Consider the following 55573-nt stretch of genomic DNA (forward strand, 5'->3'; position numbering starts at 1 on the left):
GGGCTGCCAGCCACGGCGCCAGCGCGGATCATCCAATGCTGTCTATCGATCACCGGCCCGCCGCACCCGACTTCGAGACACGACTAGCTAGACCTTCGCTGCGCCCGCAGCCCCGCCCCGAGTTAGGACTTACCTGTCTAGTCGACCCCGAAGACCTTCTCCAGGTACGCCGCCACCCCGTCGGTGGAGTTCGCCGAGGTGACCTCGTCGGCGATCGCCAGTACGGCGGGGTGCGCGTTGGCCACCGCCACCCCACGGCCCGCCCAGGTCAGCAACGGTACGTCGTTGGGCATGTCGCCGAAGGCCAGCACCTGGCTCGCCTCGACGCCGATCCGGTGGCAGTACCAGGCCAACCCGGCCGCCTTGGTCACCCCGGCCGCCGAGATCTCCACCAGGCCGGAGTGCGAGGAGTGGGTCGCCTCGGCCAGCCCGGCCAGGGCACCGGCGACCAGCTGGGTGAACCGGTCCGGATCCTGCTGCCCCTCGGCCCGGACCAGCAGCTTCACCGCCGGTGCCGAGTGCAGCTCGTCGGGCGTCAGCACCGCCCGGATCGCCGTGTCGTCGGCGTCCCAGCGCAGCGGGTAGTGCGCCTCGTGCCGCATCTGCCGACTGTCGACTACCTCCACGGCGAAGCTCACCCCGGGCACCTCGGCCCGCAGCCGGCGGGCCACCTCGGCGAGCAGCTCCGGGGCCAGCGGATCGGCCCGCAGCACCTCGTCGCCGACCGGGTCGTAGACCACCGCGCCGTTGGCGCAGACCGCCGGCAGCGGCTCGGCCAGCTGTTCGTACACCAGCTTCAGCCAGCGGATCGGCCGGCCGGTGACCAGCACGACCGGCGTGCCCTGGGCGGAGATCCGGGCCAGCACCTCGGCGGTGTGGGCGCTGAGCGTACGGTCGTCGCGCAGCAGCGTGCCGTCGATGTCGCTGGCGACCAGTCGGGGCGTTTCCTCCATCACCTGGACAGTAGCCGGTCGAGGTAGACCGCCACCCCGTCGTCGTCGTTGCGCAGGGTGATCTCGTCGGCGGCGGCCCGCAGCGTCGGGTGCGCGTTGGCTACCGCCACCCGCGCCCAGCCGGCCCACTCGAACATCGGCAGGTCGTTGGGCATGTCGCCGAAGACCAGTACCTCGGCCGGGTCGACACCGAGGCGCTGCGCCACCACGCTCAGCCCGGTCGCCTTGTCCGCCCCGGGCGGGCAGATCTCGATGAAGCCCAGCCCGGCCTGGGTGAGCGTGGCCAGCTGCGGCGGAACGATCTCCTGGGCCACGCTGAGCAACTCGTCCACATGATGGTCGGCGGTACGGGCGAACGCCTTGATCACGTCGCCGGCCAGGCACTCGTCGCGGGTACGTACCTCGAACCGGTCCTGGTAGGGCCAGGCCGGGTGGTAGTCACCCCACAGCGGGGCGTCGTGCTCGTCGGACGCCTCGACCATCACGGTCAGTGGGCCGACCGCCGCCTCCAGATCGGCCAACAGGCTGGCCAGTACCTCGCTGGAAAGGCGTTCGTCGCGGAGCACCACCGGGCCGGCGGGGTCGCTCTGGTCCACCACCCGGCCGCCGCCGGCCATCACCAGAAAGTCCGCCGCGCGGATGTCGTTGCGGGTCAGCTCGGTCAACCGGGGACCGCGACCGGTGGCACCGACCACCGGGATTCCGGCGGCACGCACCCGGTCCAGCACCCCGTGGGTGTACGCCGACACGGTGTCGTCGCTGCGTACCAGCGTCCCGTCGAGGTCGGTGGCGATCAGCTTGGGCAGGCCCGGGCGGGTCATCGTTCCTCCTTCGCCCGCCGCCGTCGCGGCCAGCCGTTCCGGTCGTCGATGGCGACCCGGCGTGACGGCGGGCAGCAACCGTACCTCGCCGAACCGGTCGCAACCATGGCTTCCAGGCGAATCGGGTGCCAACGGACGGCGCAGCTCGGATGGCCGGCGGACAGCCGGCCACACCTCGCCCGGTCGGGGTACGCCGCGCGGGTCGGACGGGGTGTCCCGGGCAGGTCAGTCGGGGTGGGCTTCGCGCGCGAAGGGAACCGCCGGGGCGACGGTGATCTCGATCGGTGGCCGGTCGTCGTCGGAATCGTCCGCCTCGATCCGGCGGGGCCGCGTCCGTCGCCGGCCCGGCTCGCCGTCCGGCCCGTCCGACCCGGCCGCGCTCCGCGCGAGGGCCGCCGCGAACAGCAGCACGGCGACGAAGGCCATCACCAGACCGCGCCCCAGCTCGACGTCGATGCCATCCGCGTTGGCGTAGGTCCGGCGCCCGTCGTCCTGGAGCGAGATCGCGGTCGCGGCCAGCACCGCGAGCAGCCCCACGGCCAGGGCGAGCCCGGCCACTCGGGCGTTCGGCCGCACCGGGGCGGTGCCGCGCAGCGCGAGGGCGGCGGTGGCGCCGAGCACGAGGAGGCCGACGAGGTAGCCGATGCCCAACCCGCCGATCTCGGAGACGTTGCTCGGCATCTCGACCGGCGTGCCGTCGTAGGCGCCGCCGGTGGGCAGGGTCACCGTCACCCACTCGCCGAGCAGGGACGCCAGGGCGGCCACGGCGCCGAGGCCGGCGAGCAGCAGCGGCACCCGGTGGTCCTGGTGGAAACCGGAGACCGCCCGACGCAGCCGACCGGTCTCGGTCGCCTCCTCGGGCTCCGCGCCCCACTGCATCACCGTGCTGCCGTCGGACCGGTCGTCCTGACGGGGGATGGAACGGTCGTCGGTCACCGCTGCACACCTCCTCGTGGCCTGGTCCGCGTACCGGCTGGGCCTCGGGGTCTGTGACGAATCATGGCACAGCCGACCACCATCGGCCGGCAGCCGGACGGCGACAGCACCCCGGAAGGACGCCAGTCGCCGCCCGGTGGGCTAGCGTCAGGACATGCCTATTCGTACCGCTTCCGCACGCTGGCAGGGCAACCTCCCCGAGGGCTCCGGCACGATCCGCACCGGCAAGGGCGGACTGCAGGGGAACTACTCCTTCAAGTCCCGCTTCGAGGAGGGAGAGGGCACCAACCCCGAGGAGCTGATCGGCGCCGCGCACGCCGGCTGCTTCTCGATGGCCTTCTCCAAGGCGCTCGCCGACGCCGGCACGACGCCGACCTCCGTGGAGACCACCGCGAAGGTGCACCTGGACAAGACCGACGCCGGATTCACCGTAACCCGCATCGAGCTGGACACCGTCGGAGAGGTGCCCGGCATCGACGAGGCGCAGTTCGCCAAGCTGGCCGAGACCGCCAAGCAGAACTGCCCGATCTCCCGTCTGCTGTCGCCGGGCGCCGAGATCACCCTCACCGCTCGCCTGACCTCCTGACCGCTACCCGCCCTGCGCCGATCCCGTACGACGGTCGCTGCCTGGCTTCGGGCTGCCGCGATCGAAGTGCGGGATCGGCGCGCGGGTGGGAGAGAATGGGACCGTGGCGGTCGAGATGGAGCGGGAGCGGTTCGAGGAGTTGGTCGGGGAGGCGCTGGACGAGGTTCCGGAGGAACTGCTGGCGCTGATGAGCAACGTGGTGATCCTCGTGGAGGACGACCCACCGCCGGGGGAGGATCTGCTCGGCCTCTACGAGGGGCACGCGTTGACCGACCGGGGCTGGGACTACGCCGGTGTCCTGCCGGACCGGATCCTGATCTACCGGAACCCGATCCTGCGGATCTGCGACACCGACGAGGACGTCATCGAGGAGGTCGCGGTGACCGTGGTGCACGAGATCGCCCATCACTTCGGCATCGACGACGCCCGGCTGCACGAACTCGGCTGGGGCTGAGCGTTGCGGGCCTGACCTACCGTCTCCGCCAGAAACGGCGAGTACGGGAGGAACCCATGCGCAGCGAGCTGTTCTCGGCGGCGAATCTGGAGCGGGAGTCCGCGCACCCCGGCATGCGGCTGCAGAACGCCAAGATGTTGAAGGTCGAACTGGATGGCGAGGTGCTGGCCCGGGTCGGCTCGATGGTCGCCTACCAGGGGCAGGTGCAGTTCCAGGCGCTCGGCTCCGGCGGGCTGGGCAACTTCCTCAAGCAGAAGCTCACCGGCGAGGGTGTGCCCCTGATGAAGTTGACCGGTCGCGGCGACGTGTTCCTCGCCGACTTCGCCAAGGACGTGCACATCATCGACCTGGAGCCGGGCGACGCCCTGTCCATCAACGGCTCCAGCGTGCTGGCCTTCGACGCCGGACTCCGGTACGACATCAAGCTGGTCGGCGGGGCGGGGATGGCGTCGACCGGCCTGTTCAACTGCGTCTTCACCGGGCAGGGCCGGATCGCGGTGACCACCCGGGGCACCCCGGTGGTGCTCGCCGTCGACGCGCCCACCTACGTGGATCCGCAGGCCGCGGTGTGCTGGTCGGCCGGGTTGCAGACCGGCTACCACCGGGCCGACCAACTCGGGCTCGGCACGCTGCTGGGCCGTACCACCGGCGAGGCGTACACGATGAGCTTCGCCGGGCACGGCTTCGTCGTCGTCCAGCCGTCCGAGGAGCCGCCGGTGCTGGGCAGCGGCCAGCAGGACCAGGGTGGGGCGCTCGGCGGGCTGTTCCGGTGAGACCTCCCGACCACCACGCACCGGGCTCAGCTCGGCGCACCGGCCCGGCTGTTCAACTCAGTTCGCCCGCCCGCAGCCGGGCCAGCCAGGCGGCGGCGTCGGTGTAGTCGGCTTCGGAGAGACCGGCCGGGGCGGGAACCGGGCGCTCGCCCGCCGTCCCGGTCCACCGGTGTCGGGGGTAGGAACCGAGGAACCGGACGTCCGCGCACACCCGACGCAGTCCCTGTAGCGCCTCGCCCAGCCGGACGTCGGCGACGTGACCGGTGCAGTCGAGGAAGAAGACGTACCGGCCGAGGGCCTCGCCGGTCGGCCGGGACTCGATGCGGGTCAGGTTGACGCCCCGGACGGCGAGTTCCATCAGTACGGACAACAGCGCGCCCACCCGGTCGTGCGCGATGTATACGGCGAGCGAGGTGACGTCGTCGCCGGTGGGCGGCGGTGGCGGACCCGGCCGGGAGAGCAGCGCGAACCGGGTCACCGCGTCGGGATGATCAGCGATCTTGTCGGCGAGTACGGCGAGCCGGTGCCGGGCCGCGCCGATCGGGGCGCAGATCGCCGCGTCGTACTCGCCGGTGGCCGCGCCGGCCGCCGCCGCGCCGTTGGAGAGCACGTCGACCACTGTCGCGTCCGGTAGGTGGGCCCGCAGCCACCCCCGGCACTGGGTCGACGCCTGCGGATGCGCGGCGACGCTGCGCACCGCCGGCAGTTGGGTACCCGGCCGGGCGCCGAGAACGAACTCCACCGACAGGATCACCTCACGGGTGATCACCAGCGGCTCCCCCTCGGCCAGCTCGTCGAGGGTCACGCCGACCGCGCCGCCGATGGAGTTCTCCAGCGGCACCAGCGCGGCGTCGGCGTCCCCGGCGCGTACCGCCTCCAGCGCATCGCCCACGCTGCGGGCCGGCGTACGGGTGCCCCGTTCGGCGGCGGGCACGGTGCGTAGTGCCTGCTCCGCGAAGGTGCCCTCGGGTCCGAGGTAGACGAATCGGGTCGGCGGCGTTCCCGGCATGGCGCCCAGCCTACGCACCCGGGCCCGGTGACGAGGCCGAAGGCGTCGGTAGCGGGGTGGTCGGCAGCGGTGTCGTCGGCAGCGACGGCACGATCGGCGTCGACGTGGGCAGCGGTATCGTCCCCGGGGCATCGTCGCCGCAGGCCAGCGTACGGATACCCGGCGGCGCGGCCACCCGTACCTCGGCCGAGCAGACGTCCGTGCCGGCGGTGACCAGGCGCACCGTGCCGGCCTGCTCCCGGGTGACCACCTGCAACGGCTCGTACCCGGTCACGTCGAGCGCGGTGAACTGCCAGTCCGCCGCGCAGCGCGGGCCGTTGTCGACCCGGACCTTCGCGGTGCGGGGAAGCGGGCCGTCCCGACCACGGACCAGGTCGATGATCCGTTGCGGGGAGGGGCCGTTCCGGCAGGCCACGGCGACCAGACCGGGGTCGGTCGACGGGGTGGGTGTGCCGACGCCGGGCAGGCCGACGGGGGGCGTCGGCGTGGACGTGGCCGACCCGGTCGCGTTCGGCGTCGCCGGCAACGTGGGCAGACCCTGGGCGGGGCTGCGTACCTCCGGCGGTTCACCACAGCCGGCCAGTAGGAGCGTGCCGAGCACCAGGAGGAGCGGCGGGCGCCACAGCCGTCGGTCGGGGGCTCCCGGCCGACGGCCGGCAGCGGCGACGGGCATCGCCTCAGAGCTCGGAGAAGAAGGTGAGCGAACCGGCCACGCCCTCGCCGGCCAGCACCGGCGTGGAGATGGCGTCCACGGTCGCGTCGGAGGCACCCTCGGGCGCCTCGATGCGCAGCAGGCCCCGGGCCAGCCGGCCGGAGGAGAGCGCCAGCAGTGGCGGGATCTTGTCCAGCTCCGGCTCGGTCAACTCGCGCGGGTTGGCGGTGAAGTCCAGCAGCCGCAGCCCGCCGTCGAGCAGCGGCAAGCCGATCAGCTCCTCCGGCGTACCCAGGCAGAGCAGGTCGCAGCCGCTGGCGGAGACCGCCACCACCCGCGTCTCGGCGTCGATCAACAGGCAGGGCTCGTCCGCGCTGGAGACCGTCGCCGACCACCGGCCGATGTTGTCGTACTCCTGCTCTGTCGGTGTCCCCGGTGCGGTCGCGAACACTTCCGAGAGCGAGAGTTCGACGTGGGCCACCGCGCCTCCTATGTACACCGACGGTACGTCCACGCTAGCCGGTCGTCGCGGCGACCGCCGACCGCGCGCCGGCAGTCCGGGTCGCCGCCGGCTGCCCGTCGCGCCGGCGTGGGCCTGGGCGGAACACCGGCCGGTCGACCGCGTGGCGTCGCCGCAGACGTTACCGGTGGGTGGCCGCCTTGTCAGCGGCCGTTCGGCCGTCCTCGTACCACCGGTAGTCCGCCGCCGGTGGGTGACTGCCGCTCATCCAGGTGCTGGGGTGCTGCGCGACCCGGGAAAGCTTCTCGGCGGTCGCCGGACTGATCCGGTTGCCGGCGGCGACGAGCAGCCGGTCGAGTTCCCGATGCGTCGCCATGAGGCAGTCCTTGGGCAGGCCGTAGACGCTGATGACGCCCGAGCCCACGAAGGTGAGCACGGGCGTCACCGGGATCGGATGGCCGACCGCCGCGGTGAGTGCCTTGCTGGCCCGCCGGGCGTCGCGCCGGGCCTCTGTCACGTACGGCGGACGCTTGCCGTTGATCTGCACCACGTCCCCAGCGACCAGGACCCGGGCCCGGCCGTGGTCGGCGATGGTGACGGCGAAGAGCCCACTCGGACCGATGGCGAGGAATCCGGCGTGGTTGTCGTCGCTCTCGTCGAGCAGGATCTCCGCGGCGTCCGTACGCGGCCAGTCGACGACGTGCCAGGCCGGACCGAGGTGGTCGAGTTGGCCGAGCGCGCGGGCACCGGCCGCCTCCAGCCGGCGGGCGCCGCGCTCGGCCCGCCGACGGCGGGCCCACTCCAACGGGGACGGACGAGGGGCCGTGGTCAGCCCTGGTGCCTCCGCGCGGGGGTGGGGTACCGCTGCGGGCGGCAGTGCCCGGGCGGACGGTACGGCTCTGCGAGCGGGGTAGACAGTCATCGCGACCTCCGGCAAAAGGTCCCTCGAAGTTACGTTCTCACTACCCTACGTTGCCACTCCCGGTGGTCGGCAAGCCGGAGCGCCGGAATGAGTGTGGATGAATGCCATATTCATCCACAGCCCTTTTTACCGGATGCCGCCAAACCCTGCCCTACGCTGCGAGAGTGACCCACTTCGTGGCCAGTGAGGTCGGGCGGCTCAACACGGTGCTGTTGCACCGCCCGGGGCCGGAACTCGCCCGGCTCACCCCACGCAACAACGACTCGCTGCTCTTCGACGCCATCCCCTGGGTGGGGCGTGCCCAGGAGGAGCACGACGCCTTCGCCGGGGCGCTACGCGAGCACGGCGTCGAGGTGCTCTACCTGACCGACCTGCTCACCGAGACGCTTGCCGTGGCCGACGCCCGCACCGAGCTGACCGACCGGGTGCTCAGCTCTCCCCGGCTCGGCGACACCCTGCGGTCCCGAGTCGCCGCCCACCTGTCGTACCTCGACCCGGCCGCGCTCGCCGGGGTGCTCGTCGCCGGCCTGGCACACGAGGAACTGCGGCTCGCCCGGGACCGCCGGGGTGGGCTGGTCTACGCCCTGATGGACCGGCACGACTTCGTCATCGACCCGCTGCCGAACCTGCTGTTCACCCGCGACTCGTCGCTGTGGATCGGCGACCGGGTGGGGGTGACCAGCCTGGCCATGCCGGCCCGGCGACGGGAGAGCACGCTCACCGAGGCGATCTACCGCCACCACCCGCGATTCGCCAACACCGGGTTCGTCTACCAGCCGGAGTTGGAGCACCTGGAGGGCGGCGACGTGCTGCTCCTGGCGCCCGGCGTACTGGCCGTCGGAGTCGGTGAGCGGACCACGCCGGCCGGTGCCGAGCGGCTGGCCCGCCAGGTCTTCGCGGCCGGGCTCGCGCACACCATCCTCGTGGTGCCGATCGCGCAGGAGCGCGCCACCATGCACCTGGACACCATCTGCACGATGGTCGACGTGGACACGGTGCTGATGTACCCCAACGTCGCCAGCACGCTCTCGGCGTACACCGTGATCGCCGGCACCGACGGCGAGGAGCTACGGGTCGACGGCCCGGCGCCGTTCCTGCGTGCGGCGGCCGACGCGATGGACCTGGACCAGCTCCGGGTGATCGACACCGGGCTGGACCCGGTCACCGCCGAACGGGAACAGTGGGACGACGGCAACAACACCCTGGCGCTGGCGCCGCGGCTCTGCGTCGGCTACGAACGCAACATCGAGACCAACGCGCAGCTGGAACGGGCCGGCATCGAGGTCATCCCGATCGCCGGCTCGGAGCTGGGCTCCGGGCGGGGCGGTCCCCGCTGCATGTCCTGCCCGCTGCTGCGGGGGTAGGGAACCGCCCGGCTCGGCGCTCGTCTAGCGCAGGGTGAGCTGGCGTCCGAGCAGGCCCTGCCGGGACCGCCGGGCCGCCGCGTCGAGCGGGCCGGTCTCGGTGAGCGCCTCGGCGTACCGCTTTGCGAAACCGGCGACCGGATCCTCCCAGTCGTCGGCCGGGGCGTCCTCGGGCAGATCCCAGACCGGCACCAGCCGTCCGTGGGCGCGGAACATGCCGGCGAACCGGGTTCCCTCGCCGAGGGTCAGCGAGCCGGCGGCACCGAGTCGCGCCAGCGCGTCCAGAGCGGCCTCCTCGTCCTGCGGCAACACCCAGCGCACGTGTGCCTTCTCCGGCACCCGGCACCAGTACGCGGCCCGCGCGGCGGTCAGCCGTACGGTCGGGTAGATCGCGGCGTTGGCCCGCTCCAGCGACGCCTGCACGGTCGGGTCGCCGACCGCCTCCGGCACCAGCCAGAACTCGAAACCCTCGTGCAGGGTGATCTCCAGGCGGTCGTCGACCAGGATGTCCTGGAGCCGGGGACCGGGACCGGGCAGCGGTGGCACGGCGACCGGGGCGCCCGGCTCGGTACGCAACGCGCAGAGCAACGAGTCGGCCAGGTCCCGCGAGACGTCACCGGACTGCTGGTGCCGTTGCAGCCCGACCAGGACGTGCCCGTCCTGCCGACTCATCGCGGGTGCGGCCATCGGCAGCACGGTGGCCAGCGTGATCGGGCGGTCGCCGTACTCCTCGACCAGCGCCGGGGCGAGCCGCAGCGGTGCCGAGGCGGCGGGGACCAACTCCCGCAGGGCGATCCACTCCGGCTCGTCCGCCAGCCCTTCGAAGGGACGCGGGACGAAGACGTCCCGCACCCGCTCGCGCTTTCCGTTCGGCTCGGCCGCCCGCTGGTTCTTTCGACGCTTGCTCACGGCGAGACAGCCTAGAGGCCCCGGCGGCACCGGGTGGGCAGGACCCACCGCTGCGCCGCCGCCCCACCCGTTGGTGCCTCGTTCAGCCGGCGGGCACCATGCCCGGTCGGTCGGGTACGGGGTCGAAGTCCGCCCAGACGCTCTGCCCGAGGCCGTCGCGCTCGACTCCCCAGCTGCTGGCCAGGCCGGCGACGATGTGCAGGCCGCGACCGTCGGCCGCGTCGGTGTCGGCGGGGCGGATCCGAGGCCCGCAGGCACCTCCACCGTCGGTGACCCGCAGCCGGACCTGTGCCCCGTCGGGCGTCGCGCGGAGCCGCCAGGCCACCCGGACCACCCCGCCGGGCAGCGGGTCGGCGTGCCGTACGGCGTTGCCCACCAGCTCCGCCAGGACCGCCACCAGGTCCGCCAGCACCGCCGGGGTCACCACCTCGGCCAGGTCTGCGGCGAGTCGGTGCCGGGCGATCTGTGCCCCGGTGGCATGGTGCGGCACGACCACGCACCATGCTCGTTCGACCGCCAAAGTCGACACCTCTGCCCCTCTTCCGCCCCCGTGGTCCCCACCGATCACCTGCGGGGCAGCCGCACCTCTGCGACCGTACCGCCACCTGTTCTCGGTCGAAGGAATACCCACCCGTTCTGCTGTTCAACGATCCGGCGGACGAGATAGAGGCCGAGACCGGTGCCCGGATACTGGCGCCGGTCGCCGGAGTCGCCCTGCCAGAACCGGTCGAAGGCCCGTTCGACGTGCTCAGGGCGTACGCCGATGCCGCGGTCGCTGACCCGGAGGCTGACCGTCTGGCCGTCCGAACCGGCGCTGACCTCGATCGGTGAGCCGGGCGGGGAGTACTTGCCGGCGTTGGTCACCAGCTCGGTGAGCACCGTGGCGAGGCTCTGCCGGTGCCCGAGCGGCCGGGGCAGCTCGGCCGGAATCTCCAGGCTGGTCCGGCGGCGCAGCTCGGTGGGCAGGTCGGCGACCGCGGTCCGCAGCGTCGCACCGAGGTCGAACGGCGTCGGCGGGGCGTCTCCCGGCCACGCCTCGGCCGAGGAGGAGAGCAGCCGGTCGAGCAGCCGGGCGAGTTCGTTCGCCCGCTGACCGATCACCCGGGCCGCCTGCCTGCGGTCGGTCTCGCTGAGCGACTCCCAGTGGTCGGTGAGGGTGTCCGCGTACCCCTTGATGACGGTCACCGGGGTACGCAGCTCGTGGCTGGTGACCGCGACGAACAGATCGCGCTCGTGGTCGTGGCGCTGCTGGTCGCTGATGTCCCGGAAGGTGACCACCCGCAGCGTCCCCGGGCCGGACAGGTCGCCCGACGTGATCCGCAGCCAGCGCCCGTCCGGCAGCCGGTGGTCGAGGACCTGCCCGGAGGGGGGCAGCGGGAAGGGCAGCGGGCGGTTCAGCGCCTCCGCCGAAGACCGGCCGGTCACCCGGGCGGCGGCCGGATTCCAGAGCCGGACGTGGGCGTCGGCGTCGACGACCGCCAGCCCGTCGGCGAGGGCGGCCACCACCGGACCGTCGCCGTGCACCGGCAGGCCGCTCTGGTCGCCGTACATGTGGGCGATGCAGGAACCCAGGTAGGCCACCACGCCCCGCTGCTCGCTGCTGGGCTCCTCGTCGCCTGCGAGGTAGAGGGCGTGCAGGCTGCCCACCGTGTGGCCACCGATCTCCGCCCGGGACACCACCATCCGGCGCAGCCCGCGTTCGGCCAGCTCGACGGCGAGCTGACTGCTGAGGTGTTCGGTCCGGACGCACTGCACCCGGGGGCCGGCGAGCAGGCAGATGGTGGCCGGGTCGGTGGCCGGCAGCGGGCGGCCGATGGTCCACTCGGCGGCGCCGGTGGCGGCGATCACCCGGCCGCCGCTCGGTGCGAACTCCACGAACGCCATGCCCGCGGCGCCGAGCGCCGGCTGGGCGACCCGGAGCAACTGGGTGAGGACCGGCAGGCCCGCGTCGCCCGAGTTGATCATCTCGATGATCACGGTGTTCCCGGCGATGAGAGCCGAGTAGTCGGTGCGGTCCGCCATGACCCAAAGTGTGCACCGCCGTCCGCGCTACTGGGCACCCCCGGACGGGTTACCGGGGTAACCGGGCGAGGGTCTGCGCCGGGCGGTCGGTGATCACGCCGTCCACCCCGGCGGCCAACACCAGGTCGAGGTCGGCGGGCTCGTTCACGGTCCAGACGTAGACCTCGTTGCCCGCCGCCCGCAGGGCGGGCACCAACCTCGGCCGGGACCGCACCAGCGCGATGCCCGGCCCGGCGATGCCGGCTCCGAACGGCAGTCGGCCCAGTTGCAGCCAGCGGGGCAGCACCTCCAGCAGCAGCACCGTCGGCAGCGCGGGGGCCAGCGCCCGGATCCGGCGTACGGCCAACGGGGAGAAGGACATCACGGTGATCCGTACCGGATCGTCGGGGTGCGGTTCGACCAGGCCGTAGCGACGCAGCAGCGCGACCAGCCGGCGCTCGACGTGCCCGCCGTAGCGCGACGGGTGCTTGGTCTCCACCAGCAGCCGCACCGGCCGTCCGGCCGCCAGCACGGCCTGGAGCAGCCGTTCGAGGGTGAGCAGCCGGGTGTGCGAGTCGTCGAGTACCTCGTCACCGTCGGCCGGTACCCACCCCGGGTGCCAGGAGCCGAAGTCCAGCTTCTCCAACTCGGCGAGAGTACGCGCGCTGACCAGCCCGCGGCCGTTGCTGGTCCGGTTCAGCCGACGGTCGTGCACGCAGACGAGGTGCCCGTCGCGGGTCAGCCGCACGTCGCACTCCAGCCCGTCGGCGCCCTCGTCGAGCGCCCGCAGGTAGGCGGCGAGGGTGTGCTCAGGCAGGTCGTACGACGCGCCTCGGTGCGCGAAGACGAGGGGTGGGCCCATCCGGTGCCGCCCCTACAGGACCCGGCCCGGCTGCCCGTCCGTGCCGACCACCGGTCGTCCGGCGGCGGCCCAGTCGCCCATCCCGCCCGCGACGTTGCGCACCTGCTCCCACCCGTTGCGCATCAGGTACGCCACGACCTGCGCGGAGCGCCCGCCGGAGCGGCAGATGACCGCGACGTCCTGGTCGGTCGGCACCTCGGCGATCCGGGCCGGCAACTCCATCATCGGCAGGTGGTGGGCGGTCGGCGCGTGACCGGCCTGCCACTCGTCGTCCTCCCGGACGTCGAGCAGGTACGTGTCGTCGGTGATCTCGGCGACGGTGACGGTGGGAATCTGTGATCCGAACACGGTGCAAGGGTAGAACCTCGATCGGCGTGATCCCCCCGGCCTCGGCCGGTGGCGGGTCAGAGGTGCGTCACCCAGCGCGGATGCGCGCCCGCCCACTGGGCCATCCGGGTGCCGCGTACCGCCTCGAACAGCCCTTCGCCGCCGTTGTCGAGTACGACGTACGACACCTGGTCGATCGTCTGCGGGTACGACGGCACCTGCACCCCGCGCAGCCCGTCGGCGGACAGGCCCCGCAGCGCGAGCAGCAGGTCCTCCACCGGCACCCCGTTGGTGTCCACGGTCAGCGACTCGCCGACGGCCTGGATGAGCCGGTGCAGCTGGACCGGGTCGGTGCGGAGTCGGGTCTCGCCCGCGCGTTCGAGCATCGCCCCCAGCAGCTGCTGTTGATGGGTCTGTCGGTCGTAGTCGCCGCCGGGCAGGTCGTAGCGTTGGCGTACGTAGTCGAGCGCCTGCGCGCCGTCCATCCGCTGGCAACCGGGTGCGAAGACCCGGTTGGTGTGGATCGAGCGCACCTCGGTGCGTACGCACATGTTGACGCCGCCGAGCAGGTCGATCACATTGCGCAGGCCGGCGAAGTCGACCAGGGCGGCGCCGTCGAAGCGAACTCCGGTGAGCCGGGCCAGGGTGGCCGAGAGCAGCTGCGCGCCGGACTGGCCGCCACCGCCGTACTCGTACGCGGTGTTGATCTTGTCTTCGCCGCCGGGCCAGCCGTTCCCGGGTGGGATGGTGACCAGCAGGTCACGTGGCACGGAGACCAGGTAGCCCTCGCGGAGCCCGGCGGGGACGTGCACGATCAGGATGGTGTCGGTGCGTTGTTCCGGACCGACGTCGTCGGGGCGTTTGTCCGATCCGACGAGCAGGTAGTTGAGCGGACCGTCCAGGTCGGTGCGGTCGGCGCGGGCGGACGGGTCCAGCAGCTGCTCGCGGGTGACGGTGCGTTCGTACCGGTCGGCGAGCACCCGGAGACCGACCACGGCGACCGCCGCCAGCAGCACCACCACCAGCCCGGTCCCGAGCAGTACGCGGGGCCACCGCGGCCGCCGGGGGCCGCTCCCCGGTTTCCGCGTCCCGCCGTCGTACGCCCGCCTGGCCGTGACACACCTTCCCTAGCCCGACATGAAGTCCGCTCATGTCAGGCTAGGGAAGGTTCACGCAGGGTGACGGCGCTTCCGGGTATTCCGGTCGCCCGCCGGTCACTTCCGGTTGGAGATGACCTCGGGGTTGTAGAAGACGAACTCGGCGAGCTTGTCCTGCCGAACCGCCCGGAACATGTCCAGGGTCTGTTCGTCGAGCGCCTCGTTGCCGCTTCCGGTGGCGTTGTACGTGCCACCGTTGGTCTTGAGCATGATCAGCTCGTTGCCGGTGACCCCGCGCATGGTGAAGACGAAGTCCTCCACCGACACGCCCCCGGTGTCCAGGATGAAGGCCTTACCGGCGGCCTTGATCAGCTCGTTCAGCTTGAGCGGGTTGGTCAGCGTGCCGTTCTGGGTGGCCTTCTTCGCCATCGCCTTGATCAGCTGCTGCTGGTTCGCCTGGCGGTCGTAGTCGCTGTTGGCCAGGCCGTAACGCTGCCGGGAGAAGTCCAGCGCCGCCCAGCCCTCCATCTCCTGGCAGCCCTTCTTGTGCACCACCGGAGTACGCGGCTTGCCGGTCTTCTTGGCGTCCGCGTTCCACATCGGCTTGCCGTCGACGTACGACATGTGGGTCGACTTGACGTCCTGCTTCGGGCAGATCCGCACCGAACCGAGGGCGTCGATGACGTTCTTGAAGCCGCCGAAGTTGATGATCGCCGCGCCGTCGAAGCTGACGCCGGTCATGCCCTTGATCGTCTGTGCCATCACCTGGGCGCCGCCCTCCCAGCCGCCGCCGTTGCGGGCGCCGACCTGGAACGCGGCGTTGATCTTGTCGACCCCGCCCGCGTAGTTGCCCTTGGGCCAGGCCGGGATCCGCGCCTCGGTGTCCCGGGGGATCGAGATCAGGTACGCCTGGTCGTGGGTCGCCGGGATGTGCAGCACGATGATGCTGTCCGCCCGGACGTCGTCGGCGTCCCAGCGCTCCCGGGCGTCCACGCCGAGCAGCAGCAGGTCGATCGGGCCTTCCAGATCGCCGCCGCCCTCCGCCTGGGTCTTGCCCGCGTCGCCGATCAGGTTGCGCTGCGAGATGCTGCCGGTGGCCTGGCCGATCACCGCCTTGCTGCCGACGATGGCGACACCGCTGGTCATCATCAGCACGGCGCCGGCAACCACGGTGAGTCGGGCCCAGAGGGGATCCTTGCGGCGCGGGCGGCCCTTGCCGGCCTTGCCGGCCCGGGGCTTGCCGCCCTTCGGCGGGGGTGGGGTGGCAGACGCATGAGGTGGCTCGAGCAGGGCGGAACTGTGAACCGGCATGCGTGCTCCAGCTCGTGTGTATCCAAAGGGGGCGGGAACACCTTACGTACGCATTCCCGCCATGGCGAGTTCGCGTGACGGTCAGTCACCGTTCTCTACCGCGTCATCCTGCGGAAATAGCCGAACGGACTGACTTAATCAGCCGATCGACGGTTGGTTCACAGTAACTACTCAGGGTGGTTCGTCAGCCGCTCTTGCTGGTCGGCGGCTTGTTGGCCTGCACCCACTCGGCCATCGTGTCGGCGGACATCGCCCGGTACATGGCCAGCGCCTTCTCCCGGTCGGAGACCACCACCGACTCGCCGTTGATGGTCTCGCTGCCCAGGTGCGGGCTGGTGACGAAGGTGAGGTTCTCGCCCCGCAGATTGCGGAACTGCACCGCCATGTCGGTGAGCGAGAAGCCGTTGTCGACGGTGACCGCGTCGGTCACCGACCGGAGGAAGGCGTTGAGCTTCTTCGGGTTGGTCAACGTGCCCGTGCTCGCCGCCTTGTCCATCAGCGCCCGGAGGAACTCCTGCTGGTGGCGCATCCGGGCGAAGTCACCGTCGGGGAACTGCTTGCGCTGGCGGATCCAGTCCAGCGCCTCGGTGCCGTTCATCTGGTTGGTGCCCTTGGTGAACTTCCGGTACGGCTTGTGGATCGAGGTGATCGTCCGCTCCACCTCCAGCTCGACCCCGCCGAGGGCGTCGGTGACCTGCTTGAAGCCCGCGAAGTCGATCGCCATCACGTGGTCGATGTGCACGTCGGTGAAGCACTCGACGGTGCGTACCGCCAGCGGCAGCCCGCCGAAGGCGAAGGCGGCGTTGATCTTGCGGCGTTGGCCCGAGTCGCAGGCCGCGCTCGCGCTCTCCGGGATCGGCACGTACAGGTCCCGCGGGATCGAGACCAGGTACGCCTTCTGGTGGTCGGCGGGGATGTGCATCACGATGATGGTGTCGGCCCGCCACTCGCCGGCCTGGTCCATCGGCGCGTCCGGATCCCGCGAGTCGGTGCCGACCATGAGGATGTTCAGCGCGCCGTCCACCGCCTTGGCCGGTCGGCCGCCGGTGATCTCGGAGAACGGGTCGGTCCGGGCCAGGTTCTTGTCCAGGCTGCGGGCGTAGAACCAGGCTCCCCCGCCGCCGACCAGGGCCAACACCAGCACGGCGATGCCGGCCACCAGGGCGATCCGGCGCCAGCGTGGTCGCCGACCGCGCGGCTGCCCGGCACCGCCGGGGCCACCCGGGCCGACCGGTCCGCGGGGACCACCGGGCCCACGGCCGGCGGTCGGCTCGTCGTCGTACGCCGGGTACCACCGGGTGTCGGTCGGGCCGGCGGCGCGCCCGGTCCGGTCCGGGCCCGGCACCGCCGCGCGCCCGGCACTGCGGTGCAGGAGAGGAAGCCGGAGGGCGGCGGGGATGGTCGCTGACATGTAACTCAGGGTACGCAGCCCCGGCCACCGGCAGCCTCAGCCGGCAGCCGCGTCGTGTCGGACCGGCTACCCTAGCTGCTCGCGGAAATGGTCGATCGTGCGTCGGAGGCCCTCTTCCGGCGGCACCGTCGGCTCATAGCCGAGCGCCTCGCGGGCGAGGGTGAGATCGGGTCGGCGCATCTCCGGGTCGTCCGCGCTGCGGGTGACATACGTCACCTCGGACCGGCTGCCGCAGAGCGACACGATCGTCTCGGCCAGTTCCCGCATGCTCATCTCGTGCTCGGTGCCGCAGTTCACCGGGCCGCTGTGCGTCGAGTCCAGCAGCAGCAGGATGCCCCGGACGAGGTCTGCCACGTAGCAGATCGAGCGGGTCTGGTTGCCGGTGCCGTGCACGGTGATCGGCTCGCCGCGCAGCGCCTGGGAGATGAAGGTCGGGATGGCCCGGCCGTCGTCCGGGCGCATCCGCGGGCCGTACGTGTTGAAGATCCGTACGATGGCGGTGTCCAGCCCCCGGCTGCGTCGATACGCCATCGTCGCGGCCTCGGAGAAGCGCTTGGCCTCGTCGTACACGCTGCGGATGCCGATCGGGTTGACGTTGCCCCAGTACGTCTCCCGCTGCGGGTGCTCCTTCGGGTCGCCGTACGCCTCCGAGGTCGAGGCGAGCAGGAACCGGGCGCCGTCGGCGACCGCTCGGTCCAGCAGGTGCAGCGTGGCGACCGAGCCCACCCGGAGGATCTCCACCGGCAGCTTCTCGAAGTCCGTGGGGCTGGCCGGTGAGGCCATGTGCAGGATCGCGTCGAAGCGCTCGGCCAACGCCGGGTGGGCGGGCAGCCCGTCGGAGATGTCCGCCTCGACCAGGGTGAAGGTCGGCGTGTCGAACAGGTGGGCCACGTTCTCCTTGGACCCGGTGACGAAGTTGTCCAGCGCGACCACGGTGCAGCCGCGGCTGATCAGTGCATCAACCAGATGCGAGGGGACGAAACCGGCGCCGCCGGTGACCAGGACCCGGTGACCGGGGCCGAAACGCTGCTCCACCTTCATGTTCGCCAGCCTATAAGGAGAGGCCCCGGGTCAACGCCTCGCGTCGTGCCGGGAACCCCGGTCAACGCAGCTCGTGATAGCGGCCGCGATGATGCAGCAACGGCTCGGTCCCGTCCACCAGCTCCACCTGCTCGATCGTCGCCTCCACCAGCAGGCTCCAGCCGTACTCCCGGGCAGCGTCGAGCCGGCAACCCGCCCACCCGCCCGCGTCCGCCGGCACCGGACCGTACGGGGTTTCGGTCCAGGCGTCGATGGCGAACAGGCCACCCGGCGACGGAAACAGCCCGGCGAACCGGTCGGCGAGCTGCCGGTGCCCCGGCCCGAGCGGCACCACCGCGAACCGGCCGGCCTCCTCGATCGCCGCCCACAGATCCGACTCGGCGTCGATCAGACCGAGCAGCCGACCCGGCGTGCCGTCGGCGACCAACGTCGAGGAGACGGTCAACCCGGCCGGCCCCGGCGCCGTCCAGAGCGTCACCGGCGCGGCGAACCGACCCCGGAACCGGCGTACCGGAGAACGTTGGCCGGCCGGTACGGCGAACGGGTCGGTGTGGTGGATCTGGGCGCCCGGGTCTGGATTCACGTGAAACATTGTGGCCCGTGCTGCCGGCCCGCGGGCCGATCCCGCTGGCCCGTGGACCTGTGCCGCTGGCCCGTGGACCCGTGCGGCCGGCCCTCGGACCTGTGCTGCTGGCCCGTGGACCTGTGCTGCTGGCCCGCGGGCCCGTGCCCAGGTCAGGAACCGGTCGTGCAGGTCGGCGTGGTGGAGCTGCCCGTTGAGCTGACTGAGCTGGGTGTGGGCCTCTGCCATCAGCAGTCCGAGGTACACCAGGAGCGCGGTCCGATCCTTGCGATACTCGACCAGCAACGAGAGCCGGGCCGGCTGGCAGGGCCAGTGCGCCCCGCACGCTCGACAGCGCCAGAGCGGTCGCATCGGGAGGTGCGGCACGAAGCGGCTCATGGTCGAGCCGACCGTCTGCACCAGGCTGATCTTTCCGGTGTGGCGGATGCCCCGGTCACCAGCGGCCCCCGTTCGCCCGCCAGTGCTGCGCGGGAGTCAGCCAGCCGGCTCGGCCGGGCCGGGGCTCGGCGACCGTCGGCCAGGCAGCCCAACTCGGGAGCTGATTCGCCGCGAGGGTGGGCGCCAGTGGACTGGCATGCGGGCGTGACTCGGGTGTCGGCCGATCGGTGCCCGGACGCTCCGCGTGGGTCGAGCGGCCGGTGTCCGGGTTTGCGGTGGATGGTGTCGAGCGGCGGGTGTCCGGGTTTGCGGTGGATGGTGTCGAGCGGCGGGTGTCCGGGTTTGCGGTGGATGGCGCCGAGCGGCGGGTGTCCGGGTTTGCGGTGGATGGCGCCGAGCGGTGGGTGTCCGGGTTCGCGGTGGATGGTGTCGAGCGGCGCTGCGCCCACAACGCGGCGTTCCGCCACCTGCGGAGCACGTTGGACATGGGATGGCCTCCTCCGGGTTGGGGGTCGCCCCGGCCGGGGGAGGACCGGGGCGACCCGACGCAGGACCGGCCGCCGGGTCGTCGCCTCCACCAGCCGGGCCGCGCGATTCCACCCTGGACTCCGCGCTCACCGCAGGGGAGGATGCCAGCGGTTACTACTCGGCGCGTTCGCGTACTTACCAGATGGGTGAGTGATGAACTTCGAGATGTGGATCAGGGCGTTGAAGGCCGCCCGTGCCGCTGCCGGCGTGTCCCAGGAGGGGCTCGCCACCCTGATCAAGTGGAGCCCGTCGCTGATCGCCGCCATCGAGACCGGCCGCCGCCGACCGACGATGGAGTTCGCCGTGGCTTCCGACGAGGCGCTGCAAACCGGTGGTCTGCTCGCCGAACTACTCAAGGAGGCCGACCGGGAACGCGGCCCCTCCTGGTTCGCGGCGTGGCGCGGCTACGAGCAGGCGGCGACTCGGCTGCGCGCCTTCGAACCCTGTCTGGTACCGGGCCTGCTTCAGACCGAGGAGTACGCCCGAGCCGTTATCTCGGCCGGTGGGCTACAGCCACCGGCGATGGTGGACGAGCTGGTGGCGGTGCGAATCGAGCGGCAACAGCTGTTGCGTGAGCAGCTGCTGCGGCAGGAAGATCCACCGCAGTGCGTCTTCCTGCTCGACGAGAGCGCGGTGCGGCGGCCGGTCGGCGGACCAGCCGTGCTCGACGCACAGCTCGGACGGCTGTTGGAGGAGGCGGAACTGCCGCACGTCCGGTTACACATCATCCCGAACAGCGTCGGTGCACACGTCGGCCTCATCGGCGGCTTCGTGCTGGCCGAGCTGCCGGACGGCGAGCAGGCGATCTACCTGGAGAACGCCGCCCGCGGGCACGTGGTCAACGACCCCGAGACGGTCCGTCTGATCGACCGGAAGTGGGATAGCCTGCTCGGCGAAGCACTGTCCACGAGCGCCTCGCTGGATCTGATCCGAAAGCTGAAGGTGACGCCATGACCGCTGCTGAACCCCGTTGGCGCACGTCGGCCCGTTCTGGTGACACGGGCGGCAACTGTGTCGAGGTGGCGGACAACCTGCCCGGGGTGGTGCTGGTGCGGGACAGCAAGGATCGTTCCGGCCCGTCACTCGCCTTCGCGCCGACCGCCTGGCGGTCCTTCCTCGACCTGACCCGAGAGGCATCGAACCCCGCCGTCCGCTGATCGCCTCACCGACGGTGCCCGCGCCGAGCCGGCCCCGCGGGAAGGTCAGCGCGTGTCGCATAAGGGTGCGCGCGGGGTGCACGGGGTGCGCGTAAGGGTGCGCGCGGGGTCCGCGGGGTGCGCGGGGTGCGCGAAGGATCGCGCGTGTATCGCGTAAAGGTGCGCCGCCCACCGGGCAAGAGCACCCGTGTGTCGTGTGAAGGTGCGCCGCCCACAGTGCAAGATCACGCTCGATCTGGGATCGAGTGGCTTCCACGCAACGACGAGGCCACTCGATCCTGGATCGAGCACGATCATGCGGGTCGCCCATGTGTCGGCGGCCAGCCGGATTTCCCCATGGACGGCCAGTTCCGAAGCTACGGAAGGTAACCACGGGTTGCTGATCGTCCGGCGTTCACGAAGGCGACGATCTCGTCGAGTCCAGGGCGATAGCCGTCGCTGGTGTTTACCTCGATCTCGGGCACGCCGAGCCGGACGGGCTGGAAGCCGTGGTGGCCGACGGCATGGATCTGATGGTCGCCGAGGTATGCGTCGGCGTGGGCACGCCGGATCGAGTTCTCGTCCTGCCGTCGCTGGATGCGATCAAAGGCTGTCTGTGCGGTGACCTGGCAGTGCACGACCCGGATGTCGGCCATCCCGATCAATGGCTGCAGGCCGGGGCGCCAGAGGCGGTCTTGGAAGGCTGCCTCGGCGACCGTGGTGACGCCTGCGGTCAGGAGCAGCTGCAGCACCTTGAAGAACGTGGGCAGGGTCCGAAGGGTCAGCTCGTCGCTCGGTGCGGCAACGAAGTCGTCGGCCGCGTGGGCCATCCCCTCCTTGATCTCGTCCCGGCAGATCGCTGGGCAGCCGATCCTCCGGGCGAGCAGGTGCGCGAGTGTCGTTTTCCCAGCCCCCGACGGTCCGCTGACGATGACAAGGGTCGGGATTGTTCCCATCACGTCGTTATAGCTCCGCGGGGCCCACCGCGCGGCGTCGGGCCGCGCATGGTGTCAACGGCGGCCAGTCTCAGCGCTCGTCGACACATGGGCGTGTGGGGCCGCCGGGAGACTGCCGGCAGAGGTTGAGCGAAGGTTATCCACAGGGGCAGCGCGCGGTACGTGGCGGGTGTCATCGTCGAGGACATGCCCAGATCCTCTCGCCGACCGCCGCAGTTGCGGGGGCGCGTCTTCCGTGGCTCGCGGGCCGTCGCCCGTGGCCTGCTCACCCGGAACGAGCTGCGCAGTTCCGCCTGGCGGCCACTCTTCCGGGACGTGTATGCCGACGCTCAGCTGCCGGTCACCCATCGCACCCGGTGTGAGGCGGTCGCTCGATGGCTGGTCCCGCCGGGTGCGGCGATCGCCGGCCGGTCCGCTGCCGCACTGTACGGGTGCTGGCGGGCCGGTGCCGACGACGCGGTGGATGTCCTCGTACCCCGTGGGGTGCGCGTCGGCTCGGTCGCCGGCCTGCGTGTCCATCGTGGGCCCGTCGACGCGGGGGACGTCGTCGACCGGGTGGGCACCGTCGTCACCTCGCCCGAGCGCACCTGCTGGGACGTGGCGAGTTGGCTCGACCTGGTGGAGGCTGTGGTGGTGATCGACGCCATGTTGTCCCGTCGACTCACGGAGGTCTCGGCCCTTCGCGGGTACGCCCTCGATCGGGCGGGCCGCCGCGGCTGGCGGGCGATGCTTCGGGCGGTCGGTCTGGCGGATGCCGGTGCTGAGTCGCCGCAGGAGTCCCGGACCAGGGTCCGGCTGGTGCTGGCCGGGCTGCCTCGACCACGTACCCAGTGGGTGGTGTCGGACCGGGGCCGTTTCGTGGCCCGCGTCGATCTGGCCTGGCCGGACTACCGGGTGGCGGTCGAGTACGACGGTCTCTGGCACGACGAACCAGCGCAGTTCGACTCGGATCGTCGACGGCTCAACAAGTTGGTTGGCGGTGATTGGATCGTCCTGCACCTGACCGCGCGACGCCTGCGGGAGGACTTCGACGGCTTCGTCGCCGAGGTCCGGGCCGCCCTGCGTGCGCGGGGCCACCGCGCACGTCCGGCTGGTCCCGGGCGGGCACCGGCCATGGTCCGCCCTAGCGACGTGGGGTGACCAGGGCGAGCAGTTCGGGTCGGCGGCGGTCCAGGACGTCGCCGGCCAGGTAGGAGCCGAGCAGCGCCCCGCCGACGCCGTAGGCCACCCCGAGCGGCAGGCCCAGCCAGAGCCAGGCGTCGCCGAGCAGGGCGGCGGCGAGCACCATCGGCACCGCGGCCGCGGCGGTGGCGAGCATGGCCAGCAGGGTGAGGAAGCTCTTGGCCACCCCGGCGCCGCTGTTCATCGCGAACGGGTTGCTCGTCTCGGGCAGCGAGTACGCGCCGAGTACGGAGACGAACGAGTTGACCGCCAGCCCGACGCCGTAGGTGGCGACCAGGGTGCCCGCCATGAACCCGATCCACGTCGGCTCGCCGAGTACCAGGGCGATCACCACGGCGACCACCGCCAGCATGGGCAGCACGTAGAGCGAGAAGGCGGCCATCCGGGCGCGTAGTTCGAGCCGGCCGGGGATGCCGGCAACGACGTTGGCCGCGTACGAGCTGCCGTCGAAGCCGAACTGGTTGGCCAGGGTCACCGCGGCGAGTAGCCCGACGAAGAGCATCGAGAGGCTGACCAGCAACGGTGACGTGTCCCCGGCGAGGCTGAAGCCCTGTTCGCTGTCGAGGCTGAAGCCCTGGCCGCCCAGGTTCACCATCACCGGCACGAAGAGGCCGACCACCGCGATGGTGATCAGGTTGGCCCGTCGGCGGGCGTCCCGCCACCAGTAGCGGGCTTCCCGGGCGACGAGCGCGCCGAACCGGTCCCGGCGGAGCCAGCCGGTGGCCCGCGGGAACAGTTGGGCCACCGCGCCGCCGGTCGCCTCCGGCCTGCCGCGCGTCGGGCCGGCGCTCGCCGTACCGGTCATCGCCGATTCCAGCGAACGCGACCACCAGGCCAGCAACGCGACGATCGTCGCCACGGTGATCAGCAGTTTCAACGGTGCCGCCCACGCGCGGCCCTGCGCCACGTCGATGCCGGCGGTCCACGGCGCACCGAGCGGGGTCCAACCGATCACCGTCGCCAACCCGCTGAGCCGATCCCAGTCGGTGTCGGATATCGCGGCCAGGCCGGCGATCTGCAGCGGCCCGAGCAGCGCGGCGGCGACCGCGAGCAGCACCGCCGCCAGGTCGCGCACCCGACGGGACCGGAGCATCGAGGCGAAGGCGCTGGTCACCGCGCGGGCAGCCGCGACACAGAGGAGCAGGCCGGTGACCACTCCGACGGCCGCCACCAGGGCGGCGGCCCAGCCGCCGAACACCCCGGCGGTGACCACCAGACCGGAGAGCGCCACCAGTACGGCGACCGTGGGCACGCTCACCAGTGCCGCCGCGAACAGGCCGGTGACCAGGGTCCGCCGGGTCAGCGGCAGCAGCGCGAAGCGGGCCGGATCCAGGGTCTCGTCGACGCCGAAGAAGACCAGCGGCAGCAGCAACCAACCGAGCACCGTCAACCCACCGGCGAACGCGGCGATCAGCAGCGCGTACCGGTCGTCACCGGCCAGCCCGGGCGCCGCGAGACCGAAGAAGGCGCCCACCGCGAACCAGAGCCCGATCAGCGAGCCGGCCACGAACAACGCGGCCCGCCATCCCTGACCCCGGAAGTTGTTGCCCATCACGCGCAGCTTGAGCCGGACGAAGTGGCGCGCCGAGACGCGCCGCACCGGACTCGTCGGCGCGTTCACCGGGACAGCCACGACAACTCCTCACCGGTTGCCGTACGCCCGCCGACGACCTCGACGAAGACGTCCTCCAGGGATCGTTCGCCGCGTACCTGCTCCAACGTCCCGACCCGCTTGATGGTGCCGTCGGCGAGGATCGCGACGTGCGAGCAGAGCCGCTGGACGACCTCCATCACGTGGCTGGAGAAGACCACCGTGCCGCCGCCGGTGACGTACCGCTGGAGGATGTCCCGGATCAGGGCTGCCGAGACCGGGTCGACCGCCTCGAAGGGCTCGTCGAGCACCAGCAGGCGCGGGCCGTGCAGCAGGGCGCAGGCCAGGCCGATCTTCTTCTTCATGCCGGCCGAGTAGTCGACCACCAGGGTCCGGCCGGCGTCGGCGAGGGCGAGCACGTCGAGCAGCTCGGTGGCGCGCTGGTCGACCACCGCCGGGTCCATGCCGCGCAGCAGCCCGTGGTACGCCAGCAACTCGGCGCCGCTGAGCCGGTCGAACAGTCGTACCCCGTCGGGCATCACGCCGAGCAGCTGCTTGGCGCCGACCGGGTCGGCCCACACGTCGCGGCCGAGCACCCAGGCACTACCGGCGTCCGGCCGCAGCAGCCCGACCGCCATCGACAGGGTGGTGGTCTTGCCGGCGCCGTTCGGACCGAGCAGTCCGTAGAACGAGCCGGCCGGCACGTCCAGGTCCACACCGGCCACGGCGATCTTGCCGTCGAACCGTTTGGCCAGGCCACGCAGCGCCAGTGCAGGGTGCTCACCAGTCATGCGCCCGACCGTATCCGGTCCCGCCCGACACGACGCCCGACCGGAGGACGATTCACGGCTCATCCGCGAGTCGGACCCTGCGTACCTGCAACCGGGCGGCCCGCTGGCGGGTGAGTGGATCAGGTCTTCGGGTCACCGCCGGAGTACGTCGGGGGCGTGCAGGCGGAGCATGGTGCGGGCGGTGTCGGCGGGGGTACGGCGCCGGGTGGCCAGCGAGACCGCGACCATCACGGTGAAGGCCAGCGGCACGGTCCACGCGGCGGGTTGCGCGGTGAGGGTGGCCGGCCAGCCGGTGAGCGGCGGTCCGAGCACGGTGACCAGTACGGCCGTCACCGCCGCGCCGCCGCCGACCAGGATCCCGGCCGCCGCGCCCGCGTCGGTGAGGCCGCGCCACCAGATGCCGAGCACCAGCAGTGGGCAGAAGCTGGACGCGGCGACGGCGAAGGCCAGCCCGACCACCTGGGAGACGTCCAGCCCGGAGACGTTCAGGGCGAGGACCAGGGGAATCCCACCGGCGAGCACGGTGGCGAGCCGGAAGCCGCGCACCGAGCCGCGGCCGAGCACGTCGGTGGAGATCACCCCGGCGACGCTGGTCAACAGCCCGGAGGAGGTGGAGAGGAAGGCCGCGAACGCCCCGGCGGCGACCAGGGCGGCCATCAGCCGGCCGGTGGTCCCGGCGCCGAGCGCCGCCTCGGGCAGCAGTACCACCACCGCGTCGGTCTGCCCGCTGACCAGCAGCTGCGGGGTGTAGATCCGGCCCAGCACGCCGTAGATCGTGGGCAGCAGATAGAAGACCCCGACCAGGGCCAACACCACGAGCGTGGTGCGGCGGGCGGCGGCGCCGTCGGGGTTGGTGTAGAAGCGCACGAGTACGTGCGGCAGCCCCATCGTGCCCAGGAACGTGGCCAGGATCAGGGAGTACGTGGCGAACAGCCCCCGGTCGTCGGAGCCCGCGTCGCTGGGCAGCAGCCAGTCCGTCGGACCGGTGGCGACCCCGGACACCTCCGGCACCGGCTCGCCCGCCGCGAAGGTCAACTCGTCGCCGGGGCGTACCTCCCGGGTCTGTCCGTCGGGCAGCGTGAGGACGGCGCGGTGCTCGACCACGACGGTGGTCGCGGTCCGGAACGTCGGCCCCTCGGGCGGGGTCACTGCCGGGCGTCCGTCGGCCTGCCACTGCAACGCCAGGAAGATCGCGGGCACCGCGAGCGCGGTGAGTTTGAGCCAGTACTGGAACGCCTGGACGAAGGTGACGGCCCGCATCCCGCCGAGCGCCACGTTGGCGGTCACCACCAGGGCCACCACCACGGCACCCACCGGGTACGGCGAACCGGCCAGGGTGGCCAACGTCAGTCCGGCGCCCTGCAACTGCGGCACCAGGTAGAGCCAGCCGATGAAGATGACGAAGACGGTCGCGAGGGTACGCAGCCGCCGGGAGCCGAGCCGTAGTTCGCAGAAGTCGGGCAGGGTGAAGGCGCCGGAGCGGCGCAGCGGCGCGGCCACGAACAGCAGCAGGGCCAGGTAGCCGGCGGCGAAGCCGACGGGGTACCAGAGCACGTCGACGCCGTACTTGAGGACCAGCCCGGCGACGCCGAGGAAGCTGGCGGCCGACAGGTACTCGCCACCGATCGCGGCGGCGTTCCAGGTCGGGCTGACCACCCGGGAGGCGACCAGGAAGTCGGAGGTGGTGCGGGCCAACCGCAGTCCGTAGAAGCCGATCGCGACGGTGACCAGGGTGACCGCCACGATCGCCGGTACCACGAGGTCGTTGCCCATCTCAGCGCTCCGGCCGCTGGACCAGGTCGGCGAAGTCCTGCTCGTTGCGTTCGGCCAGCCGCACGTACGTCCATCCGACGGCGACCAGGAACGGGAAGGAGAGCACGCCGAGCAGCAGCCATGGCAGGTTGATCCCGAGCACCGTCATCCGGCCCACCGCGGGAGCGATGGCGAACAGCAGCGGCAAACCGCCCAACCCGACCAGCACCACCGCCGACAGTTGCAGTGCGAGGGCGAGTTGGGCGCGGACCAGCCCGCGGATCAGTGCCTCACCGACGCGGGTCTGCTGGGTCAACTCGGTGTGGGCACCCTCGGCCCGGTGCTTGCGCCGGGACACCTCGGCCAGCACGATCCGGGTCCGCACCGGCCGGCCACCGGTCGGCGCACCCGACGACGATCCACCCTGCGCCGGCACCGGACCGGCGCCGCAGTGCGGGTTTCCGGCCCCCGTCCCCGCGCCCGGCGCCGGAACGGAATCGTCGGCAGCAGCCACTCCGGCAGTCTGGCCGGATCGCGGTGATTGTCAAGCGAGCGGCGGCCGACCCTGTGGGCAACCTGTGGACAACCGGTCGACCCTGTGGATAACTTGCCGGGCTGCGGTGACGCGGCTCCGCCGACGCCGCCGGCCCGGTGGGGTTGACGGCACGGGACACCCAACCGGTCCGCTACCGGTTCCACTCCTGCTTGGCGGCCCGGACCAGCTTGTCCTTCAGCTCCCGGGTGTGCCGGCGGCTCACCGGCAGCTCCGTTCCGTCGACCACCACCACGTACCCGGAGTTGACCAGCCGCAGTTCGGCGATCAACCGCAGCTGCACCAGGTAGGACCGATGGATCCGGACGAACCCGGCATCGGCCCAGCGGTCGGCGAGGGTGGCCAGCGACACCCGGACCAGGTGTGAATCCTCCGCGGTGTGCAGCCGGGCGTAGTCGCCCTGCGCCTCCACCCAGCGCACCGCCGACCGGGGCAGCATCCGGGTGGAGCCGGCCAACTCCACCGGGATGGTCGGGTCCTTCTCGGCGCGCGCCAGCGCGGCCGGGTGGGCGGGCACCACCCGCGAGCCGACCACCCGCCGCAGCGCCTCCGACAGGCGTTCCGCGCGGACCGGCTTGCGGACGTAGTCGGTGGCGCCGAGGTCGAAGGCGTCCGCCGCACCGTCGTCGTACGCGGTGACGAAGACGATCGCCGGTGGTCGGGCGAAGCGGCGCAGCACCCGGGCCAGCTCCATGCCGTCCAGGCCGGGCATCCGGATGTCCAGGAAGACCACGTCCACGTCGCCGTCGCGCAGCACCCGCAGCGCCTCGGTGGCGTCGCCGGCCGTGTGCAGCCGGACCACCCGGGGGTCGGCCCGCAGGTGGTACGCCAGCTCGTCGAGCGCCGGCGGTTCGTCGTCCACCGCCAGTACCCGCAGGAAACCAGGGGCGGCGGTGCCGTTGCCGGTCACGAACCGGCCCGTACGCCGGGGTGGAACTTCGGCACCCGCATGCTCACCCGGGTGCCGGAGCCCACGCCTGTCTCCACGACCAGGCCGAACTCGTTGCCGAAGACCGACCGGAGCCGCTCGTCGACGTTGGAGAGCCCGACGTGCTGGCCCGAGTCCTCCCCCGGGTCACCGGTCGCCCCGGCCAGCGCGGCGATGCCGGCGGTGAGTGTGCCCGGATCCATTCCCACTCCGTCGTCCTCCACCGTGATGTGGCACTCGGCGCCCGCGTCCTGGGCCTCGATGCTCACCATGCCCGTGCCGGGCTTGCGCGACAACCCGTGTCGGACCGCGTTCTCCACCAGCGGCTGCAGGCACAGGAACGGCAGGGTCACCGGCAGCACCTCCGGGGCGATCTGGAGGCGTACCTGGAGCCGGTCGCCGAACCGGGCGCGCTCGATGGTCAGGTAGCGGTCGATCGACCGCAGCTCCTCGGCCAACGTGGTGAACTCGCCGTGCGCCCGGAACGAGTAGCGGGTGAACTCGGCGAACTCCAGGATCAACTCCCGGGCCCGCTCCGGGTCGGTACGGACGAACGAACCGATCGCGGTCAGCGCGTTGTAGATGAAGTGTGGGCTGATCTGGGCCCGCAGCGCCCGTACCTCGGCGCGCGCCAGACGCTCCCGGGACGAGTCCAGCTCGGCCAGCGCGAGCTGGCTGCCGGCCCAGTGCGCGGTCTCCAGGGTGGCCTGCACCAGGCCCGGTGCGGGCACGTCGTCGGTCACCGCGACCAGGGCGCCGACGACCCGGCCCTCCGCGCCGGCCAGCGGCGCCACCACCGCCCCCCGGACCGGGCAGTCGATGCGGTCGCAGGCCAGCTCCGACTCGCCGAGCACGGTCGACCGCTCCGCGGCCACCACCCGCCGGGCCGCCGCGCTCAGCTGCTCCGTGTGGTGTGCGCCGCGCCCGTCGAGGGCGAGCAGCCGGTCGGTGTCGGTCAACGCCAGCCCGTCGGCGCCGACGAGCGTACGCAGGTGACGGGCGGCCTTCGCCGCGCCCGCCGGAGTCAGCCCGGCGCGTAGCGGCTCGGCGGCCAGCCCGGCGGTGTGCAGCACCTCGTAGGTGGCCCGCTGCCCGGCGGTCGCGATGCCCCGCCGGCCGCGCAGCCGGGCGACCGCGTACAGGGCCGCGGACAGCGCGGTGACCAGCGAGAGGACGCCGATGACGGCGGAGAGGTTGCCACCCACGCGGACGATCCTGCTCGTTGTGGCCGCCGGAGGAAAGGGTCAGCCGCCCGGATCAGTACGCGCCCTTGCGGGCCACCACCACGCCCACCGTGCGCCAGAGGATGCTCAGGTCGTACGCGAGCGACCAGTTGTCGACGTAGTACAGGTCCAACCGGACCGCCTCGTCCCAGGAGAGGTCGGATCGGCCGGACACCTGCCACAGGCCGGTCATGCCGGGACGGACCAGCAGGCGGCGCCGTACGTCGCCCAGGAAGTCACCGTCGTCGGCGGGCAACGGCCGCGGCCCGACCAGCGACATCTCCCCCTTCAGCACGTTGATCAGCTGCGGCAGCTCGTCGAGTGACGAGGCACGCAGGAAGCGACCCACCGGGAACACCCGGGGATCCTGCTTCATCTTGAACAGCATGCCGTCGGTCTCGTTCTGGTCGACCAGGCTGGCCAGCCGATCCTCGGCGTCGACGTACATGGTGCGGAACTTCCACACCCGGAACGTGCGCCCCTCGTGTCCCACCCGGGGTTGGCGGAAGAAGACCGGGCCGGGATCGGAGATCCGGATCGCGACCGCGATGACCAGGAAGACCGGGATCAACGCCAGCAGGCCCAGGCCGGCGGCGACCCGGTCCATCATGCTCTTGGCCAGCAGCGCCGGCCCGGACAGGGTCGGTTCCTCGACGTGCAGCAGCGGCAGGCCCTCGATGGGGCGGATGTGCACCCGGGGACCGGCGATGTCGGTGAGTTGCGGGGCCACCACCAGGTCGACCCCGGAGCCCTCCAGCTGCCAGGCCAGCCGGCGCAGCTCGCCCGGTTCGGCGCTGGCCGAGCCGCAGACCGCGATGGTGTCGCCGCCCACCTCGCGGACCAGGGCGAGCACGTCACGGCCGGCGTACACCGGGACCGGGGTCTGTACGCCCTTGGCCGCCGCGTAGCCGTCGGTGATGTGGATGGCGACCGGCACCAGCCCGGCGGACGGGTTGCGGGTGACCGCCGTGTACACCTCCAGGCACTCCGGCAGGGTGCCGACCAGCACCATCCGGTGCGCCGCCTGCCGGGTGTTGCGGCGCATCACGTGCAGCACGAACCGGGTCAGGATCCGGCCCAGCAGGATCAACAGCAGGGCCAGCAGCAGCGCGGTGCCGACGGTGAACCGGGACAGGTCGGTCTTGGTGGCGAAGGCGAGGAACGACACCGCCGCGCAGACCGTCACGCCGGCCCGGATCACCCGTTTGAACTCGTCCGGCCCGAGACCGAGACAACGCCGGTCGTACGCGCCGTTGAACCACAGGATCACCAGCCAGCCCAGCGGCAACAGCAGGAAGGCGACGGTGAAGAACCACGTCGGGTCGTCCTGGGCCTCGTGGAAGCCGGCGGTGGCCTGGTCGAAGGTGCGGATCGCCGTGTAGCTGGCGAAGGCCGCCGCCGCGAAGTCGAGCAGCAGCAGGATCGCGGTGTACGGGCGGTGCCAACGGGAGACGCGCCGCCGGGCCCGTGCCCATGCCGATCGGGGTACGCCGTTCGGCGACGGCGGGTTCGGCGGCTGGATCTCGAAGCTGTCGACGTGCCGCACGAGTCTGCTCCGGCCTTCGTTGGTTACCGGGCGCTGGAGGCTTGCCGTCACCTCACCCATGTCCTCCCGCATGACCCGTGCCGCTCACTCGCCGTAAGGGCCCGAGTCGCCCACCGTTCCAGCTTCCCACGCGGATTCCGTCTCGACGCCGACCCGGGGGACTTTGCGTGACGGACTCGTGTTCGCCTGGGATCTGGCCGGCTCCACGCCATCCGGAAGCCGGGGACCGGGCCACTATACCGATGGATGGCGGCCCGGGTAGAGCGGCGGACCGGTGGTTGTGCACACCCCGTCCCATTCCTCTCCGTAATCAGTAAGTGGCATTACTCACCGTACGAGTCGGGACAACCGTCGGTCAGCCAGCGGCTTGCCACCGGTCTGGCAGGTGGGGCAGTACTGGAGGCTGGAGTCGGCGAAGGAGACCTCCCGGACGGTGTCCCCGCAGACCGGGCAGGGCAGTCCGGTGCGGGCGTGCACCTTCAGTCCGGAGCGCTTCTCACCCTTCAACTCCGCGGCCCGCTGCCCCAGCGACCGGGTCACCGCGTCGCCGAGCACCCGCCGGGTCGCCGCGTGCAGGGTCGCCAACTGGTCGTCGGTCAGCCGGTCGGTGAGCGCGAACGGCGACAGTTTCGCCGCGTGCAGGATCTCGTCCGAGTACGCGTTGCCCACGCCGGACAACACGGACTGGTCGGTGAGCACCCCCTTCACCTGCCCCCGGCGGCTGCGCAGGGCACCGGCGAAGGCGGCCAGATCGGCCGAGAGCGCGTCCGGCCCGAGCTTGGCCAGCCCGGGCACCACCTGCGGATCGGTCACCAGGTACACGGCCAGCTTCTTCTGCGTACCGGCCTCGGTCAGGTCGAATCCCGACCCGTCGTCGAGCCGGACCCGCAGCGCGATCAGCCCCTTCCCGGGACGTAACGGCACCGCCGAGGCGAACGCCTCCCGGTAGTGCAGCCAGCCGGCGCGGGCCAGGTGCACCACCAGGTGCAGGTCGCCGTCGAAGATCACGTCGAGGAACTTGCCGTGCCGCCGGGCGTCGGTCACCGGCCGGCCGGCGACCGCCGTCGGGGCCGGATCGTACGTCTTCAGGGCACTGATCGCGGCGACCTCCACCCGGTCGACACGCCGGCCCACCGCGCGCTGTCGCAGGTAACCCGCGAGCGCCTCCACCTCCGGTAGTTCGGGCACGCTGCTAACGGTAGCGTTCTTTGCCGTGAAGATTGTGGTGGCGCACAACCGGTACCGGGAAGCTCAGCCTTCGGGCGAGAACACCATCGTCGACGCGGAGATCGCCCAGCTCACCGCCGCCGGTGTGGAGGTGCTGCCGTTCCTGCGCAGCTCGGACGAGATCCCCTCGATGCCGAAGACGGCGAAGGCGCTGCTGCCGATCTCTCCGATCTACGCGCCCCGGGCCCAGCAGGACCTGGCCCGGCTGCTCACCGAGCACCGGCCGGACGTGTTGCATCTGCACAACCCGTACCCCCTGCTCTCGCCCTGGGTGGTGCGGACCGCGCACCGGCACGGGGTGCCCGTGGTGCAGACGGTGCACAACTACCGGCAGGTCTGCTCCTCCGGGCTGTACTTCCGCGACGGCATGATCTGCCAGGACTGCCGGGGCCGCACGCTGGGCGTACCGGCGGTGGTGCACCGCTGCTACCGGGGGTCGCGGGCACAGAGCGCGCTGATGGCCACCACCCTCGCCGTGCACCGGGGCACCTGGCAGTCGGTGGACCGGTTCATTGCCCTGACCAGTGCCGTCGCCGACCACCTGCGCGACTACGGCATCCCGGACTCGCGGATCGTGGTCAAGCCGAACGGCATTCCCGACCCCGGCACCCCCACCCCGCCGGGTCAGGGCTTCCTCTTCCTCGGCCGGCTCTCCCCGGAGAAGGGGCTCGATCTGCTGCTGGAGGCGTGGCGCCGGCACCCGGACGGCGCACTCGGCCCGCTGCGCGTGGCAGGTGACGGCGAACTGCGCCCGCTGGTCGAGGCGGCCGCCGCCGAGCGCGCCGACGTGACGTACCTCGGTCCGCTGGACCGTGCGGGTGTGCGCGCGGCGCTGGCCGCCAGCGCCGTGGTGCTGGCGACCTCCACCTGGCACGACGTGCTGCCGACGGTGATCATCGAGGCGCTGGCGAGTGGGCGGCCGGTGCTCGGTACCGCGCTGGGCGGCATCCCGTACCTGGTCGGCGCGGACACCTCCCGCGAACCCGCCGGCACCGGCCCGGCCGCCGGCACCGGCCCGGCCGCCGGCACCGGCCCGGCCGCCGGCACCGGCCCGGCCGCCGGGATCCAGACCGGAGAGGCGGGCTGGGTCGTGCCCCCGGAGCCAGCTGTGCTGGCCGCCGCGCTGCCGTTGGCCAGCGCCGGTGCCGCCGCGCTGGCCGCCTCCGCGCGCGCCCGCTACGAGCGCACCTTCCACCCCGATGTGGTCACCAAGCGCCTCATCGACGTGTACGCATCCCTCAGCCGACCGCCCCGCTGAACCCCGTCTCGTCCGCCGCGCGGGATCATCGATCCCCGGCGTGGGCCATGGGCGATCGTGTGCCTCGCAGGAGAGGCAGTACCTTGGGTGATCGTGATTTCACAGCGAAATAATTATTGCGCTGTGAAATCACGGCCATCACACGAAGTGCTGTCCGCCAGCACAGCATCCGGACCACCCGCCGCCGCGCTCTTCCTTGCACCTACAGGGAGGCGCGGGCGGAGAAGGCGATGCTGGCGAGCAGGAAGCCGCCGTTGACCAGGGTGAACGCCACCAGCACCCAGAACACGAGCGCCGGGGCGACGGCCAGCACCAGGGCGGCGGCGAAGATCACCGCGCCGTAGTCGCGGACCAGCTTGACCAGGCGTACCGGCAGGGACGTGGAGGTGACCATGCTGGCCGCGTTCGGGCCGGCCTGCATCACCGAGGTGACCAGGTTGACCATCCAGGTGCCGGCGAACGCGGCAACCAACCACACGGGCGTCGACGGCACCTGCGCCACGGCGGTCGCCGACAGCGCGGCGACCAGGGCGATCTGGGCGGCCACGTCACAGAGCACGTCGACCCGGGCGCCGGCCGCGCTGCCCTGCCCGGTCACCCGGGCCAGCTGCCCGTCGGCGCAGTCCAGGGCGTACGCGATCTGCCAGCCGACCAGGGCGAGCAACCCGACCACCCAGGCCGGTACGTCCCCGGCGGCGACCGGGCCGGCGAGGGCGACCACGGTGACCGAGGTGGCCAACCCGAGCACCAGGTTGGTGATGGTCAGCGCGGTCGGCCGGAGCCCGAGGCGCTGGGCGACCAGCGCGAAGACCGCGCCGATCCACTGGCTTACCGACTCGCTGAACAGGCCACCGCCCCGGTTCACCCGGTGGAAGTCGGCGACCGTGGGGTGCGACGGCTCAGCCAAGGTGCTCACGGAGGGCGTCAACGTAGTCTCCCAGCCGGGTACGAAGGTCGTCAGCGGACAACGCGAGGTGTTCGAGAATGGTGTAGCGGTCCGGTCGGGTACGCGGCGCGAAGGCCACCGCCTCGACGAACTGCTCGTCGGTGAGGCCGAGGTCGCTCGGCCGGGTGGCCAGCCCGTGCCGGTGCAGGCAGCGGGCGAGTTGGCCGAAGCGGTCCGGTTCGCCGCGCAGGAACGTGCAGAACAGGGCGCCGAGGCCGACCTGTTCCCCGTGCGAGCCGGTACCCGGGAAGAGGTGGTCGATGGCGTGCGAGATCTCGTGGTCGCCACCGCTGGCCGGGCGGCTGGAACCACAGATCGACATCGAGATCCCGCCGAGGATCAGCGCCTCGGCCAGCGTGGTGAGGAAACCGTCATCAGTGATCTTGCCAGGGTGGTTCACCAGGGCCTCTGCCCCGGTTCGGGCCAGCGTCACGGCGAGCCCGTCGATCGGCTCGTCGCGTACCTGGTGGGCCAGCTCCCAGTCGGCGCAGGCGCTCAGGTTGCTCACCGCGTCACCGATACCGGCCTGGGTCTGCCGGTCCGGCCCGTTCTCCACGAAGTCGAGGTCGACCAGGACGGCGATCGGGATGTGTACGCCGTACGAGCCCTTGCCGCCCTCGTGGGTCAGCGACGCCACCGGGGAGGCGATGCCGTCGTTGGCCAGGCTGGTCGCCACCGTCACCATCGGGATGGCGTAGCGGGTGGCGGCGTACTTGGCAGTGTCGATGGTCTTGCCGCCGCCGACGCCGACCACCGCGTCGTAGTGCCGGCGGCGCAACTGGTCGCCCAGTTCGTTGGCCGAGTCGACGGTGCCGCCGGCCACCGTGAAGATGTCGGCCGAGCCGAGGGTGGGCCGACACAGCTCGACGATCTTCTCGCCCTGTCCGGGGCCGACCACCACCGCCACGTCGCCGCCGCCGGAGATCCGCCGGTCGGCCAGCAGCGCGCCCAGGTTCGCCACCGCGCCACGACGGACCTCGATCGACAGCGGCGTGGTGACCGTACGGGCTAGTAGCGGCACGCGATCTCCCGCGCCCGGGTCAGGTCGTCGTGGTTGTCGACCTCCACCCAGGAGACGTCCCCGATCGGTGCGGCCCGTACCTCGCCACCCCGCTCGGCGAACTCCTGGTAGCCGTCCTCGTAGTACAGGTTCGGGTCGCGCCGCCAGGTCGCCTCCAGCGCGTCGGCGAGCGGACCGGCGACCTGCGGCTCGATCAGCGTCGCGCCGATGTACTCGCCGTACGCCTCGGCCGGGTCCATCAGCTTGGTGATCCGGGTGAGCTGCCCGGCGGCGTCGAAGGTGGTCTTCATCTCCTCCTCGGCCAGCGGCTTGAGGGTGTCGATCGCGAGCAGTACGCCGGGCCCGCGCGCGGCCAGCAGCGTCTTCTCGATGCTCACCGGGTGCACGGTGTCGCCGTTGACCAGCAGTACGCCCCGGGCGAACCAGTCGCGGGCCAGCCAGAGCGAGTAGGCGTTGTTCCACTCCTCGGCCTTGTCGTTGGGCACGAGGGTGAGCGTGACGCCGTACCTGCGCTCCAGCTCCGCCTGGCGTTCGCGGACCGCGTCGGCGGCGTACCCGACCACCACCACGATGTCGGTCAGCCCCACCTCGGCGAGGTTGCGCAGGGCGATGTCGAGGATGGTGATCTCGCCGTCCACCGGTACCAGCGCCTTGGGCAGGGTGTCGGTGTACGGGCGCAGGCGGCGACCGGCACCGGCTGCCAGCACCATCCCGACCATGCCGGCATCAGTTCCTGTTCTCGTGGCGTTCACCGGAGGAGGATAGCGCTGCCCGGGTCACCGCCGTCGGGGTCAGCCGGGTAGTGCCGCGAGGTCGGCGAGCAGCACCAGCCGTTCCTCGGCGTGCATCGCCGCGACGCACACCCGATCGAGGGCGGGGGCGACCAGTCCGGCGTACCGGTGCGCGGCGAGCCCGACGCTGTCGATCACGAACGCGTCGACTCCAGGACCGCGAAGGCTCGCTCGGCGATCTGCCGGATCAGGCCGTCGTTGACGTCCCGATGCTCGTCGAGCACGTCGAGGTCGTCGGGGCCGAGCCAGCGGTACTCGGTGTGCTTGCCCGCCTCCAGCACCGGCGTCGACAGGTCACCGGCGACCCGGACCAGCCAGTCGCTCTCGATCCGGGTCAGCCCGTCGTCGCCGACGTACCGGTACTCGCCGACCGGGCCGAGGATCTCCGACACCTGCCAGCCGGTCTCCTCGGTGACCTCCCGGCGCAGGGCCTCCTCGAACGTCTCTCCCGGCTCCAGGTGCCCGCCGACGATGTCCCAGCAGTTGGGGAAGAGGCGGCGGTCCGGGGACCGGCGTTGGAAGAAGAGGCGTCCTTCGGGGTCGGCGATCAGCGCTCCGGCGCAGCGCAGCGGCTCGGTGGACACGTGAGAACAGTAACCGCAGGCCGCCAGCCGTGCCGACCTACCGTCGGCGCCGGACCGGGCCGGTGAGGGGTTACCGATGCGCGGCGCGGACCGGTTGATCGAGCAGCAGGACCGGCTCACCGGGGCGGCCCGGATCACCCGACCCGGTGGCTCAGGATGCGGACATCGTCGTGCCGTCCGCGTACGACCCGCCACCGCCCGTACGCTGAACAGCCATGACCGCCGAGCAGTTGATCTCCTTCGCCCGTGGCGCGCCCTCGCTGGACATCGTCGATGTCGAGGGGCTCAAGGCCGCCGCCGTCCGCGCGTTCGACGCCGATCCCGCCGGGGTGACCGCGTACGGCACCTCCGTGGGTTACCTTCCGCTGCGCAGGTGGATCGCCGACAAGCACGGGGTCGAGGCCGAGCAGGTGTTGATCACCAATGGCTCGTTGCAGGCCGACGCCTTTCTCTTCGACCACCTGGTCCGCCCCGGCGACGCGGTGGTGGTGGAGCGGCCGACCTACGACCGCACCCTGCTGAACCTGCAGCGGATGGGTGGCGAGCTGCACGGGGTGACCGTCCAGCCGGACGGCCTGGACACCGCCGAGCTGCGCAAGTTGTTGGAGTCGGGGGTGCGTCCCCGGCTGGCGCACGTCATCCCGAACTACCAGAACCCGGCCGGTGTGACGCTCTCCCTGGACAAGCGGCGCGAGCTGCTCGACCTGGCCGCCGAGTTCGGCTTCACCATCTTCGAGGACGACCCGTACGCCGACATCCGGTTCCGTGGCGAGCGCCTGCCGTCGATGCTGTCGATGGACACTCGTGGTGTGGTGGTGCACGCCTCCAGCTTCACCAAGACCGTCTGCCCCGGTGTGCGGGTCGGTTACCTGGTGGGGCCGGCGGACCTGATCGCCGACATCGCGAAGAAGGCGACCAGCCTCTACATCTCGCCGGGCATGGTCTCGCAGGCGATCGTGCACCAGTTCTGTGTCTCCGGTCAGATCGACGCCTCGATCGAGACGGTCCGGGCGGCGCTCGGGGAGCGGGCCCGGGTACTCGCCGAGTCGCTGCGCCGGCACATTCCCGAGGCCCGGTTCGTGGAACCGGACGGCGGCTACTTCCTCTGGGTCGAGCTGCCCGAGGACGTGGCGGTCGACCGGCTCGCCCCGGCGGCGGCGGAGCGGGGTGTCGCGGTGGTCAAGGGCAGTGACTTCGTGGTCGACGGCGGGCGGCACGCGCTGCGGTTGGCCTTCTCGGCGGTGACCGCGGACCGGATCGACGAGGGTGTCCGGCGACTGGCCGAGGCCGTGGCGGCGGTCCGGAGCTGAGTTTCTGTCGGGTTTCCGACAGAATGGCGATCCCAGCCGTCCCAGGACTCCCACTGGGGCGGCTCGCGGCCCACAATGCTGCGAGCGTCACTCATCACACGTGCCGAGATCGACGGCCGGCTCCGCCCGCCGAGAGTCTCGCCCGGTTCGGCCCGGCCGCCGGTGTGTCGGGGTGACGCGGCAGCACAACCCCCGCCCCCAACGGCGCCGGGCGGGCCGGATCGCCCCCTCACCCCCCTGAAGCGGTCCGGTCCGTCCGGCGCCACCCCTCCGCCGCGGGCGGCACTCCATGATCGGTCCGGCGGCGTACCCTGCAAGCCGCAGTCAGGTGCGGAGGGGGCGTGATGACGGATCGGATGCAGCAGGGTCGGTCGACCTCCACCGGCGGTCACCAGGTGTCGTCCACCGACGCGGGGCGCGCCGACAACGGTCGGGTGCTCCGGCCCCGCAACTGGTCACCGGTGCGGGCCATGACCCGCCGGCTCAACTCCGACGGGTCACCGCCGACCACCGTCCCGACCGGGCCGGGGCGCAGCGCGATCGTCGACTGCGCGCTCTACCTGGACGGCCGGCGGCAACCCGGTGACCGGAACTACGCCGAGGCGCTGGCCGCCGCCCGCGAGGCGGAGAACGGCTTCGTCTGGCTCGGGCTGCACGAGCCGGAACTGGCCGAGATGAGCGAGATCGCCGCCACCTACGGGCTGCACGAGCTGGCCGTGGAGGACGCGGTCAAGGCCCGGCAACGGCCCAAGCTGGAGCGCTTCGGCGAGGTCAGCTTCCTGGTGTTGCGTACCGCGCGCTACTGCGAGCACACCGAGCTGACCGAGAACTCCGAGGTCGTGGAGACCGGTCAGGTGATGCTCTTCATCGGTCCGCACTTCCTGATCAGCGTCCGGCACGGGGACGCCTGCCGACTCGCCCCGGTCCGGGAGGAACTGGAGGCGCGGCGGGAGCTGCTGTCGCACGGCCCCTGGGCCGTCGCGTACGCGATCACCGACCGGGTCGTCGACCTCTACCTGGAGGTCGCCGACCAGCTCGAAGACGACATGGACGTGCTGGAGACGGAGGTCTTCGACCGCCAGTCCAGCGGCCGGATCCAACGGATCTACCAGATGAAGCGGGAACTGGTGGAGTTCAAGCGGGCGGTGATGCCGTTGCAGCGTCCGCTGCTCGCGCTGACCACGCAGATGAACCGGGACGTGCCCAAGGAGGTACGCCGCTACTTCCGCGACGTCCAGGACCACCTCAGCCGCTCCGTCGAGCAGGTCAACTCGTACGACGACCTGCTGAACTCGATCCTGCAGGCGCGGCTGGCCCAGGTGACCGTCGACCAGAACAACGACATGCGCAAGATCGCCGCGTGGGCCGCCATCGCCGCCGTCTGGACCGCGATCGCCGGCATCTACGGCATGAACTTCGACTTCATGCCGGAGCTGAAGGTGGTCTACGGCTACCCGGTGGTGCTGGCCCTGATGCTCACCATCTCACTGGCCCTGTACCGCTGGTTCCGCCGCAACGACTGGCTCTAATGCCGGTACCCCCGCCCCTCCCGCCGATCTCGCGGGCTCCGGCGACCGTCGCGTGGACCGGTCTGTCGCGCCGCGGCTGCCCGCCGCCGTGGACGGCGGCACCGGGTGCGAGATCGGCGGGTCGGAGGAGGTGGGCGCGCTCAGGCGCGACCGTTGGAGCTGCTCGGCGACTTGTTGACCGCCTTGGTGAGGTCGTCGGCGGGACGACCACTGGTGCTACGGGCGCCCTCGGCGACCGACGGGACCTTGTCGGTGGGGGTCACCTTGGCCGGCGTGGCCGTCTTGGTGGTGGAGGCGCTGTCGCCGCCGGCCACCGCCGAACTGCCCGCACCGGTCGACACCTTGGCGGCACCCGCCGGTCCACCGGTGCGTACCTCGATGGTCTCCACCTCCTCGCGCATCGGTTCGAGTGACGCCGTCGTGTCGTACTCGGCCCAGACCTGCTGCTCCCGGTAACGCCGCAGGGCCATCGCGCCGGCCAGCCCGGCCACCGTGCCGGCGGCCAGCAGCCCGACCATCATGGGCCCGCTGCGGCGGGACTTCTTCTTCGCCTTCATCTTCTTCGCCTTTCTGCTGACCGCGGCCTGCTTGGCGGCGGCGGCCTTCTTGCCCGCGACGGCCTTGCTCGCCGCCTCGGTCTGCGCCTGCCGCACCGCCACGGCCAGCGGTGCGAGCGCCGCTGCCGCCGTGGCCAGTCCGCTCGACGCGCGGCCCGCGACCATGGTGGCCGCCGGCGTCACGGCGCCGCGGGCCGCCTCGACCCGCGGGCCGACCGTGGCACCGGCGCCCTTGGCCGCGTGCGTCGCGGCCAGGCGCAGATGACCGATGCCGCGGTTCAGCTCGACCCTGGCCAGTTGCCCCTGGGTCTTGCGCCGCCCGATTCCAAACACGGTCCCACCTCCTGGGAGTTGTCCTCTGTCATCCTCCACCTTCGGATGCCTCCGCATGTCCAGATCGGGCACATGGGAGGATCCGCATGGAACTGACCAACGAGTGAGGAGTACCCGTGGCCGAGGCTGTCTACGCCACCCTGCACACCAACGCCGGCCCGATCCGGCTGGAGCTCTTCGGCAACCACGCCCCCAAGACCGTCCGCAACTTCGTCGAGTTGGCCGAGGGCACCCGCGAGTACACCGACCCGCGTACCGGCCAGCCGGGCAGCGGCCCGTACTACGACGGCACCATCTCGCACCGCGTGATCGGTGGCTTCATGATCCAGATGGGTGACCCGACCGGTACCGGTCGCGGCGGCCCGGGCTACACCTTCGCCGACGAGTTCCACCCCGAGCTGCGCTTCGACCGGCCGTACCTGCTGGCGATGGCGAACGCCGGGCCCGGCACCAACGGCTCGCAGTTCTTCATCACCGTCTCGCCGACGCCGCACCTGAACAACCGGCACACCATCTTCGGTCAGGTGGCCGACGAGCAGTCCGCGAAGGTCGTCGACTCGATCGCCAACACCCCGACCGGCCCGAGTGACCGGCCGCTGCAGGATGTCGTCATCGAGCGCGTCGAGATCGAGCGCCAGGGGGCCTGATTCCCGGCGCGGTCGGGCTCGCCGCCCGGGCCTGGGCGCGGTGGGCCAAGGTACCTTTGCTCGCATGACTGAGCGCTCGGGCACCTGGGGCCTGCGGTGAGTGAGTCCCCGCCGACCACCCCGACCTGCTATCGCCACCCCGGCCGGGAGACGTACGTCAGATGCACCCGGTGCGACCGGTCGATCTGCCCGGACTGCATGCGCGAGGCATCCGTCGGATTCCAGTGCCCGGAATGTGTGGCGGAGGGGCGTCGTAGCGTCCGGCCGGCGCGTACCGCCTTCGGTGGCGGTGCCGCCGGCCGGCACGGCTACGTGACGAAGACCCTGATCGCCATCAACCTGCTGGTCATGCTCGCCTCGATCGCCTCCGATCGCGGTGGCGACGCGGCGGCCGGCGGCACCGGCTTCGGCGGCCTGCTGGGTGGTGGCACCCCGCTGACCGAGTGGGGCGCCGTCCTGGGGCGGGCGGTGTTCCTCGACGGCACCATCGGCGGGATCGCCGAGGGCCAGTGGTACCGCCTGGTCACCGCGATGTTCCTGCACTACGGCGTGCTGCACCTGCTGCTCAACATGTGGGCGCTCTGGGTGCTCGGCCGGTCGCTGGAAGCGGTGCTCGGCCCGCTGCGGTTCGCCGCGTTGTACCTGATCGCCGGCTTCGGCGGCAACGTCGCCGCGTACGTCTTCAGCGCGCCCAACCAGATGACCGCCGGAGCGTCCACCGCCATCTTCGGCCTCTTCGCGGCGACCTTCGTGATCATGCGGCGGTTGGGTCGGGACACCAGCGCAATCCTGCCGATCCTGGTGATCAACCTGATCTTCACGTTCGCCGTGCCGCAGATCTCGATCGCCGGTCACCTGGGCGGCCTGGTCTTCGGTGCCCTGATGGCCCTGGTGCTGGCGTACGCGCCGCGGGCGCACCGGACGCTGGTGCAGGCCTCCGGCAGCGCGCTGATCATGGTGGCGCTGCTCGGGCTGGCCCTGATCCGTACCGCCGCGCTGCTCGCCTGAGGGCCGCTGGACCCGGCCGCGTTCAACCGTCTGCCGCGTCCCCCGCCCGCAGGCTTCAGCCGCCCGTAGGGTTCGGTCGGCAACGGGTTCGGCCGGCCGCGGGTTCGGCCGGCCGCGGGATTCAGCCGCTTGTGGGGCGGGCGGCGGCCAGGTCGGCGGCGACGTCGTGCGGGTCGGCGCCGAGGTCGAGGCGGCTGAACAGGTGCAGCGACTCGCCGGAGTCGATCTCCAACGCCGGGCCGGCGAAGCCGCGTCCGGAGCGGCGTCCGACCCGGATGCCCTCCACCGCTGGCCAGGGCAGGTGCCGACGGCCGGTCCAGCCCGCCGGCACGGTGATGCCGTCCGGATCCACCGCCAGCCGTACCGGTGCGATCAGATCCCGCACCGCCCATCCGGCGAGGGTCGCGGCACCGAGCGCGCCGAGCACCGGCCGGAGCAGGTCGCCGCTGGCGAGCAGGATCCCCAGGGCGAGCACGGTGGCCGCCGCGACCAGCTTGAGCACCGGCAGGGCCGGGGGTACCCGCCACTGTCTGGTGACCGTCTCGTAAGGCACCCGACCAGCATGCCAGCCGTGCCGTGGGCGGACGTCCGGGCGAGGTGGGCGTAGGATCGGCAGCAGCCAAGTTACCGGGGAGTAGACATGAGTGACGCGGTTGTCGTCGGTGCGGTGCGTACCCCGGTCGGGCGGCGCAAGGGCAGCCTGGCCGGGGTGCATCCGGTCGACCTGTCGGCGCACGTGCTGCGCGCCCTCGCCGAGCGCACCGGCATCGACCCGGCCCAGGTCGACGACGTGGTGTGGGGTTGCGTCTCCCAGGTCGGCGAGCAGTCGTGGAACGTCGCCCGCAACGCCGTGCTGGCCGCCGGCTGGCCCGAGTCGGTGCCCGGCACCACCCTCGACCGGCAGTGCGGCTCCAGCCAGCAGGCCCTGCACTTCGCGGCCGCCACCGTCCTCTCCGGCCAGGCCGACCTGGTCGTCGCCGGGGGCGTGGAGTCGATGACCCGGGTGCCGATGGGGTCCAGCGTGGCCGGTGGCTCGCCGTTCACCGCGCAGATCCTGGCCCGCTACCGGGGCGTCGAGGGGGTGGCCGAAGACTCACCGCTGCCGTTCAACCAGGGCGTCGGCGCGGAACTGATCGCCCGGCGGTGGCGCCTGTCCCGTACCCAGCTCGACGAGTTCGCCCTGGCCAGCCACGAGAAGGCGGCCGCCGCCCAGGACGCCGGGGCGTTCGAGGCCGAGCTGACACCGGTCGCGCTCGCCGACGGCGGGAAGTTCGCCGTGGACGAGGGCGTACGCCGGGACACCTCCCTGGCGAAGCTGGGCGAACTACCCACCCCGTTCCGCCCCGACGGCGTGGTCACCGCCGGCTCGGCCTCGCAGATCTCCGACGGTGCCGCCGCGCTGGCGGTCACCACCAGCGAGTGGGCCAGCCGGCACGGGCTGCGGCCGCTGGCCCGGATCCACACCGCCGTCGTCGCCGCCGACGACCCGGTCGCCATGCTCACCGCGCCGATCCCGGCCACCGCGAAGGCGCTGCGCCGCGCGGGGCTGGGCATCGAGGAGATCGGGGTGTACGAGGTGAACGAGGCGTTCGCCCCCGTACCGCTGGCCTGGCTGGCGGAGACCGAGGCCGACCCGGAGCGGCTCAACCCGCGCGGCGGGGCCATCGCGCTCGGCCACCCGCTCGGCGGATCCGGCGCCCGGATCATGACCACGATGCTCGCCCACATGCGCGACAACGGCATCCGGTACGGCCTGCAGACCATGTGCGAGGGCGGCGGCATGGCCAACGCGACCATCGTCGAGCTGCTCTGACACCGAACCGCCCGGGGCGTCGTCGGCCGGCGAAGGGAAACCCGGTCGCGGCGCCCGGGCGATCGGGCTAGCTTGCCCGGGTGACCGAAGCCGCCGCACCGCAGACCGACTGGGCCGACCCGCGGTGGCGGGGCGCCGCCCTGGACTGGGTGACCGAGGCGCTCGCCCGTACCGGTCGCCGGGTCGCCGGCCCGGTGGAGCCCCGGGTCCGTCCCTGGTCGCTGGTCTGGCGGGTGCCCACCGACGGCGGTGACGTGTGGTTCAAGGCCAACAGCCCGGGCACCAGGTACGAGGCGGCGTTGCTCGCCGTGCTGGCCCGGCTCACCCCGGGCCGGGTGCTCGAACCGATCGCGGTGGACGCCGCCGCGGGCTGGGCGTTGCTGCCGTCCGGTGGCCCGACGTTGCGCGAGGTGGCGGGCGGTGACGACGACCTGGCCGGGTGGGTGCGGGCACTTCCCGGGTACGCCGAACTTCAGCGGGTCGCCGCCGGCCACGTCGACGAGCTGCTCGCCCTCGGCGTACCCGACCATCGTCCCGAGGCGCTGCCGGGGCTCTTCGCCGAGCTGCTCGACGACCGGGCGGCGTTGCTGATCGGCGCGCCGGACGGGCTGTCCCCCGAGGTCCACGACCGGCTACGCGGGCTGCTGCCCCGGTACGCGGAGCGTTGTCGATGGCTGGCCGGCAGCGGGATCGAAGCGTCGATCCAGCACGACGACCTGCACGACGGCAACGTCTTCGCCGGCCCGGCCGGCCACCGCTTCTTCGACTGGGGCGACGCATCGGTGGCCCACCCCTTCGGCACCATGCTGGTCACGCTGCGGTCGATCGCCCACGCCACCGGGCGTTCCGGCAGCGACCCGGCGCTGCTGCGGCTGCGTGACGCGTACCTGGAGCCGTGGACGGACCGGTCCGATCGGGACACCCTGCGGCAGGTGGCACAGGTGGCCGCCGAGGTGACCGTGGTCAGCCGGTCGCTCTCCTGGCGGCGGGCCCTGGCGACGGCCGACCCGAGCCGGGCGGAGTACGCCGCCGCCGTGCCGGGCTGGCTGGAGGAGTTGCTCGCCACGCCGTGCTGACCGGTCGGTCGCGGCCGTCATGGCTGCTCACCGCCGTAACGTGGAATTTGCAAAAAGCACGTTCGTGAGCCACGTCACCCAGCGAACACCATCGTTGGGCAGAGCATGGACGTCTTCTCCCGAACGTTCCTTCCGGCCGCCGCCGAGGCCGGGCTGGCGGTGCAGACCGCCAGCCGGCACATGCCGGTGTTCCGTCGCTGCGTGGGTTCCGGCGACGCCACCGTTCTGGTCACCCGATGCAGCCGGCCCGACCGGCCGATGTCCGGTGAGTACCTCCTCCTGCTCACCCACCGACGACTCGTGATCACCCGGCAGACCCGGGTACTGCACCGGCTCCAGCTGCACCTCAACACCGAGCTGCGGGAACTGAGCCACGTCACCTGGAGTCCCGACCCGAGGCAGCACTCCGTCGAACTGGCCGCCACCGCCATCGACGGCATCCGCGAACGGTTCCTGATCCGCACCCAGCACCCGAGGCAGGTGTGGCAGCTCGACGCGCTGCTCAACCACGCCTTCCGCACCCGGGTGCGCAGCGCCCAGCCCCGGGTGGTGGCCACCGTCGCCGAAGCACCCGCCGCCGGCCGGCGCGCCGCGTTCAAGCCCGCCGTGGCCCGCTGACCGGGTGTTCTTACCGAACCCGAACACTGACTGACGCCGCCGTACCCCGGCGATCGGCAATCATGGCCCGGTGACCGTCGACAACCCGCGGCGTGGGCTGGTCCTCGTCGTGGAGGACGAGCCGAGCATCGCCGACCTGGTTCGGCTCTACCTGAGCCGGGACGGCTTCGGCGTCCACGTCGAAGCCGACGGCGTCGCCGGCCTGGCCGCCGCGCGTCGGCTGCGGCCGGTGGCGTGCGTACTCGACATCGCCCTGCCGGGCCTGGCCGGTACCGAGATCTGCCGGCGGCTACGCGAGGGCGGCGACTGGACCCCGGTCATCTTCCTCACCGCCCGCGACGACGAGGTGGACCGGATCGTCGGCCTGGAACTGGGCGCCGACGACTACGTCACCAAGCCGTTCAGCCCACGGGAACTGGTGGCCCGGGTACGCGCCGTGCTGCGGCGTACCGCCGGTCCGCCGGACCAGGCCGAGGCGCCGCTGCTGCTCGGTCGGGTCGCGCTGGACCCGGCCCGCCGTACGGTGACCGTGGACGGCGCACCCGTGCAGCTGACCTCCACCGAGTTCGACCTGCTGGCGTACCTGATGGGTCGGCCGCGTCGGGTCTTCACCCGGGAGGAACTGCTGGCCCGGGTGTGGGGGTACGCCGCCCACGCGGGCACCCGCACGGTCGACGTGCACGTGGCACAGATCCGGGCGAAGCTCGGCGCGGCGAGTGTGATCCGGACCCACCGGGGCGTCGGGTACGCCGCCGATGCCTGACCCCCGTCGTACGCTGACCGCCCGCGCGGTGCTGGTGACCTGCGCGGTGGCCCTGGTGTCGGTGCTGGTGACCGCGTTGGTCGCGGTGCCGGTCGCGGTCCGCGCCGCGGAACGGCGGGACCAGCAGGCGTTGGCCGTCCAGGCGCAACTCGCCGCCGACCTGCTGCGGGCCCGGCCCGGCCGGGTCCGCGACCTGGCCGGCGAGCGGCTGGTGCGGCAGTTCGCCGCCCAGGGCATCGACGTGTACGTCGTCTCCGCCGGTCGGGTCGACCAGCCCGGCCTGCCGGCGCAGGTGGTGACCCGGGTGGCCGGCGGGAACGACGTCTCCGGGCGACGACTGGTGGCCGGGCAACGGGCACTCGTCGAGGGGCGGGCGTTGCCCGGCGGCGACGGCGTGGTGCTGACCCGGTCCGCCGGTGTCGGCGTGTGGCGGCAGGTGCTGCGGGGGCTGTGGCTGCCGCTGCTGGCCGGGCTGGCCGCCGGGGCCGTCGCCGGGACGTTGCTCGCCCGCCGGCTGGCCCGGCCGATCCGGCGGGCGGCGGCCGCGGCGGCCCGGCTGCGCGCCGGGGACCGCTCGGTCCGGCTGCCGGTCGAGCCGCCCGCCGAGGTGGCCGACCTGGCGTACGCCCTCAACGGGTTGGCGGCGGCGCTGGCCACCAGCGAGGGCCGCCAACGGGAGTTCCTGCTCTCCGTCTCGCACGAGCTGCGTACCCCGTTGACCGCGATCCGTGGCTACGCCGAGGCGCTGGCCGACGGTGTGCTGGCGCCCGAGTCGGCGGCGGACACCGGCCGGACCATGCTGGCCGAGGCGGAACACCTGGACCGGCTGGTCGCCGACCTGCTGGCGCTGGCCCGCCTGGAGGCGGTGGACTTCCCGCTGGCGCCGGTGCCGGTCGACCTGGCCCGGCTGGCCGCCGACGCCGGCCGCACCTGGGCCGACCGCTGTGCCGCCCTCGGCGTGGTGTTCCGGGTCGAGGCGGGCGCGCCGTCGGTGCCCGCGTACACCGATCCGGGACGGATCCGGCAGGTGGTCGACGGGCTGCTGGAGAACGCGCTGCGGGTGGTACCGCCGGGTGCCCCGGTGGTCCTCGCGGTGCGGCCGGCGGGGGCGGACCCGGCCGCCGGTGGGCTGCTGGAGATCCGCGACGGCGGGCCGGGGCTCACCGACGACGACCTGGCGGTGGCCTTCGAGCGCGGTGCGCTGCACCAGCGGTACCGGGGGCTGCGCAAGGTCGGCAGCGGGCTCGGGCTGGCCCTCGCCGCCGGCCTGGTGCGCCGGCTGGGTGGGCAGATCAGCGCCGGCCACGCGCCCGAGGGCGGTGCGGCCTTCACCGTCCGGCTACCGGCGGCTCCTTACCCACCTCGAACATCGGCCTGATCGTCCGCTCATCCCGCCGTACGACGCTGGGGGCGACGGCGACACCGAGGAGAGGACGACGAGATGACACGCAGGGGAACCTTCACCGCCACCACCGCACTGCTCGTGGCGGTCACGTTGGGCGCCACCGGTTGCGGTGGTGTGGCGCAGGGCGGCCGGGACGCCGCGCAGGAGGCCGTCGACGTGGTCGCGGCGCTGGGCGCCGAGGGTCAGGCCCTCGCCGCGCTCGGCTTCGACCCCGCCGAGTTGGATCCCGAACCGGCGGCTTCGGAGCCGCCGGCCGAGCCCGCCGCGACCACCGGGACGCCCCACCGGGAGCGGGTCGAGCAGTGGCGCGAGCGTCGGGCGGCCCGGGTGCTGCTGCGCCGCGACACGCTGCACGGTGAGGCCGTCGTGCAGACCAGGGACGGCGGTACGAAGACCGTCGCGGTGCAGCGCGGTGAGGTGACCGCCGTCGACGGCGACCGGATCACCGTGAAGTCGGCCGACGGCGTCACCCAGAGCTGGACCTTCGCCGACGACCTGCGGGTGATCGAGCGGCGCCGGACCATCCGGTCCACCGACATCCAGGTCGGCACCGAACTGGGGGTGGCCGGCACCAGGAACGCCGACACCCTCGTCGCCCGGCTGATCGTCGTTCCGCTCGACCGGGACTGACCGCGGACCCGCCGGGCGGTGGGCGTTCCCGCCCGGCGGTATCCCCGGCCCCGGCGTGACTCAGTCCGGTGCGGGCAGGGCGTAGCCGACGAAACTGCGGAACTCGAACTGCCAGCCCGCCGGCACCAGGTCGGCGCAGAGCGTACGGCTGCCCACGCAGACGATCGCGTCCAGCGAGGCCGGATCGGCGGGCGGACGGTCATCCAGCACCGACTGGAGGGCCAGCAACTCGGGTGGGCGCCCGTCGGCGTCGCGCAGCAGCAACCACCAGGGGTACTCCCAGTCGTCGTTGCGCTGCGACAGGCCGATCCGGCGCGCCTCGGCGACCCGTACCGCGTCGGCGGCCCAGTGGTACTCCGCCGTCCACTGCGGGCGACGCAGGAACCGCATGTCCCACTCGGCCGTGGTGAAGACCGACCCCGCGCCGACCAGCCGGCGGGGGAAGCCGTACGACACCGCCAGCACCCCGGCCAGCGCGCAGGTGGTCAGCACCGTCACGGCGAGGGTCGCGGCGACCGGACGGCGCCCACCCGCCGCGCGCCCCGTCCGCGTCGGGGCGCCGTCCCGCGCCGGGTCGACCGCGCCGGCCGCGGCCGAGCGGCGCAGCAGCGCGTCCAGCCAGAGCCCGGCCAGCGGTACGGACACCGCCACGGCGTAGAGCAGCAGCCGGTTCCCCCAGGGCTGCCACTTGATCATTGCGGTGTGCAGCACCACGGCGGTGACCACCGCCAGGCCGTACGCCCGCAACGCGCCCGCCGACCCGGGGCTGATCCGGGCCGGACGGCGTAGCGCCGCCACGACCCCGATCAGCGCCAGCGCCCCGGCCAGCGGGAAGGCCACCCGGTCCTCGTCCGGGTACCACGACGGTTCCGGAAACCGCTCCTGGCCGAAGGTGATGGCACGGTCCTGCGGGTCGACCCCGACCAGACCGGCCACGCCGACGATCGCGTCGGCGGTCACCTCGCGCAACGGGGCCAGCGGGGTGTCCAGCGCGGTGTGCCCGATGCGAAGGGCGTTCACCAGCACCGACGCCGGGTCGTGCCGCTCCATCGGTACCGACTCCCGCAGCCGCTCCGGCCCGAGCGGGTGACCGAACTCGGCGTACACCCGGCCGAGGAACGGGCCGACCACTCCGGCGGCGACCACCAGGATCAGCGCGGAGGCGCCGACCGTACGCCCGATCCCGCCGACCGGCGCCCGCCGCCCGACCGGCCGGTCCCGGTACGCCAGCCGCAGCTGGCCCAGTCCCCAGAGGACCAGCAGCGGACCCACCGCGAGCAGCCCACTGGTCTTGGTCAGCGCGGTCAGCCCGGTCGCCGCGCCGAGGGCGAGCAGCTCGCCCAGCCCGGCCCGCCGCCGCAGCCCGTCCAGTGCGAGGGTGGCCGCGCAGGCCACCCAGGCGGCACAGACCAGATCGGTCTGGGTGCTGGTCGCCTGCAACGTCACCATCGGCGTGGTAGCCAGCACGAAGGCGGTGAGCAGCTGGGCTCGCCGGCCACCGCCGAGCTGCGCGGTCACCCGGGCGACCGCCAACAGGCAGCCGATCCCGGCGGCCCACTGCACCAGGTTGTACAGCGCGTCCGATCCGGTGAACAGCCGCAGGTGCAGCAGCAGGTACTCGGCGCCCGGCGGGATGGTCACCTGCCGGTGGATCGCGGTGGCCCAGAACGCCAGGTCACCCTGGGCCACCCAACGCTCCACCTTGGGCAGGTGGTACGTCTGCGAGTCGAAGTTGTTCGGCGCGGCCAGCAGGGCGATCAGCAACTCCACCAGGAGCAGCCCGCCGATCGTGCCGGCGAGCAGCCGTTCGCCCCGGCCCGCCGTACGCCAGAAGCCGGTGAGCAGCGCCCACCAGCCGGCGCCGCCCGGTGTGCCCGGCGCGGAGTCCGCGCCCGGGCCGCTCGCCGGGCGGTCGGGTCCGGTGGGTCGGCTGTCGGTGGCCGTCGCGGTCGCCAGCGCGGCCGGGACGCCCGACGCCGCGCCGACCAGGGCGGGTGGCGTCGCGGCGGATCGGTCGGTGTCCGGAAGGGAGGCCGCCTCGGCAGCCCGGTCGCGGCGGGCCCGGTCGACGCGGCGGCGCCAGCCGGCCGCGAGCGCGCAGCCGGTCACGAAGAGCAACCACGCCAGGCCGAACGCGGCCACCGTCAACAGCCGCAGCGCGCCCAGCAGCTCGACGGTCAACACCGCGAACGCGCCGGTGGCCAGCGCCGCCCGGATGACCGCCAGGCGCCGGGGCGCGACTGTCTCCACGTTGCGTGGCCGCAGCGCTACGGCGAGCAGAGCGGTGGCGGCGATGGGGCCCAGGACGAGCGGAAAGCCGGCGGCCGACATGGCGGGAAGTAAACACCATCGGCCTGAATGCCTGACCCCCGATCTCCGATGGCAGTCGGCACCACTCCGCTGAGCTGCCAAGCTAGGCTATGGCCGACATACTGCCGCCCTCGTGGAGATTCCCGTGAAGCTGTCGATCCTCATGCCGGTCTACAACGAGGAAGAACGCATCGCGGATGCCCTCAAGCAGGCGCTGGCCGTGGAGTATCCGTGCGAGATCGAACTCGTGGTGGTCGACGACGGCAGCCGCGACGGCACCGGCGAGGTCCTCGGCCGGGCCGACGACGCCCGGCTGCGGGTGATCACCCACCAGCGCAACGCGGGCAAGGGTGCGGCCATCCGCACGGCGGTCGCCAACGCGGAGGGTGAGTACATGGTCATCCTCGACGCCGACCTGGAGTACGACCCGCAGGACATCCCCAAGCTGCTCGCCCCGGTCCTCGACGGCCGGGCCACGGTCGTCTACGGGAATCGGACCTTCGGCAGCCACAGCGCCTACAGCTTCTGGTACGTGATGGGCAACAAGGGCGTCACGATGGCCGCCAACGTGCTCTTCAACTCCTACATCGGTGACCTGGAGACCTGCTTCAAGCTGATGCCGGTGGAGCTCTACCGCTCGCTGGACGTCCGGTCCCGGGGGTTCGGGATGGAGGCCGAGGTCACCGGCAAGCTGCTGCGCCGCCGGATCCGGCCGTACGAGGTGCCGATCAGCTACCGGGCCCGGGGTCGGGAAGAGGGCAAGAAGATCACCTGGCGGGACGGCGTCGAGGCGCTCTGGATCCTCGGTCGCGAGCGCACCCGTCGCCGCCCCGCCGACCCCCAGCGCTAGACGTACTGCCCGAGCATCGCCGGTGTCGGCGTGCGGTCGGCCGCCGCCGGGGTGAGGAAGCCGGTGACCGAGCGGCGTAGCCCGGCCGGATCCAGGCCGTGCCAGCGCAGATGGTCCTCGGCCGAACCGTAGCGGCGCAGTTCCTCCCGTCCCACTCCCAGGGCGAGCAGCCGGTGCGGCCGGTCCGCCAGGGCCGCCGCGACCACCCGGGCCGAGGTGCCGGCCAGGTAGGGCTCGACCAGGATCACCTCGTTGTCGGCGAGCGTCCGCAGGCCGGCCGTGTCGAAGGGGCGCGGCCGGTGGGTGTACGCCACCGTGACCGGCAGGCCCTCGGTGGCGGCGAGCGCGGCGTCCAGGGTCGGCCCGACCGCGACCAGCAGGGCGGCGCCCGCGCCCGCGTCCCGTACCAGCACCAGATCGCCGTCACCGGGGTACGGCCGGCCGTTCGACAGCGTCGACAGCCGCAGGTACGCCGAGCCGTCGGCGGCGACCGTCGTACGCAACAGGCCGGGTACCTCGTCCGGGTGACCCGGTACGTGCACGGTCCAGCCGGACAGGGTGTCGACAAGCGCCACGTCGGCCGGGCTCAGGTGGGTCCGGCCGGCCGACGCCCGGTCGAACGAGGCGCCGATGCTGACCAGCACCGCCCTCGCCGCCTGGTGGTCGAGGTCGAGCTTGATCTGCTCGTACGCCCGCTCGACGAGGAACGGTGCGTAGCTGTGCACGATCGGCCGCAGCCCGGTCAGTGCCAGCCCACCGGCCACGCCCAGCATCAACTGCTCCCGGATGCCGACGTTGAGCACCCGGTCCGGATGCCGCTCGGCGGCCGCGGTGAACAGCGCGGCCGAGATGTCGGCGAGCACCAGCGCGGTACGCGGCTCCTGCGCCAGCAGGGTCGTGGTGGTGTCGACGAAGCTGTCCCGCATCTCCATGTCAGCGTCCCTCCTCGTGGTCGACGACCGCGACGACGACGTGCGGCCGGTGGCCGTGCTGACCGGTCAGGGCCGCGTACAGGGCGTCGTGGTCCCGTCCGTCGACGGTGGCGGCGGTCCACCCGTTGACGGTGAACCGGGTCGCCGGCCCGCCCGACCAGCCGTGGGTGGCGGAGGCGTTGTCCAGCACGATGGCGGTCAGGTTGCCCAGGCCGGCCGCGCCCGCGTACGCGATCGCCTCGTGGTTCGAGCCCTCGTCCAGTTCGGCGTCGCCGACCAGCACGTACACCCGGGGGTCGAGCAGGCCCTGGGCGCGCAGGCCGAGGGCGGTGCCGACGGCCAGCCCCAGGCCGTGCCCGAGCGAGCCGGAACCGATCTCCACCCCGGGCACCAGGGTCCGGTCCGGGTGGTCACCGAGCCGGCTCTCCGGCCCGCCCTGGTCGTCCAGCCAGCCGGGCGGGACGAAGCCCTTCGCGGCCAGCACCGCGTAGTAGCCGGCGACCGCGTGTCCCTTCGAGAGCAGGAACCGGTCGCGGTCGGGATCGTCGGCGGTCGCCGGGGTGATCCGCAGGATCCGGTCGTAGAGCACCCAGAGCACGTCGAGGGTGGAGTAGACGTTCGGGCCGAAGTCGCGTCCGGCGCGGACCCGCTCCAGCAGCGGGGCGATCGGATGCCGGCCGTCGAGCGGCGCGGCGGCTTCGGCGACACGGGTGGTGATGGTGGCGAGTGAGTTCATACGGATACCCTGCAAGTTGAAGCGAGGTTCAACTCAAGGCAGAGTGATGCACGAAGCACTCACCATCGGTCAGCTCGCCGCCCGCAGCGGGGTGGCCCAGTCCGCCCTGCGCTACTACGAGCGGCTGGGGTTGATCCGGGCCGAGCGCACCAGCGGCAACCAGCGCCGGTACCACCGCAGCGAGCTGCGCCGGGTGGCGTTCATCCGGATCGCCCAGCAGGTCGGCGTCTCGCTGGAGGAGATCGGCGACGCCCTGGCGGCGCTGCCCGCCTCGCGTACGCCCACCGCCGAGGACTGGGCGCGGCTCTCCACCGCCTGGCGGGAACGCCTGGACGAGCGGATCCGGCTGATGGAGCGGCTCCGCGACGACCTCGACGGCTGCATCGGCTGCGGCTGCCTGTCGCTCCGCCGCTGCACGCTCTACAACCCCGGCGACGAACTGGCCGTTGAGGGGCCGGGCGCCCGGTTGACCCTGCCCCGCTGACCCGCCCGTCGCGCGGTCACCCGACGGTCAGCAGCACCTTGCCGACGTGTTCGTTCGACTCGACCAGGCGGTGCGCCTCGGCCGCCTCGGTGATCGGCAGCCGCCGGTCGACCACCGGTCGGATCCGGCCCGCCTCGACCAGCGGCCATACCTGCTCGCGTACCCCGGCGACGATCGCGGCCTTCTGGTCCGGCGGCCGGGACCGCAGCGCGGTGGCCGCGACGGTGCCCCGCTTGGCCAGCAACGCGCCGAGATCCAGCTCACCCTTGCGCCCGCCCTGCATGCCGATCGTCATGAGCCGCCCGTCCGGCGCCAGCGCGGCCACGTTACGACCCAGGTATGACGCGCCCATGATGTCGAGGATCACGTCCGCGCCCCGACCTCCGGTGACCTTGCGGACCTCCTCGACGAAGTCCTGCTCGCGGTAGTCGACCAGATGGACGGCGCCCAGCTCACGCAGCCGGTCGTGCTTGACCGCCCGAGCCGTCGCCACCACGGTCGCCCCCAACGCCATGCCGAGCTGTACGGCGAAGGCGCCGATCCCGCTGCCGCCACCGTGCACCAGCAGCGTCTCGCCCGCCGTCAGGCGGGCCAGCCGGACCACGTTCGACCAGACCGTCGCCGCCACCTCGGGCAGCCCGGCGGCATCGACCAGGTCGACCCCCGCCGGAACGGGCAGCAGCTGACCGGCGGGCACGGCCACCCGTTCGGCGTACCCGCCGCCGGCCAGCAGCGCGCAGACCTCCTGCCCGACCGCCCAGTCGGCCACCTCCGTACCGACCGCGGTGATCACGCCGGAGCACTCCAGCCCCAGGTACGCGGGCGCGCCGGGCGGCGGCGGGTAGTGCCCCTGCCGTTGCAGCAGGTCGGCCCGGTTCACCGCGGTGGCCCGCACGTCCACGAGCACCTCGCCCGGCCCCGGTTGCGGGTCGGGCACCTCGGTCCAACTCAACACCTCGGGGCCGCCAGGCTCGGTGACGGTGATCGCGCGCATGGCCCAGTCTTACCCGATCCGCCCGCGCCGCACCTTCCGGACCGCCACACCACCTCGCCGACCGACCTCAGTGGAGTCCGCCCGAGCACCCGGTACGCCACGGAGGGTAAGTGATCATGGTGAAACGGGTAGCTCCCCCGCTGACCGGTCAACGGGGCGTGGCAAACTAAGCACGGCCACGCCCTGCGTGGTCCGGGAGGGTTCGCCTAGTGGCCGATGGCGCTGGTCTTGAAAACCGGTAAGGCAGCGATGTCTTCGTGGGTTCGAATCCCACACCCTCCGCCTGGTGGCGATCTCCTAAGACGCAGCTCAGCCCCGGTTTCTAGGCCGGGGCTGAGCGCTGTCGGGGAATGGTGGTGGATTCAGTGGCGGCCGACGGGTGATCGTCTCGCCGGTACACCTCAGGTGGGTGGGTTGGTCGCCACGAACGATCCCTTGCCCTGGTGGGTCTCGATCAGCCCGCGTTCGCCGAGGATTCGTAGCGCGAACTTGATCATCGTGTTCGAGATGCCGTACTGGACGGTCAACTGCGAGATTGACGGCAGCTTGTCGCCGGGCTTGAGCGTGCCGCCACGGATCGACGCGGTGATGTCGTCGACGACGTGCTCGTACAGCGGTTTACGGCGGTGGGGCATGGCAGGCCACCCTTCGTCAGCCCCACCAGATTGCCACGGTCCATTGCTTCCTATGCTTGCTGTGTTGACTGAGGTTGCTA

Annotated in this window: 57 protein-coding genes, 1 tRNA gene and 1 pseudogene; 21 read left to right on the forward strand and 38 right to left on the reverse strand. The window is 72.3% G+C overall.

Going from position 1 to position 55573, the window contains the following annotated elements; genetic code table 11:
• Positions 1–137: 137 nt before the first annotated feature.
• From D2L64_RS22990 to D2L64_RS23000, 3 genes are all read right to left on the reverse strand, one after another.
• The gene (locus D2L64_RS22990) at positions 138–953 is read right to left on the reverse strand and encodes an HAD family hydrolase (RefSeq protein ID WP_119579293.1); all 816 of its coding nucleotides are present in this window, start codon (positions 951–953) and stop codon (positions 138–140) included.
• The gene (locus D2L64_RS22995; RefSeq protein ID WP_119579294.1) at positions 953–1774 is read right to left on the reverse strand and encodes an HAD family hydrolase; all 822 of its coding nucleotides are present in this window, start codon (positions 1772–1774) and stop codon (positions 953–955) included. The genes D2L64_RS22990 and D2L64_RS22995 overlap by 1 nt, the downstream gene beginning before the upstream one ends.
• Before the next feature lie 225 nt (positions 1775–1999).
• Positions 2000–2710: a hypothetical protein gene (locus D2L64_RS23000; protein WP_119579295.1), complete on the reverse strand. Its 711-nt coding sequence runs from the start codon at positions 2708–2710 to the stop codon at positions 2000–2002.
• 154 nt (positions 2711–2864) lie between these two features.
• On the opposite strand from D2L64_RS23000, the gene D2L64_RS23005 reads away from it, so the two are divergent.
• The 3 genes from D2L64_RS23005 to D2L64_RS23015 all read left to right on the forward strand — a co-directional run bounded on the left by D2L64_RS23005 (position 2865) and on the right by D2L64_RS23015 (position 4523).
• Entirely contained in the window at positions 2865–3296 is a 432-nt protein-coding gene (locus D2L64_RS23005; protein WP_119579296.1) for an OsmC family protein, read from the forward strand.
• Positions 3297–3411: 115 nt separating this feature from the next.
• Positions 3412–3750 carry a metallopeptidase family protein gene (locus D2L64_RS23010; protein WP_119579346.1) on the forward strand — a complete coding sequence of 113 codons (339 nt, stop codon included), beginning with the start codon at positions 3412–3414 and terminating at the stop codon, positions 3748–3750.
• 56 nt (positions 3751–3806) lie between these two features.
• Positions 3807–4523: an AIM24 family protein gene (locus D2L64_RS23015; RefSeq protein WP_119579297.1), complete on the forward strand. Its 717-nt coding sequence runs from the start codon at positions 3807–3809 to the stop codon at positions 4521–4523.
• A gap of 52 nt (positions 4524–4575) precedes the next feature.
• Here the strand turns inward: D2L64_RS23015 and pheA are convergent, their stop codons facing one another.
• From pheA to D2L64_RS23035, 4 genes and pseudogenes are all read right to left on the reverse strand, one after another.
• On the reverse strand, positions 4576–5532 hold the full coding sequence (gene pheA / locus D2L64_RS23020; protein ID WP_119579347.1) for a prephenate dehydratase: 957 nt from the start codon (positions 5530–5532) through the stop codon (positions 4576–4578).
• A gap of 118 nt (positions 5533–5650) precedes the next feature.
• Positions 5651–6205 (reverse strand): annotated as a pseudogene (locus D2L64_RS23025) (hypothetical protein); the annotation flags it as partial.
• 4 nt (positions 6206–6209) lie between these two features.
• Positions 6210–6665, reverse strand: coding sequence for a hypothetical protein (locus tag D2L64_RS23030; RefSeq protein WP_119579298.1), 456 nt, complete (start codon positions 6663–6665; stop codon positions 6210–6212).
• Positions 6666–6825: 160 nt separating this feature from the next.
• Positions 6826–7566 (reverse strand): hypothetical protein, encoded by a 741-nt coding sequence (locus D2L64_RS23035; protein ID WP_119579348.1) that lies wholly within the window; start codon positions 7564–7566, stop codon positions 6826–6828.
• Between the two features lie 164 nt (positions 7567–7730).
• Between D2L64_RS23035 and D2L64_RS23040 the strand changes: the two genes are divergently transcribed.
• Positions 7731–8930, forward strand: a complete 1200-nt coding sequence (locus D2L64_RS23040) for an arginine deiminase (RefSeq protein WP_119579299.1) — start codon at positions 7731–7733, stop codon at positions 8928–8930.
• 24 nt (positions 8931–8954) lie between these two features.
• Here the strand turns inward: D2L64_RS23040 and D2L64_RS23045 are convergent, their stop codons facing one another.
• From D2L64_RS23045 to D2L64_RS23090, 10 genes are all read right to left on the reverse strand, one after another.
• On the reverse strand, positions 8955–9839 hold the full coding sequence (locus D2L64_RS23045; protein ID WP_119579300.1) for a DUF5926 family protein: 885 nt from the start codon (positions 9837–9839) through the stop codon (positions 8955–8957).
• A gap of 82 nt (positions 9840–9921) precedes the next feature.
• On the reverse strand, positions 9922–10335 hold the full coding sequence (locus D2L64_RS23050) for an ATP-binding protein (RefSeq protein WP_199714729.1): 414 nt from the start codon (positions 10333–10335) through the stop codon (positions 9922–9924).
• 68 nt (positions 10336–10403) lie between these two features.
• Complete coding sequence (locus tag D2L64_RS23055) at positions 10404–11861, reverse strand: PAS domain-containing sensor histidine kinase (protein ID WP_119579302.1); 1458 nt, start codon at positions 11859–11861, stop codon at positions 10404–10406.
• A gap of 49 nt (positions 11862–11910) precedes the next feature.
• The gene (locus tag D2L64_RS23060; RefSeq protein WP_119579303.1) at positions 11911–12702 is read right to left on the reverse strand and encodes a glycerophosphodiester phosphodiesterase; all 792 of its coding nucleotides are present in this window, start codon (positions 12700–12702) and stop codon (positions 11911–11913) included.
• A 12-nt stretch (positions 12703–12714) separates the two neighbouring features.
• The gene (locus D2L64_RS23065) at positions 12715–13050 is read right to left on the reverse strand and encodes a rhodanese-like domain-containing protein (protein ID WP_119579304.1); all 336 of its coding nucleotides are present in this window, start codon (positions 13048–13050) and stop codon (positions 12715–12717) included.
• 56 nt (positions 13051–13106) lie between these two features.
• Positions 13107–14051 (reverse strand): LCP family protein, encoded by a 945-nt coding sequence (locus D2L64_RS23070; protein ID WP_456080980.1) that lies wholly within the window; start codon positions 14049–14051, stop codon positions 13107–13109.
• Positions 14052–14243: 192 nt separating this feature from the next.
• On the reverse strand, positions 14244–15437 hold the full coding sequence (locus tag D2L64_RS23075) for an LCP family protein (RefSeq protein ID WP_233559102.1): 1194 nt from the start codon (positions 15435–15437) through the stop codon (positions 14244–14246).
• A gap of 184 nt (positions 15438–15621) precedes the next feature.
• Positions 15622–16848 carry an LCP family protein gene (locus tag D2L64_RS23080; RefSeq protein ID WP_119579305.1) on the reverse strand — a complete coding sequence of 409 codons (1227 nt, stop codon included), beginning with the start codon at positions 16846–16848 and terminating at the stop codon, positions 15622–15624.
• 66 nt (positions 16849–16914) lie between these two features.
• Entirely contained in the window at positions 16915–17889 is a 975-nt protein-coding gene (locus tag D2L64_RS23085; RefSeq protein WP_119579306.1) for an NAD-dependent epimerase/dehydratase family protein, read from the reverse strand.
• Positions 17890–17950: 61 nt separating this feature from the next.
• Positions 17951–18823, reverse strand: a complete 873-nt coding sequence (locus D2L64_RS23090; RefSeq protein WP_407663180.1) for a flavin reductase family protein — start codon at positions 18821–18823, stop codon at positions 17951–17953.
• A 708-nt stretch (positions 18824–19531) separates the two neighbouring features.
• On the opposite strand from D2L64_RS23090, the gene D2L64_RS23105 reads away from it, so the two are divergent.
• Positions 19532–20332, forward strand: coding sequence for a helix-turn-helix domain-containing protein (locus tag D2L64_RS23105; RefSeq protein ID WP_119579308.1), 801 nt, complete (start codon positions 19532–19534; stop codon positions 20330–20332).
• Entirely contained in the window at positions 20329–20535 is a 207-nt protein-coding gene (locus tag D2L64_RS23110) for a DUF397 domain-containing protein (RefSeq protein ID WP_119579309.1), read from the forward strand. Before D2L64_RS23105 ends, D2L64_RS23110 begins: the two co-directional genes overlap by 4 nt.
• Before the next feature lie 356 nt (positions 20536–20891).
• On the opposite strand, the gene D2L64_RS23115 is transcribed toward D2L64_RS23110, so the two are convergent.
• Positions 20892–21470, reverse strand: coding sequence for an AAA family ATPase (locus D2L64_RS23115; RefSeq protein ID WP_119579352.1), 579 nt, complete (start codon positions 21468–21470; stop codon positions 20892–20894).
• Positions 21471–21656: 186 nt separating this feature from the next.
• On the opposite strand from D2L64_RS23115, the gene D2L64_RS23120 reads away from it, so the two are divergent.
• Complete coding sequence (locus D2L64_RS23120; protein WP_119579353.1) at positions 21657–22610, forward strand: endonuclease domain-containing protein; 954 nt, start codon at positions 21657–21659, stop codon at positions 22608–22610.
• Here D2L64_RS23120 and D2L64_RS23125 read toward each other — a convergent pair.
• From D2L64_RS23125 to D2L64_RS23160, 8 genes are all read right to left on the reverse strand, one after another.
• Positions 22594–24285, reverse strand: a complete 1692-nt coding sequence (locus tag D2L64_RS23125; RefSeq protein ID WP_119579310.1) for an ABC transporter permease — start codon at positions 24283–24285, stop codon at positions 22594–22596. The two genes, D2L64_RS23120 and D2L64_RS23125, sit on opposite strands and share 17 nt — an antisense overlap.
• Complete coding sequence (locus tag D2L64_RS23130) at positions 24270–25034, reverse strand: ABC transporter ATP-binding protein (protein ID WP_119579311.1); 765 nt, start codon at positions 25032–25034, stop codon at positions 24270–24272. Before D2L64_RS23130 ends, D2L64_RS23125 begins: the two co-directional genes overlap by 16 nt.
• Before the next feature lie 132 nt (positions 25035–25166).
• Entirely contained in the window at positions 25167–26807 is a 1641-nt protein-coding gene (locus D2L64_RS23135) for a sodium/solute symporter (RefSeq protein ID WP_119579312.1), read from the reverse strand.
• A gap of 1 nt (position 26808) precedes the next feature.
• Positions 26809–27171 (reverse strand): DUF485 domain-containing protein, encoded by a 363-nt coding sequence (locus tag D2L64_RS23140; RefSeq protein WP_199714727.1) that lies wholly within the window; start codon positions 27169–27171, stop codon positions 26809–26811.
• A gap of 301 nt (positions 27172–27472) precedes the next feature.
• Positions 27473–28249, reverse strand: a complete 777-nt coding sequence (locus D2L64_RS23145; protein ID WP_119579314.1) for a LytR/AlgR family response regulator transcription factor — start codon at positions 28247–28249, stop codon at positions 27473–27475.
• Entirely contained in the window at positions 28246–29472 is a 1227-nt protein-coding gene (locus tag D2L64_RS23150; protein WP_119579315.1) for a sensor histidine kinase, read from the reverse strand. Before D2L64_RS23150 ends, D2L64_RS23145 begins: the two co-directional genes overlap by 4 nt.
• Positions 29473–29524: 52 nt before the next feature.
• Entirely contained in the window at positions 29525–31096 is a 1572-nt protein-coding gene (locus D2L64_RS23155; RefSeq protein WP_119579316.1) for a sugar transferase, read from the reverse strand.
• Between the two features lie 267 nt (positions 31097–31363).
• Complete coding sequence (locus D2L64_RS23160) at positions 31364–32224, reverse strand: Fpg/Nei family DNA glycosylase (RefSeq protein ID WP_119579317.1); 861 nt, start codon at positions 32222–32224, stop codon at positions 31364–31366.
• 25 nt (positions 32225–32249) lie between these two features.
• Between D2L64_RS23160 and D2L64_RS23165 the strand changes: the two genes are divergently transcribed.
• Positions 32250–33521, forward strand: coding sequence for a glycosyltransferase family 4 protein (locus D2L64_RS23165; RefSeq protein WP_119579318.1), 1272 nt, complete (start codon positions 32250–32252; stop codon positions 33519–33521).
• A 202-nt stretch (positions 33522–33723) separates the two neighbouring features.
• Here D2L64_RS23165 and D2L64_RS23170 read toward each other — a convergent pair whose 3' ends face one another.
• The 5 genes from D2L64_RS23170 to D2L64_RS23185 all read right to left on the reverse strand — a co-directional run bounded on the left by D2L64_RS23170 (position 33724) and on the right by D2L64_RS23185 (position 36863).
• Positions 33724–34437, reverse strand: coding sequence for a CDP-alcohol phosphatidyltransferase family protein (locus D2L64_RS23170; RefSeq protein ID WP_119579319.1), 714 nt, complete (start codon positions 34435–34437; stop codon positions 33724–33726).
• On the reverse strand, positions 34421–35488 hold the full coding sequence (locus tag D2L64_RS23175; protein ID WP_119579320.1) for an iron-containing alcohol dehydrogenase family protein: 1068 nt from the start codon (positions 35486–35488) through the stop codon (positions 34421–34423). Before D2L64_RS23175 ends, D2L64_RS23170 begins: the two co-directional genes overlap by 17 nt.
• The gene (locus D2L64_RS23180) at positions 35476–36207 is read right to left on the reverse strand and encodes a phosphocholine cytidylyltransferase family protein (protein WP_119579321.1); all 732 of its coding nucleotides are present in this window, start codon (positions 36205–36207) and stop codon (positions 35476–35478) included. Before D2L64_RS23180 ends, D2L64_RS23175 begins: the two co-directional genes overlap by 13 nt.
• 72 nt (positions 36208–36279) lie before the next feature.
• Entirely contained in the window at positions 36280–36417 is a 138-nt protein-coding gene (locus D2L64_RS27365; RefSeq protein ID WP_158603532.1) for a hypothetical protein, read from the reverse strand.
• Positions 36414–36863 (reverse strand): NUDIX hydrolase, encoded by a 450-nt coding sequence (locus D2L64_RS23185; RefSeq protein ID WP_119579354.1) that lies wholly within the window; start codon positions 36861–36863, stop codon positions 36414–36416. The genes D2L64_RS27365 and D2L64_RS23185 overlap by 4 nt, the downstream gene beginning before the upstream one ends.
• A gap of 215 nt (positions 36864–37078) precedes the next feature.
• Here D2L64_RS23185 and D2L64_RS23190 point away from each other — a divergent pair, with 215 nt between their 5' ends.
• Positions 37079–38173, forward strand: a complete 1095-nt coding sequence (locus D2L64_RS23190) for an aminotransferase-like domain-containing protein (RefSeq protein ID WP_119579322.1) — start codon at positions 37079–37081, stop codon at positions 38171–38173.
• Positions 38174–38517: 344 nt separating this feature from the next.
• Positions 38518–39702, forward strand: coding sequence for a magnesium/cobalt transporter CorA (corA, locus tag D2L64_RS23195; RefSeq protein ID WP_119579323.1), 1185 nt, complete (start codon positions 38518–38520; stop codon positions 39700–39702).
• Positions 39703–39842: 140 nt separating this feature from the next.
• Here corA and D2L64_RS23200 read toward each other — a convergent pair whose 3' ends face one another.
• On the reverse strand, positions 39843–40649 hold the full coding sequence (locus D2L64_RS23200) for a hypothetical protein (protein ID WP_119579324.1): 807 nt from the start codon (positions 40647–40649) through the stop codon (positions 39843–39845).
• 59 nt (positions 40650–40708) lie between these two features.
• Here D2L64_RS23200 and D2L64_RS23205 point away from each other — a divergent pair, with 59 nt between their 5' ends.
• Positions 40709–41239, forward strand: a complete 531-nt coding sequence (locus D2L64_RS23205; protein ID WP_119579325.1) for a peptidylprolyl isomerase — start codon at positions 40709–40711, stop codon at positions 41237–41239.
• Positions 41240–41335: 96 nt separating this feature from the next.
• Positions 41336–42247, forward strand: coding sequence for a rhomboid family intramembrane serine protease (locus D2L64_RS23210; protein WP_119579326.1), 912 nt, complete (start codon positions 41336–41338; stop codon positions 42245–42247).
• 121 nt (positions 42248–42368) lie between these two features.
• On the opposite strand, the gene D2L64_RS23215 is transcribed toward D2L64_RS23210, so the two are convergent.
• A complete protein-coding gene (locus D2L64_RS23215; RefSeq protein WP_233559103.1) occupies positions 42369–42800 on the reverse strand; it encodes a PH domain-containing protein in 432 nt (143 codons plus the stop codon).
• An 87-nt stretch (positions 42801–42887) separates the two neighbouring features.
• On the opposite strand from D2L64_RS23215, the gene D2L64_RS23220 reads away from it, so the two are divergent.
• The 6 genes from D2L64_RS23220 to D2L64_RS23245 all read left to right on the forward strand — a co-directional run bounded on the left by D2L64_RS23220 (position 42888) and on the right by D2L64_RS23245 (position 48552).
• Positions 42888–44060, forward strand: coding sequence for a thiolase family protein (locus D2L64_RS23220; protein WP_119579328.1), 1173 nt, complete (start codon positions 42888–42890; stop codon positions 44058–44060).
• 80 nt (positions 44061–44140) lie between these two features.
• The gene (locus D2L64_RS23225; RefSeq protein WP_119579329.1) at positions 44141–45136 is read left to right on the forward strand and encodes a phosphotransferase; all 996 of its coding nucleotides are present in this window, start codon (positions 44141–44143) and stop codon (positions 45134–45136) included.
• A gap of 105 nt (positions 45137–45241) precedes the next feature.
• Positions 45242–45754 carry a hypothetical protein gene (locus tag D2L64_RS23230; RefSeq protein ID WP_119579330.1) on the forward strand — a complete coding sequence of 171 codons (513 nt, stop codon included), beginning with the start codon at positions 45242–45244 and terminating at the stop codon, positions 45752–45754.
• Positions 45755–45824: 70 nt separating this feature from the next.
• Positions 45825–46517 carry a response regulator transcription factor gene (locus D2L64_RS23235; protein ID WP_119579331.1) on the forward strand — a complete coding sequence of 231 codons (693 nt, stop codon included), beginning with the start codon at positions 45825–45827 and terminating at the stop codon, positions 46515–46517.
• Positions 46510–47895, forward strand: a complete 1386-nt coding sequence (locus D2L64_RS23240; protein ID WP_119579332.1) for a sensor histidine kinase — start codon at positions 46510–46512, stop codon at positions 47893–47895. Before D2L64_RS23235 ends, D2L64_RS23240 begins: the two co-directional genes overlap by 8 nt.
• Positions 47896–47958: 63 nt before the next feature.
• Positions 47959–48552, forward strand: a complete 594-nt coding sequence (locus D2L64_RS23245) for a hypothetical protein (protein WP_119579333.1) — start codon at positions 47959–47961, stop codon at positions 48550–48552.
• Between the two features lie 60 nt (positions 48553–48612).
• Here D2L64_RS23245 and D2L64_RS23250 read toward each other — a convergent pair whose 3' ends face one another.
• The gene (locus D2L64_RS23250; protein ID WP_119579334.1) at positions 48613–50883 is read right to left on the reverse strand and encodes a DUF2142 domain-containing protein; all 2271 of its coding nucleotides are present in this window, start codon (positions 50881–50883) and stop codon (positions 48613–48615) included.
• A gap of 124 nt (positions 50884–51007) precedes the next feature.
• Here D2L64_RS23250 and D2L64_RS23255 point away from each other — a divergent pair, with 124 nt between their 5' ends.
• Complete coding sequence (locus D2L64_RS23255; RefSeq protein ID WP_119579355.1) at positions 51008–51712, forward strand: glycosyltransferase family 2 protein; 705 nt, start codon at positions 51008–51010, stop codon at positions 51710–51712.
• On the opposite strand, the gene D2L64_RS23260 is transcribed toward D2L64_RS23255, so the two are convergent.
• Positions 51709–52638: a transketolase family protein gene (locus D2L64_RS23260; RefSeq protein ID WP_119579356.1), complete on the reverse strand. Its 930-nt coding sequence runs from the start codon at positions 52636–52638 to the stop codon at positions 51709–51711. The two genes, D2L64_RS23255 and D2L64_RS23260, sit on opposite strands and share 4 nt — an antisense overlap.
• Positions 52639–52645: 7 nt before the next feature.
• Entirely contained in the window at positions 52646–53380 is a 735-nt protein-coding gene (locus tag D2L64_RS23265) for a thiamine pyrophosphate-dependent enzyme (RefSeq protein ID WP_119579335.1), read from the reverse strand.
• 46 nt (positions 53381–53426) lie between these two features.
• Here D2L64_RS23265 and soxR point away from each other — a divergent pair, with 46 nt between their 5' ends.
• On the forward strand, positions 53427–53864 hold the full coding sequence (soxR, locus tag D2L64_RS23270; RefSeq protein ID WP_119579336.1) for a redox-sensitive transcriptional activator SoxR: 438 nt from the start codon (positions 53427–53429) through the stop codon (positions 53862–53864).
• Between the two features lie 16 nt (positions 53865–53880).
• Here soxR and D2L64_RS23275 read toward each other — a convergent pair whose 3' ends face one another.
• A complete protein-coding gene (locus D2L64_RS23275) occupies positions 53881–54858 on the reverse strand; it encodes an NAD(P)H-quinone oxidoreductase (RefSeq protein WP_119579337.1) in 978 nt (325 codons plus the stop codon).
• 195 nt (positions 54859–55053) lie between these two features.
• Here D2L64_RS23275 and D2L64_RS23280 point away from each other — a divergent pair.
• A tRNA-Ser gene (locus D2L64_RS23280) sits at positions 55054–55140 on the forward strand.
• 119 nt (positions 55141–55259) lie between these two features.
• On the opposite strand, the gene D2L64_RS23285 is transcribed toward D2L64_RS23280, so the two are convergent.
• Positions 55260–55493, reverse strand: a complete 234-nt coding sequence (locus D2L64_RS23285) for a GntR family transcriptional regulator (RefSeq protein ID WP_119579338.1) — start codon at positions 55491–55493, stop codon at positions 55260–55262.
• Positions 55494–55573: the final 80 nt, after the last annotated feature.

Origin of the sequence: Micromonospora radicis, assembly GCF_003583405.1 — a bacterium.
GTDB lineage: Bacteria > Actinomycetota > Actinomycetes > Mycobacteriales > Micromonosporaceae > Micromonospora > Micromonospora radicis.

Bases quoted from the DNA above. Each gene is read 5' to 3' on its own strand.
- D2L64_RS22990 (WP_119579293.1), bottom strand. From the start codon at position 953: ATGGAGGAAACGCCCCGACTGGTCGCCAGCGACATCGACGGCACGCTG.
- D2L64_RS22995 (WP_119579294.1), bottom strand. From the start codon at position 1,774: ATGACCCGCCCGGGCCTGCCCAAGCTGATCGCCACCGACCTCGACGGG.
- D2L64_RS23005 (WP_119579296.1), top strand. From the start codon at position 2,865: ATGCCTATTCGTACCGCTTCCGCACGCTGGCAGGGCAACCTCCCCGAG.
- D2L64_RS23010 (WP_119579346.1), top strand. From the start codon at position 3,412: ATGGAGCGGGAGCGGTTCGAGGAGTTGGTCGGGGAGGCGCTGGACGAG.
- D2L64_RS23015 (WP_119579297.1), top strand. From the start codon at position 3,807: ATGCGCAGCGAGCTGTTCTCGGCGGCGAATCTGGAGCGGGAGTCCGCG.
- pheA (WP_119579347.1), bottom strand. From the start codon at position 5,532: ATGCCGGGAACGCCGCCGACCCGATTCGTCTACCTCGGACCCGAGGGC.
- D2L64_RS23035 (WP_119579348.1), bottom strand. From the start codon at position 7,566: ATGACTGTCTACCCCGCTCGCAGAGCCGTACCGTCCGCCCGGGCACTG.
- D2L64_RS23055 (WP_119579302.1), bottom strand. From the start codon at position 11,861: ATGGCGGACCGCACCGACTACTCGGCTCTCATCGCCGGGAACACCGTG.
- D2L64_RS23060 (WP_119579303.1), bottom strand. From the start codon at position 12,702: ATGGGCCCACCCCTCGTCTTCGCGCACCGAGGCGCGTCGTACGACCTG.
- D2L64_RS23075 (WP_233559102.1), bottom strand. From the start codon at position 15,437: ATGCCGGTTCACAGTTCCGCCCTGCTCGAGCCACCTCATGCGTCTGCC.
- D2L64_RS23080 (WP_119579305.1), bottom strand. From the start codon at position 16,848: ATGTCAGCGACCATCCCCGCCGCCCTCCGGCTTCCTCTCCTGCACCGC.
- D2L64_RS23085 (WP_119579306.1), bottom strand. From the start codon at position 17,889: ATGAAGGTGGAGCAGCGTTTCGGCCCCGGTCACCGGGTCCTGGTCACC.
- D2L64_RS23090 (WP_407663180.1), bottom strand. From the start codon at position 18,823: ATGCGACCGCTCTGGCGCTGTCGAGCGTGCGGGGCGCACTGGCCCTGC.
- D2L64_RS23105 (WP_119579308.1), top strand. From the start codon at position 19,532: ATGAACTTCGAGATGTGGATCAGGGCGTTGAAGGCCGCCCGTGCCGCT.
- D2L64_RS23110 (WP_119579309.1), top strand. From the start codon at position 20,329: ATGACCGCTGCTGAACCCCGTTGGCGCACGTCGGCCCGTTCTGGTGAC.
- D2L64_RS23115 (WP_119579352.1), bottom strand. From the start codon at position 21,470: ATGGGAACAATCCCGACCCTTGTCATCGTCAGCGGACCGTCGGGGGCT.
- D2L64_RS23120 (WP_119579353.1), top strand. From the start codon at position 21,657: ATGCCCAGATCCTCTCGCCGACCGCCGCAGTTGCGGGGGCGCGTCTTC.
- D2L64_RS23130 (WP_119579311.1), bottom strand. From the start codon at position 25,034: ATGACTGGTGAGCACCCTGCACTGGCGCTGCGTGGCCTGGCCAAACGG.
- D2L64_RS23135 (WP_119579312.1), bottom strand. From the start codon at position 26,807: ATGGGCAACGACCTCGTGGTACCGGCGATCGTGGCGGTCACCCTGGTC.
- D2L64_RS23155 (WP_119579316.1), bottom strand. From the start codon at position 31,096: ATGGGTGAGGTGACGGCAAGCCTCCAGCGCCCGGTAACCAACGAAGGC.
- D2L64_RS23180 (WP_119579321.1), bottom strand. From the start codon at position 36,207: ATGGTCGGGATGGTGCTGGCAGCCGGTGCCGGTCGCCGCCTGCGCCCG.
- D2L64_RS23190 (WP_119579322.1), top strand. From the start codon at position 37,079: ATGACCGCCGAGCAGTTGATCTCCTTCGCCCGTGGCGCGCCCTCGCTG.
- corA (WP_119579323.1), top strand. From the start codon at position 38,518: ATGACGGATCGGATGCAGCAGGGTCGGTCGACCTCCACCGGCGGTCAC.
- D2L64_RS23200 (WP_119579324.1), bottom strand. From the start codon at position 40,649: ATGCGGAGGCATCCGAAGGTGGAGGATGACAGAGGACAACTCCCAGGA.
- D2L64_RS23220 (WP_119579328.1), top strand. From the start codon at position 42,888: ATGAGTGACGCGGTTGTCGTCGGTGCGGTGCGTACCCCGGTCGGGCGG.
- D2L64_RS23230 (WP_119579330.1), top strand. From the start codon at position 45,242: ATGGACGTCTTCTCCCGAACGTTCCTTCCGGCCGCCGCCGAGGCCGGG.
- D2L64_RS23240 (WP_119579332.1), top strand. From the start codon at position 46,510: ATGCCTGACCCCCGTCGTACGCTGACCGCCCGCGCGGTGCTGGTGACC.
- D2L64_RS23245 (WP_119579333.1), top strand. From the start codon at position 47,959: ATGACACGCAGGGGAACCTTCACCGCCACCACCGCACTGCTCGTGGCG.
- D2L64_RS23250 (WP_119579334.1), bottom strand. From the start codon at position 50,883: ATGTCGGCCGCCGGCTTTCCGCTCGTCCTGGGCCCCATCGCCGCCACC.
- D2L64_RS23260 (WP_119579356.1), bottom strand. From the start codon at position 52,638: ATGCGGGACAGCTTCGTCGACACCACCACGACCCTGCTGGCGCAGGAG.
- D2L64_RS23265 (WP_119579335.1), bottom strand. From the start codon at position 53,380: ATGAACTCACTCGCCACCATCACCACCCGTGTCGCCGAAGCCGCCGCG.
- soxR (WP_119579336.1), top strand. From the start codon at position 53,427: ATGCACGAAGCACTCACCATCGGTCAGCTCGCCGCCCGCAGCGGGGTG.
- D2L64_RS23275 (WP_119579337.1), bottom strand. From the start codon at position 54,858: ATGCGCGCGATCACCGTCACCGAGCCTGGCGGCCCCGAGGTGTTGAGT.
- D2L64_RS23285 (WP_119579338.1), bottom strand. From the start codon at position 55,493: ATGCCCCACCGCCGTAAACCGCTGTACGAGCACGTCGTCGACGACATC.